The sequence below is a fragment of the Leptospira fainei serovar Hurstbridge str. BUT 6 genome (assembly GCF_000306235.2).
GTDB classification, from domain to species: domain Bacteria; phylum Spirochaetota; class Leptospiria; order Leptospirales; family Leptospiraceae; genus Leptospira_B; species Leptospira_B fainei.
The window spans coordinates 1,324,006-1,381,676 of record NZ_AKWZ02000010.1 but is presented as its reverse complement, the minus strand read 5'-3'; the positions used below and the strand labels follow the sequence as shown (position 1 = coordinate 1,381,676).

47 protein-coding genes (2 of these 47 only partly in view) are annotated in these 57,671 nt (G+C 44.3%); 22 read left to right on the top strand and 25 right to left on the bottom strand.

The annotated features are described in order from the left end of the window. Positions 1-851, top strand: partial view of a helix-turn-helix domain-containing protein gene (locus LEP1GSC058_RS15570; RefSeq protein WP_016549471.1) — the 3' portion only. It extends 232 nt beyond the left edge of the window; the window shows 851 of its 1,083 coding nt (coding positions 233-1,083); the start codon falls outside the window, past its left edge; it ends in the stop codon at positions 849-851. 272 nt (positions 852-1,123) lie between these two features. After that, positions 1,124-2,887 carry a CocE/NonD family hydrolase gene (locus tag LEP1GSC058_RS15565; RefSeq protein ID WP_051133835.1) on the top strand — a complete coding sequence of 588 codons (1,764 nt, stop codon included), beginning with the start codon at positions 1,124-1,126 and terminating at the stop codon, positions 2,885-2,887. 26 nt (positions 2,888-2,913) lie between these two features. Here the strand turns inward: LEP1GSC058_RS15565 and LEP1GSC058_RS15560 are convergent, their stop codons facing one another. The 3 genes from LEP1GSC058_RS15560 to cutA all read right to left on the bottom strand — a co-directional run bounded on the left by LEP1GSC058_RS15560 (position 2,914) and on the right by cutA (position 4,538). After that, complete coding sequence (locus LEP1GSC058_RS15560) at positions 2,914-3,498, bottom strand: hypothetical protein (protein WP_016549657.1); 585 nt, start codon at positions 3,496-3,498, stop codon at positions 2,914-2,916. Further along, positions 3,495-4,112, bottom strand: a complete 618-nt coding sequence (locus tag LEP1GSC058_RS15555) for a hypothetical protein (RefSeq protein WP_016549783.1) — start codon at positions 4,110-4,112, stop codon at positions 3,495-3,497. The genes LEP1GSC058_RS15560 and LEP1GSC058_RS15555 overlap by 4 nt, the downstream gene beginning before the upstream one ends. Before the next feature lie 108 nt (positions 4,113-4,220). Further along, complete coding sequence (gene cutA, locus LEP1GSC058_RS15550; RefSeq protein ID WP_016550764.1) at positions 4,221-4,538, bottom strand: divalent-cation tolerance protein CutA; 318 nt, start codon at positions 4,536-4,538, stop codon at positions 4,221-4,223. A gap of 100 nt (positions 4,539-4,638) precedes the next feature. Between cutA and LEP1GSC058_RS15545 the strand changes: the two genes are divergently transcribed. Beyond that, the gene (locus LEP1GSC058_RS15545) at positions 4,639-5,529 is read left to right on the top strand and encodes a patatin-like phospholipase family protein (RefSeq protein WP_084680433.1); all 891 of its coding nucleotides are present in this window, start codon (positions 4,639-4,641) and stop codon (positions 5,527-5,529) included. Positions 5,530-5,609: 80 nt separating this feature from the next. Here LEP1GSC058_RS15545 and LEP1GSC058_RS20385 read toward each other — a convergent pair whose 3' ends face one another. Beyond that, complete coding sequence (locus LEP1GSC058_RS20385) at positions 5,610-5,759, bottom strand: hypothetical protein (protein WP_016550712.1); 150 nt, start codon at positions 5,757-5,759, stop codon at positions 5,610-5,612. Between the two features lie 709 nt (positions 5,760-6,468). Continuing rightward, positions 6,469-6,633, bottom strand: a complete 165-nt coding sequence (locus LEP1GSC058_RS20380; protein ID WP_016550979.1) for a hypothetical protein — start codon at positions 6,631-6,633, stop codon at positions 6,469-6,471. A gap of 569 nt (positions 6,634-7,202) precedes the next feature. On the opposite strand from LEP1GSC058_RS20380, the gene LEP1GSC058_RS15535 reads away from it, so the two are divergent. The 8 genes from LEP1GSC058_RS15535 (at position 7,203) to LEP1GSC058_RS15500 (ending at position 29,715) form a co-directional block, all read left to right on the top strand. Then, a complete protein-coding gene (locus tag LEP1GSC058_RS15535; RefSeq protein WP_016549400.1) occupies positions 7,203-8,366 on the top strand; it encodes an acyl-CoA dehydrogenase family protein in 1,164 nt (387 codons plus the stop codon). Positions 8,367-8,452: 86 nt separating this feature from the next. Then, positions 8,453-9,877, top strand: coding sequence for an anthranilate synthase component I (gene trpE / locus LEP1GSC058_RS15530; RefSeq protein ID WP_039948706.1), 1,425 nt, complete (start codon positions 8,453-8,455; stop codon positions 9,875-9,877). After that, on the top strand, positions 9,874-10,452 hold the full coding sequence (locus LEP1GSC058_RS15525; RefSeq protein ID WP_016550876.1) for an anthranilate synthase component II: 579 nt from the start codon (positions 9,874-9,876) through the stop codon (positions 10,450-10,452). Before trpE ends, LEP1GSC058_RS15525 begins: the two co-directional genes overlap by 4 nt. Before the next feature lie 4 nt (positions 10,453-10,456). Further along, the gene (locus tag LEP1GSC058_RS15520; protein ID WP_016550109.1) at positions 10,457-12,364 is read left to right on the top strand and encodes an ABC transporter ATP-binding protein; all 1,908 of its coding nucleotides are present in this window, start codon (positions 10,457-10,459) and stop codon (positions 12,362-12,364) included. Beyond that, a complete protein-coding gene (locus LEP1GSC058_RS15515; RefSeq protein ID WP_016549325.1) occupies positions 12,361-12,777 on the top strand; it encodes a response regulator in 417 nt (138 codons plus the stop codon). The genes LEP1GSC058_RS15520 and LEP1GSC058_RS15515 overlap by 4 nt, the downstream gene beginning before the upstream one ends. Positions 12,778-13,264: 487 nt before the next feature. Beyond that, entirely contained in the window at positions 13,265-23,335 is a 10,071-nt protein-coding gene (locus tag LEP1GSC058_RS15510; protein WP_039948705.1) for a type I polyketide synthase, read from the top strand. Then, the gene (locus LEP1GSC058_RS15505; protein WP_016549927.1) at positions 23,332-23,781 is read left to right on the top strand and encodes a holo-ACP synthase; all 450 of its coding nucleotides are present in this window, start codon (positions 23,332-23,334) and stop codon (positions 23,779-23,781) included. Before LEP1GSC058_RS15510 ends, LEP1GSC058_RS15505 begins: the two co-directional genes overlap by 4 nt. Before the next feature lie 9 nt (positions 23,782-23,790). Continuing rightward, positions 23,791-29,715 (top strand): carboxyl transferase domain-containing protein, encoded by a 5,925-nt coding sequence (locus tag LEP1GSC058_RS15500; RefSeq protein WP_016550699.1) that lies wholly within the window; start codon positions 23,791-23,793, stop codon positions 29,713-29,715. A 12-nt stretch (positions 29,716-29,727) separates the two neighbouring features. On the opposite strand, the gene LEP1GSC058_RS15495 is transcribed toward LEP1GSC058_RS15500, so the two are convergent. From LEP1GSC058_RS15495 to LEP1GSC058_RS15455, 8 genes are all read right to left on the bottom strand, one after another. Then, positions 29,728-32,712: a SpoIIE family protein phosphatase gene (locus LEP1GSC058_RS15495; RefSeq protein ID WP_016550077.1), complete on the bottom strand. Its 2,985-nt coding sequence runs from the start codon at positions 32,710-32,712 to the stop codon at positions 29,728-29,730. Beyond that, entirely contained in the window at positions 32,705-33,136 is a 432-nt protein-coding gene (locus LEP1GSC058_RS15490; RefSeq protein ID WP_016550639.1) for an ATP-binding protein, read from the bottom strand. Before LEP1GSC058_RS15490 ends, LEP1GSC058_RS15495 begins: the two co-directional genes overlap by 8 nt. A 9-nt stretch (positions 33,137-33,145) precedes the next feature. Next, a complete protein-coding gene (locus tag LEP1GSC058_RS15485; protein ID WP_016550236.1) occupies positions 33,146-33,487 on the bottom strand; it encodes an STAS domain-containing protein in 342 nt (113 codons plus the stop codon). A gap of 1 nt (position 33,488) precedes the next feature. Beyond that, positions 33,489-34,412 carry a hypothetical protein gene (locus LEP1GSC058_RS15480; RefSeq protein ID WP_016549493.1) on the bottom strand — a complete coding sequence of 308 codons (924 nt, stop codon included), beginning with the start codon at positions 34,410-34,412 and terminating at the stop codon, positions 33,489-33,491. A 224-nt stretch (positions 34,413-34,636) separates the two neighbouring features. After that, positions 34,637-34,849: a hypothetical protein gene (locus tag LEP1GSC058_RS15470; protein ID WP_016550046.1), complete on the bottom strand. Its 213-nt coding sequence runs from the start codon at positions 34,847-34,849 to the stop codon at positions 34,637-34,639. Positions 34,850-35,006: 157 nt separating this feature from the next. Further along, positions 35,007-35,708 (bottom strand): MgtC/SapB family protein, encoded by a 702-nt coding sequence (locus tag LEP1GSC058_RS15465; protein WP_016550766.1) that lies wholly within the window; start codon positions 35,706-35,708, stop codon positions 35,007-35,009. Positions 35,709-35,795: 87 nt separating this feature from the next. Next, the gene (locus LEP1GSC058_RS15460) at positions 35,796-36,575 is read right to left on the bottom strand and encodes an inositol monophosphatase family protein (protein ID WP_016550787.1); all 780 of its coding nucleotides are present in this window, start codon (positions 36,573-36,575) and stop codon (positions 35,796-35,798) included. A gap of 5 nt (positions 36,576-36,580) precedes the next feature. Then, a complete protein-coding gene (locus LEP1GSC058_RS15455) occupies positions 36,581-37,951 on the bottom strand; it encodes a HEAT repeat domain-containing protein (protein ID WP_016549953.1) in 1,371 nt (456 codons plus the stop codon). A gap of 307 nt (positions 37,952-38,258) precedes the next feature. On the opposite strand from LEP1GSC058_RS15455, the gene hflX reads away from it, so the two are divergent. Together hflX and LEP1GSC058_RS15445 are read left to right on the top strand one after the other, a co-directional pair. Beyond that, positions 38,259-39,944, top strand: coding sequence for a GTPase HflX (gene hflX / locus LEP1GSC058_RS15450; RefSeq protein WP_016549324.1), 1,686 nt, complete (start codon positions 38,259-38,261; stop codon positions 39,942-39,944). Between the two features lie 164 nt (positions 39,945-40,108). Then, positions 40,109-40,666: a hypothetical protein gene (locus tag LEP1GSC058_RS15445; protein WP_016549500.1), complete on the top strand. Its 558-nt coding sequence runs from the start codon at positions 40,109-40,111 to the stop codon at positions 40,664-40,666. A gap of 43 nt (positions 40,667-40,709) precedes the next feature. Here the strand turns inward: LEP1GSC058_RS15445 and LEP1GSC058_RS15440 are convergent, their stop codons facing one another. The 3 genes from LEP1GSC058_RS15440 to LEP1GSC058_RS15430 are packed head-to-tail and all read right to left on the bottom strand — an operon-like array spanning position 40,710 to position 42,720. After that, positions 40,710-41,081, bottom strand: coding sequence for an STAS domain-containing protein (locus LEP1GSC058_RS15440; RefSeq protein WP_039948703.1), 372 nt, complete (start codon positions 41,079-41,081; stop codon positions 40,710-40,712). A 16-nt stretch (positions 41,082-41,097) separates the two neighbouring features. After that, positions 41,098-41,427 carry a hypothetical protein gene (locus tag LEP1GSC058_RS15435; protein ID WP_016549696.1) on the bottom strand — a complete coding sequence of 110 codons (330 nt, stop codon included), beginning with the start codon at positions 41,425-41,427 and terminating at the stop codon, positions 41,098-41,100. Between the two features lie 3 nt (positions 41,428-41,430). Next, positions 41,431-42,720: a homoserine dehydrogenase gene (locus LEP1GSC058_RS15430; RefSeq protein WP_016550458.1), complete on the bottom strand. Its 1,290-nt coding sequence runs from the start codon at positions 42,718-42,720 to the stop codon at positions 41,431-41,433. Between the two features lie 225 nt (positions 42,721-42,945). On the opposite strand from LEP1GSC058_RS15430, the gene LEP1GSC058_RS15425 reads away from it, so the two are divergent. The 5 genes from LEP1GSC058_RS15425 to LEP1GSC058_RS15405 all read left to right on the top strand — a co-directional run bounded on the left by LEP1GSC058_RS15425 (position 42,946) and on the right by LEP1GSC058_RS15405 (position 48,523). Then, positions 42,946-43,530 carry an LIC_10572 family protein gene (locus tag LEP1GSC058_RS15425; RefSeq protein WP_016550900.1) on the top strand — a complete coding sequence of 195 codons (585 nt, stop codon included), beginning with the start codon at positions 42,946-42,948 and terminating at the stop codon, positions 43,528-43,530. Positions 43,531-43,631: 101 nt separating this feature from the next. Beyond that, a complete protein-coding gene (locus LEP1GSC058_RS15420) occupies positions 43,632-45,767 on the top strand; it encodes a tetratricopeptide repeat protein (protein ID WP_039948443.1) in 2,136 nt (711 codons plus the stop codon). Positions 45,768-45,791: 24 nt separating this feature from the next. Continuing rightward, entirely contained in the window at positions 45,792-47,051 is a 1,260-nt protein-coding gene (locus LEP1GSC058_RS15415; protein ID WP_039948702.1) for an amidohydrolase family protein, read from the top strand. Between the two features lie 235 nt (positions 47,052-47,286). Further along, positions 47,287-47,502, top strand: a complete 216-nt coding sequence (locus tag LEP1GSC058_RS15410; protein WP_016550778.1) for an SDR family NAD(P)-dependent oxidoreductase — start codon at positions 47,287-47,289, stop codon at positions 47,500-47,502. A 13-nt stretch (positions 47,503-47,515) separates the two neighbouring features. Further along, a complete protein-coding gene (locus tag LEP1GSC058_RS15405) occupies positions 47,516-48,523 on the top strand; it encodes an LLM class flavin-dependent oxidoreductase (RefSeq protein ID WP_016549686.1) in 1,008 nt (335 codons plus the stop codon). Between the two features lie 97 nt (positions 48,524-48,620). On the opposite strand, the gene LEP1GSC058_RS15400 is transcribed toward LEP1GSC058_RS15405, so the two are convergent. Together LEP1GSC058_RS15400 and LEP1GSC058_RS15395 are read right to left on the bottom strand one after the other, a co-directional pair. Beyond that, positions 48,621-49,802: an acetyl-CoA C-acetyltransferase gene (locus LEP1GSC058_RS15400; RefSeq protein WP_016549712.1), complete on the bottom strand. Its 1,182-nt coding sequence runs from the start codon at positions 49,800-49,802 to the stop codon at positions 48,621-48,623. A gap of 41 nt (positions 49,803-49,843) precedes the next feature. Beyond that, complete coding sequence (locus LEP1GSC058_RS15395) at positions 49,844-50,614, bottom strand: acetoacetate decarboxylase family protein (RefSeq protein ID WP_039948701.1); 771 nt, start codon at positions 50,612-50,614, stop codon at positions 49,844-49,846. Positions 50,615-50,772: 158 nt separating this feature from the next. On the opposite strand from LEP1GSC058_RS15395, the gene LEP1GSC058_RS15390 reads away from it, so the two are divergent. Beyond that, positions 50,773-51,390, top strand: coding sequence for a TetR/AcrR family transcriptional regulator (locus tag LEP1GSC058_RS15390; protein ID WP_039948442.1), 618 nt, complete (start codon positions 50,773-50,775; stop codon positions 51,388-51,390). Between the two features lie 83 nt (positions 51,391-51,473). After that, entirely contained in the window at positions 51,474-52,394 is a 921-nt protein-coding gene (locus LEP1GSC058_RS15385) for an alpha/beta fold hydrolase (RefSeq protein ID WP_016549998.1), read from the top strand. Positions 52,395-52,464: 70 nt separating this feature from the next. Here LEP1GSC058_RS15385 and LEP1GSC058_RS15380 read toward each other — a convergent pair whose 3' ends face one another. From LEP1GSC058_RS15380 to LEP1GSC058_RS20195, 4 genes are all read right to left on the bottom strand, one after another. Continuing rightward, positions 52,465-52,800: a rhodanese-like domain-containing protein gene (locus tag LEP1GSC058_RS15380; protein ID WP_016550666.1), complete on the bottom strand. Its 336-nt coding sequence runs from the start codon at positions 52,798-52,800 to the stop codon at positions 52,465-52,467. A 27-nt stretch (positions 52,801-52,827) separates the two neighbouring features. After that, positions 52,828-54,771: an ABC-F family ATP-binding cassette domain-containing protein gene (locus LEP1GSC058_RS15375; RefSeq protein WP_016550980.1), complete on the bottom strand. Its 1,944-nt coding sequence runs from the start codon at positions 54,769-54,771 to the stop codon at positions 52,828-52,830. Positions 54,772-54,847: 76 nt separating this feature from the next. Beyond that, a complete protein-coding gene (locus tag LEP1GSC058_RS20375) occupies positions 54,848-55,015 on the bottom strand; it encodes a hypothetical protein (protein ID WP_010417180.1) in 168 nt (55 codons plus the stop codon). Continuing rightward, a complete protein-coding gene (locus LEP1GSC058_RS20195) occupies positions 55,008-55,169 on the bottom strand; it encodes a hypothetical protein (RefSeq protein WP_016550738.1) in 162 nt (53 codons plus the stop codon). Before LEP1GSC058_RS20195 ends, LEP1GSC058_RS20375 begins: the two co-directional genes overlap by 8 nt. Between LEP1GSC058_RS20195 and LEP1GSC058_RS15370 the strand changes: the two genes are divergently transcribed. Then, positions 55,168-55,614, top strand: a complete 447-nt coding sequence (locus LEP1GSC058_RS15370) for a DoxX family protein (protein WP_016550107.1) — start codon at positions 55,168-55,170, stop codon at positions 55,612-55,614. The two genes, LEP1GSC058_RS20195 and LEP1GSC058_RS15370, sit on opposite strands and share 2 nt — an antisense overlap. A gap of 130 nt (positions 55,615-55,744) precedes the next feature. Here LEP1GSC058_RS15370 and LEP1GSC058_RS15365 read toward each other — a convergent pair whose 3' ends face one another. Genes LEP1GSC058_RS15365 through LEP1GSC058_RS15360 form a run of 3 tightly spaced genes read right to left on the bottom strand, consistent with a single transcriptional unit; the run spans position 55,745 to position 57,514 of the window. After that, complete coding sequence (locus LEP1GSC058_RS15365; RefSeq protein WP_016549830.1) at positions 55,745-56,797, bottom strand: FecR domain-containing protein; 1,053 nt, start codon at positions 56,795-56,797, stop codon at positions 55,745-55,747. Beyond that, complete coding sequence (locus LEP1GSC058_RS20370; RefSeq protein ID WP_198014410.1) at positions 56,794-56,931, bottom strand: hypothetical protein; 138 nt, start codon at positions 56,929-56,931, stop codon at positions 56,794-56,796. The genes LEP1GSC058_RS15365 and LEP1GSC058_RS20370 overlap by 4 nt, the downstream gene beginning before the upstream one ends. Before the next feature lie 28 nt (positions 56,932-56,959). Continuing rightward, on the bottom strand, positions 56,960-57,514 hold the full coding sequence (locus LEP1GSC058_RS15360) for an RNA polymerase sigma factor (protein WP_039948700.1): 555 nt from the start codon (positions 57,512-57,514) through the stop codon (positions 56,960-56,962). 90 nt (positions 57,515-57,604) lie between these two features. On the opposite strand from LEP1GSC058_RS15360, the gene LEP1GSC058_RS15355 reads away from it, so the two are divergent. Then, positions 57,605-57,671: the 5' end (the start) of an LA_0442/LA_0875 N-terminal domain-containing protein gene (locus LEP1GSC058_RS15355; protein ID WP_016549461.1), read on the top strand. 803 nt of this gene lie beyond the right edge of the window; only the first 67 of its 870 coding nucleotides appear in the window; its start codon is at positions 57,605-57,607; its stop codon lies beyond the right edge, outside the window.

The following is a 57,671-nucleotide window of genomic DNA, read 5'->3' as shown; positions in this document are numbered from 1 at the left end:
GAATGTATAGCTTATTCTCAGTAACGGTTCAGGAATACACTTCGTCTAAATCCGAAATACGTTTTTATCTCCCTGGTATTCTGCTTTTACTCGGATTCCCTCTTGCTTATCTTATATCGCCGGAGCTATTTATATCGAGACCGATCGATTATTTTAAAGAGGGAAAACATAGTTGGTTGGATATCCTACTAATTAGCGCCTATATAGGTAACCTACTATACTATCTAACCGTTGTATGGCAAACCCGCACCTTATTTCGACTCGAACATTTAAAAACGGAAGCAGGCGCAAGAATCTTATTCTATATCATCCTAGGGAGTGGAAGCGTAACGACGATCTTGATCGCGTCTTATATTATCCGGGATTTAGATCTTCTATTTATCGCGACCATAGCCACTATATTCTATGCGGTAATCGGATACCTTGCGCAATTGAGCTTTCCCCAAATTTTCCACGAAATCGGACCGTCCGTTCGAGAGGCATACCGAAATTCTAGATTAGAAGGAGTGGACTTACACGATTTAGGAACTCGCTTATCAGATTTGATGAAGCATGAAAAACTCTATTTGGATGAGGAATTAACACTTTCTTCCTTATCGATTAAATTAGACGTCAAACCATATCAACTATCGGAATATTTAAATCAGCATCGGAAAACCAATTTTTCCCGCTTTGTAAACGGATTCCGTGTGGAAGAAGCGATCCTGCTCCTAAAACGGGAAAATGGAGCCAATATTCTTTCCGTCGCTTACCGTTCCGGCTTTAATTCAAAAGCAACGTTCAACCTCGCCTTCAAATCCGTTACGGGAGTTTCACCTAGGGATTATATACGTAGCCTTAAGAATTCGTAATCTCTTCAAATCTCTTCACAGAAAAAGTCGTCGACTCTCCGCCATAGAGCCGACGTTTCCTGCTTAGAAGAAATCGTCGCATAGCGAATATAGTTTTATATAAAAGTATATGGTTTATAGAATTCTAATAAAAGGTCTTAAATCATTAATTAAGACCTTTTATTCGTCTAAAATAAGAATCTCAGACGATCTGATTTTTTTCCCTGCTATACTCCTTTAGCATTAAGCGAATCTATATGGCCTCGGCCAAAAAGCTTAAGGAGAAAGAGAAAATGAGAATTGGATATCGAACATTTGTTATGCGAATTTGCATAACATCCCTTGCTTGCGTTGCCGGCTTTTCTTCCTGCAAAAATGAGTCAGGGAATTCATCAGGGCAAAATGCGGCTTTCTTGGCTGCACTAATTCCTGGCGTTTCCCAACAGGCTCAGAACTCGGCGTCCATTAACGGAGTGTCAGCGTCTTCGTTTAGCGCGAGTGATACCGCCTCCCAAATCAACGCTGCATTCGCACAACAAAACGACGGAAGTTTCATCTTCGACGATTCCATTAAGGTAACTGCCCAAGATGGAGTAGTTCTTACTGCGAATATTTTTAAACCTGTGAATCCTCCCGCCGGTATGAAATATCCTGCGGTCGTTTTTGTAAACAGTTGGGCGCTTAATAAATACGAGTATTTAGTTCCTGCAGCGATACTCGCCAAAAAAGGTTACGTTGTCCTCAGCTATAATACTAGAGGATTTGGAACTTCCGGCGGATTAATTAATACTGCAGGCCCGTTAGACCGTCAGGATTTAAGCTCGATTTTGGATTGGCTTTTGGCCAACGCGCCGGTCGATCCGGCAAACATCGGAATCGGAGGAATATCTTACGGCGCTGGAATTTCCCTGATCGGTGTAAGTGAAGAGCCGCGTATTAAAACCGCAGTAGCTATGAGCGGTTGGGGAGATCTAAAACGTTCCCTTTATGGAAACAGTACTCCGCGCATAGTTTGGGGGCTCCTGTTAATCGGTTCGGGATATTTCCTAGGACATATGGATCCGATCATCGCTCAATACTTCCAAAACCTAATCGATCAAACGAATATTGCCGCAGTGAGCGCCTGGGCACAAGACAGATCTCCGGACAATTTCATAGCTCAGCTTAATGCTGCCGGAAAGCCGATATATATGTCCAACAACTTCGAGGACGATCTCTTTAACCCGAATGAGATTTTGGATTACTACGCTCAACTAACGGTTCCTAAGAAATTGGACCTGAACGAAGGAATTCATGCCTCGGCCGAAATTCCAGGAATACTCGGACTGTCTAACTACGTTTGGAGCAATGCGTATGATTGGTTCGATTATTGGCTCAAGGGAGTAAATAATGGAATTATGAGCAAGCCTCAAGTGAGTTTCCAAAAGAAATTTAACGGGGCTCGAGTCACCCTTCCTTCTTGGCCTTCGCCGACGGTAAGTCAAAAAACGTACTATCTAAAGCCGAGAGGACTTTTTACGGACGGACAGATCTCTACGACCCAAAATACGTCGAACGCGAATACCGTGATTCTATCCGGTGCGGACACTCTGGCGACTAGCGGAGTTCCGATAATTTCGGATATCCTCGCTGCTCATCTCGACGTACCGGTCACGGCTCCGGTAGGTTTAATCAGCCGAATCAACGGAATCGTTTATCAGTCGGATACGTTGGCCAGCGCGATAAAAATTCGCGGTAAGATTTTCTGGAACGGAACGGTTTCTTCTTCTTTGGGAAAGGCAAACGTAAACGTTTACTTTTACGATCTGGATACTTCCGGAATCGGAACCTTGATCACCCACGGAACAGGGACGATCTTTGACGCAGCATCGGGAGAAACTAGGAACCTATCGATCGACCTAAATGCAGTCGCTTACGATTTACCTGCCGGTCACAAAATAGCGATCGCTTTGGACACTTACGATCCCTTGTATTCCGTTCCGACCTTGCTTATCTACGCTCTGAGCGTAAAACATAGCGCAAGCCAACAATCGACTCTGGTAATTCAATCGGAGTAATTCCCCAACCATATCGTCGCAGGCTCTTAAGCTGAGCCTGCGTTTTTCTTAGTCTCCACGACAAACGACTCTAGTATCGCTCTAAAAATCGGCTCGTCATCCTCGTCTTTCGTATCGCTCGTTTGAGTCGTAAAAAAAATGGACGCGCCCTTCGGTTGCGAAAAATAGAAACGATTCAGATAAGTGAATTTTCCCGATTTATAATCGACCGTATATTTTTCCCTTGCCGCTAAAACGATGCCCTTAGGAAGATTTTCGTTTAAAGCTTCGATTCCGTCCTCGATCACTTTCGTTTCCGGATTATTCCTGGTGAAGAATTCTTTCTTCTTTCCTCTCATGCTATCGATCGTCGAAAGAAAAAACGATTCGTCAGTTTCGGAATAAAGAACGATCACTTGAAAAATCGCTTCTCCGTTCAACATGTCCAAATTAATTAAACGGGTTCGCGTCTTCCCTTCCTGAAACGTTTCATCGGAACTAACTTGCCAGCCCTTTGGATAAGAGAATTGAATTCCTTCCCGCGAATACGTTTCCGTAAGAACGGGAATTTTCGCTTTTTTACAGGAAACGAAAATAATCGAGCAGGCGAATAATACATAAACTAACTTCATGCATTTTCCCTTTCTTTCCGCCACTCTAAGTAATCGGGAAGTTCCGCTAATTCTATACAGCCTTCCTCGTCCGGGTCTTCCGGAATCGGCCCTACTTCAAAATGTTGGATTTCTTTCGGAAACTCCTCCTCTCCTAAAACAGTCTCAAGAAGAATAGTGACCGCCGTTCTCAGACCGGGATGATCGGCAACCGATTCAAAATCGGGTATGCATACTTTTAAACCGAACGAATTTTGTTGCTGGGTATTTTCGAGAGGTAAAAACCAAATCTCCTCCGAGTCGAATTCGATTCCCTCGTAACTCAACGTAAATCCTTCGGATTGAGAATGATCCGAGGAGAATATTTCCCAACCCGGAATTTCCGGAGCCAGATCGACGAATCTCTCCGCTTCGGCATAAAGCGACTCGTCCCCGGCGGTAATTATAGTCAATTCTTGAAGACCGGCTTCCTCGCCGGCGATTTCAAAATAGAACTCTTCGTTCACCGCTTGGAGTCTATCCATTAACTCATCAAAGAGTTTATCGCGATCCTCGTCGTTGATCCGGTCTATTTTAGAATAAGCAGGATGTTCTTTTGCGAACCATTGCCAAAATTTTTCCGCTGCATCGCTCATTTTTCGCTCCTTCCGAGAATGCCTTAAAGCACAAAGAATATAACGAAAATCGTATTTATTCCTCGAGGCGATCCAAATGTTTAAAGAAATCCGATAAAAAGGAAACTATTATTTTATCGTTTCCGTCCGGATCCATTCCAAATACTCCGCGTTTCCTTCCCGTATTTTCCAGCTAATAATGCACGGAACAGTATAACTGTGCATCGCTTTAACTCTTGAAATCACCTCGCCGGATAAGTCGGATCGAGTCTTTAAGAGTAATATGGATTCTTCGTCCTTTTCGATATTTCCCTGCCATCTATAAATGGATCGCATTTTAGGGATGATATTCGCACAGGCGGCGAGTCTTTCCGCCACCAACGCCTCTCCGATCTTCAATGCTTCCTCTTCGTTTTTAGTGGTGATATAAATCGTCCGAAATTCCATGCACTATCACTATCCCCTTTCTCTAAGAGGAAAAGTCGTTTTCCATCGTTCTCGTTTTTCGGAATTCCGAAATCGGCGTTTAAAAGGCGGGGGTAAAAATATGGACAGACAAACGGCTTGCTTCTACCACATTCCAATGGCCAAGTCCCCTACCATTCTCATCAAAAAATCCTTTGACGCTTTGTCCTTGAATTCGGCGTTTTTCGGTTTTTTTGCACATTCCGGTTTTGTCCTCGGCTTAAAGGAAATCGGCTTTAAACCCGCAAAAATAACCGGATCAAGTTCGGGAGCTTTAATCGGTTCGCTAATTGCAGCAGGAATTCCACCGGAAGAAATTACCCGATTTATCCTTACTTTAAAGAAAAAGGACTTCTGGGAAGGTAACGTATTTTCTCAATTTACAAAACCGTTTCGAAAGGGTTTGAAAAAATATTCCGGCTTTTTAAGCGGAAAGCGAATCCGGGATCTTTTAGAACCCTATATTGGGGGAAAAAACCTTAAGGACTTTCCCACTCCGATCGGTCTGGCGGTTTCGAATTTAACCAAAGGAATCCGGGAACTCAAGACGGAGGGAAATGCAATCGATCTAATTTTAGCCTCGATGACATTTCCTCTATTATTCGAAATTCCGATCATCGATGGGGATGAATTTCTGGACGGGGGCGTGGTCGACGCGGAACCGATCAAAGAACTAATTCTAGATCCCAGTATAAAACGAATCATTACCCACGAAATCGACAACGGGAAGCCTAGTTCCAGTCAGCCTTTGCTTCGGGCGTTCGACGGGTCCGTCAGCGTGATCAGTAGCGAAACGAGGGAATTAAAGGACCTAATCGCTCGAAAGTACGGAAAGAAAATCATTCGGGTAATCACTAAAACACCCTATCTTCATCCGAACAAAATGGCGGAAGGTCGGTTAGCGTTAGAATTAGGGAGACGATCCGCACATTCCCATCGAAACGATATTTTAACGAATAAAGGAACAAAATAAAAAGGATCATTCAACCGCGGTGTGAACGATCCAATTCATTCCTCCATCCATTCGATAGAGTTAGATGAGCTCTTCCTAGATTACTTCTTGTGCTCTTTTTTATTGTGTTCGGCTTTGTGAGCTTCTTTCTTAGCTTCATCTTTTTTAGGAGCTTCTTTTTTTTCTTCCGCGCTGAGAGCAAAAGCTGCAACAAGAGAGAGTGCCGTAATTGCGGGTAGTAGTTTTTTCATCGTGTTCTTCCTTACATCTGATTCCGAAGAGAAGATAAAACCTCACTTCAGTATTTTTAAATATTTCCGTTTTGATCTATATTTTTCAATCTTTTTTTCTGTTATATTAGACAAAAAATCATTTTAATAGATAATTAAACTAAAAATACCTTTATTTTTGCTGATTTATCCAGGTTATTGGATTTTCATCAGAATGGAATCTAACTCGTATACTTCATGTGTTCTTTGGTTAAAGGCAATTTTCCCAAATCCTAAAACCACGATTCGATCCTTCCGAAAAAAAATAGGCCCAAAGTCGTTATGCCAATTTAGAATACGATTTTGAAGCGAAAGAGAAGGAAAACGTCATTCGGAGTTGCTTCAAAGATTCCTCTCTCAGCTATGACGCGTCAGGCGGAATCTATGTTCCGCTCATTCTCTAAAGAAACCATTTTTGGGAAAAAATAGCTGACAGGTTGCAAAACGGGGTCATTTATACAAATTAGGGCCCAATTTTTTTGGGGTCCTATCGTCGCTTCACACTTAAGTCCGGTGCTAACGTATCTATTTCGTTAGGCCGGCTTTTTTTTGCCACCACGATCACCGGCATTTTTGATCTTCTTTCGGGGTCTGAAGGCTTTCTTAAAATAAAAAGGGCCGCCCTTTCGGGCAGCCCAGTTGTCGCTCCACACTTAAATCAAGCGCGAAGGGCTGAAGTCCGTTTAACGGATTACTTCTTTTCCTCTTTTTTGTGGTGCTCTTTTTTGTGGTGCTCTTTTTCGTGGTGCTCTTTCTTAGCTTCATCTTTTTTAGGAGCTTCTTTTTTTTCTTCCGCGCTGAGAGCAAAAGCTGCAACAAGAGAGAGTGCCGTAACGGCGAGTAGAAGTTTTTTCATTGTGTTCTTCCTTTTTTAATTAGCCGATTTAGATCGTTCTAAGTCGACATGGGATATGATAATTTCTTATTAAACCTAACGACAACAATCAAAATTCGCTATCCTATATAAAAAAATGCTAAATTGAATATCCGGTTTTCGAGCCCGAATCGGCAAAAAAAAGGTGAAAAAAAAACTTTCCAGTGGAACGAAACGAATCCTTCCAAAGGTCCTACCGCAAAATTTATTTTGTCTCCAAAATCCGGCTTCCGGAAATAAATTTCCCAACCGAAAACCCCCTTAGATCGCCCGAATTTCGGCAAATAATGCCAGTTTATCAAGATCCGGTCTCGAATCCTTAGGATGTACGTTCTTGACTTCGGAACCTTCCAACTAGAACCTGTATCTTAGGGTTCCTAAGGGAAGTTCCTCCGATCCCGTCTCGTTTAGTGAGGCGACCAATCGCAATTCTGTTCCAATTTCCGCCGACTCGTGCGAACGGCCAAATTGGGTTCGTTCGGGATGGGATGAAAGAAGCCAATTTATCCGTCCTCCCGGAGACCCGAACATCCCACATAAGGTTATCGAGAATGGATTTTGCACTATCGGACGATCAGAGAGCTCTTCGGGATTTAGCCCGCGACTTTTCTAAAAATGAAATTCGCCCCAAAGCCGAGCATCATGATAAAACTGGGGAGTATCCCCTACAAATTTTAAAAAAGGCCTGGGAAATCGGCCTAATGAACATTCATATCCCCGAAAAATACAACGGGGCCGGAATGAAAGAACTAGACGATGTAATCATCGGAGAAGAACTTTTCTGGGGCTGTTCGGCGATGGCAACGGCCATTTTAGCAAACAATCTAGCTTTGGCTCCGGTTCTAATCGGAGCCAGCGACGAGGTTCTCAAAAAATGGGTTCAGCCGATGACCGAGCAATTCCAACTTTGCGCTTATGCAGTGACTGAACCAGGTGCCGGTTCCGACGTCGCCGGAATTAGAACAACGGCCAGAAAAGTAGGCGACGAATATATTATTAACGGTTCCAAAATGTGGATCACCAACGCAGGTTATGCGGATTGGTTTTTTGTATTAACCAAAACGGATCCGGCTGCGGGACATAAGGGAATCACCGGATTTATCGTAAGTTCCAAGACCCCCGGCGTAATCATAGGTAAGAAAGAACTCAATATGGGGCAAAAATGTTCCGACACGCGTGGAATCACTTTCGAGGAAGTGAAAGTTCATAAAAGCCAAATGATCGGAAGCGAAGGCGAAGGATTCAAAATCGCGATGGGCGCCTTTGACCATACTCGTCCGGGAGTCGCAATCGGAGCGGTCGGAGTTGCCAGAGCCGCCATGGAACATGCCCTCGAATATGCGAAAACTCGCGCGGCGTTCGGAAAACCGATTATTGAAAATCAATCGATTTCGTTTATGATCGCAGAGATGGCCCGCGATATCGAAGCCGGAAGACTTCTTTGTTACCAAGCCGCATGGTTGATAGACCAAGGGTTTAGAAATACTTATCAGGCATCCATCGCCAAGGTATTTTGCGCCGATTCTTGCATGAGAATTACGACGGATGCAGTTCAGGTATTGGGTGGATACGGATTTAATTCTGAATACCCGGTGGAAAAATTGATGCGGGATGCTAAGATTTTCCAAATATACGAAGGAACTTCGCAAATTCAGCGCTTGATCATTTCCCGTTACTTATCCGAAGGAAAGGGAATCGAAGGACCGAACCTCTGAAGGAATTCTCCCTTACATACGACGAGTTTCTGAAACGAACTCAGATCGGAAATTTAATTCCGATATTTAAGCAAGTGTTTCTGGATCTGGAAACTCCGGTCTCCTTATTTGCAAAATGGGGAGGAACCGAGGCCAAACATTCCTTTCTTCTCGAATCCGTTGAAGGCGGCGAAAATGTCGGTCGGAATTCCTTTTTAGGTAAGGAACCATATCGCCTCATTTACGGTAAGAACGGCCTTTTTTATATCTCGAAACGAAACGAGCCGGAGACGGAGATCATCACCTACGATCCGTTGTTTCTTTTGGAATATTCTATGGGAGACGACGTATATGTGCCGGATCATCGTCTTCCATCTTTCCAAGGCGGGGCAGTAGGATTTCTCTCCTATTCCTGCGTCCGCTATTATGAAAACATACCGGATACGAAGCCGGAAGACGAGCCGTCACCCGATGCCTACTTTGCACTGTATGACGAAGTTTTGGTAGTGGATCATGTGGATCGATTGCTAAGAATCGTAGTTAACGCCAGACTTTCCGACTTTGAAGATCCAAAAGCTTGTTACGAAGCCACTCTCGCAAGAATCGATGCGATCGAAAAAGACCTCCGTGAGGGGGAAGTCCCCGGCTGGGTCAAACATCCTCTGCAAACGACTGAAACTTTAGAATATCGCCCGAATATTCCCGACGAAGATTACAAAAAAGCGGTCCAAAAAGCGAAAGAATACATTTACGCAGGCGATATTTTTCAGGTCGTTCCTTCCAGAAAATTGGAGTTTCGTCCGGGAGTTCCTCCTTTCCAAGTATATCGAGGGCTAAGAACCGTGAATCCGAGTCCATATATGTACTTTCTCAAACTGGACGATATTTCCGTCGTAGGATCTTCTCCGGAAATCATGGTCAAATGCAAAGATAGAAAAACATATCTGCGGCCGATTGCCGGAACCCGTCCTCGCGGGGCCACTCCCGAACTTGACAAAGCTTTAGAAGAGAATCTTCTTTCTGATCCCAAGGAAATTGCCGAACATATTATGCTGGTCGATCTGGGAAGAAATGATCTAGGAAGAGTTTGCGAACCTGGATCCGTTCGTGTGGAAGATTTTAAAATCATCGAGCGCTATTCGCATGTCATGCATATCGTAAGTCAATGCTTCGGAAAGTTGGGATCAAATAAGACGGTATACGATCTTCTGCGGGCCACCTTGCCTGCCGGTACCGTTTCGGGAGCTCCTAAAATTCGCGCGATGGAGATTATCGACGAGCTGGAGAGAACCCGGCGAGGAATTTATTCGGGCGCATTGGGCTATATCTCTTATGGAGGCGATACGGATATGGCAATCGTCATCCGGACGATTTCGTTCTATGGAGAAAAAGCGTTCATTCAAGCCGGAGGAGGAGTGGTTTATGATTCTTCTCCGGAAGGCGAGCTAGAAGAAACAAAGAATAAAATGGCGGCCCTGTTACGCGCGGTCGATTTTGCACGTAACGGACTTAAAGGAGAATGGAATAGATGATATTACTCATCGATAACTACGACTCCTTTACCTATAATCTATATCAGTATTTTTGCCAAATTGGAAATCAGGTCGAAGTCTTTAGAAATGATAAAATAGATTTAATTCGTATTTCGGAATTGAATCCTAAAGGAATCGTATTGAGCCCCGGCCCTGGACGCCCCGAAGATTCCGGAGTGTGCTTGGATGTTCTAAAAGAATTGAGCGGGAAGGTTCCGATATTAGGCGTATGTCTAGGTCACCAGGCAATCGGACTGGTTTACGGTGGTAAAATCGTCAACGCTCCGAGTATTATGCACGGTAAAGTCAGCCTAATCGAACACGACGGTTTGGATATTTATAGCGGAATTCCTTCTCCGTTTTTAGCGACTCGATATCACTCGTTAGTCATTCAACCCGAAAGCCTTCCTAAGGAACTAGAAGTCTCGTCGAAGACTCAGGACGGAGTGATCATGGGAGTTCGACATAAAACGAAAGCGAATCTTTTCGGCGTACAATTTCATCCGGAATCGATCATGACCCAGAACGGATTGGATATCGTCAGAAATTTCTCCAGGATCGTCGCCGAAACCTAAATCGATGAAAATATTTTTTCGATTAATGGCCTATTCGGTACGATATAAGTATCGATTTACGCTAGGCATTCTTTTTGCTCTAATCACGGCTATCCTAAACGCCGTCTCTTTAACCGCAGTTATTCCCCTTTTCGATACAATGGGCGCCGACCCGAATACCCGTTTTCAATTCGAGCTGACAAAACCGGAGCAGGATATCCTTCTAAAAGAACGGTACCAAGGTTACGACAGTTTAGATGCCGTAGAACGGGTTAAGAAAATTCTAATCGACGCGAAGCAATGGTCAAACGGCCGAACCAAGTACATGGAACCTAAGGAAGTCGTTTGGGCGGTATGCTTACTCATACTTCCCGTCTACGGTTTGAAATTGATCTCATATCTCGCATCAGTCTTTTGTCTAGCAACTGCGGGTTATCGAGCCGTTCGGGATCTTCGCCAAGAACTTTTTGAAAAGAATCAAATCCTGCCTTTAACGTTTTTCTTTAAGGAAAAAACCGGACTCTTAATGAGCCGAATCATCAACGACGTCGAAGTCGTCGCCGCAGTCATCTCGTCGAATTTTCGAGATGCAACAATCAATTTCTTTTATGTAGTCACGCATTTGATCGTTCTATTGTATCTGAATACGGAACTTTTATTGATCGCGTGCGCGGCAGTCCCGGTTATCATCCTTCCCGTTACATTGTTCACGAAAAAAATCACCAAGTCGACGGAAAGGCTCCAGGAAAAAATGGCGGATCTAAACGCTAATTTGCAAGAAATGATTTCCGGAATTAAAGTAATTCGCATATTCCATACGGAAGAATTCGAGAAGGAAAAATTCAAAAAAATAAACCAGAACGTTTATCGACGCAATTTCAAAGGACAATATTACCTTCAAGTCGCTCCCAATTTGGTCGAACTTACCTCTTCGTTAGTCGTTCTCGGTTTCTTTGCATTAGGAGCTAAGTTCATCTTTTCCGGGACCGGAGCGTCCCGATTTTCTACCGGCGATTTCATGGCCTTTCTCTTAACATTACTGTTCCTGCTTAGACCATTAACTCAGCTCTCTCAAATGGTGGGAAAAGTATCGCAATCGATTTCGGCAGGGAGACGCATCTTCGAAATCGTAGATTTAGAAACTGAAGATCATAGTGAAATCGCGAAAGTGGATTCGTTTACGCTACAGGATTCCATACGATTCAAGAATGTGACGTTCGCGTATCCGGGAACAAGTACCGAGGTATTAAAAGACATTAATTTGAACGTAAAAGTCGGAGAAACGATCGCCATTGTCGGAGCAAGCGGCTGCGGGAAATCCACCTTAATGGACTTGATCCCAAGATTTTTCGACCCTAGCTCCGGCTTTATAGAATTCGACGGTTTCAATATCAAAGATCTCTCCTTATCCGATTTGCGTAAAAAAATAGGCATCGTAACGCAAGATATCTTTCTTTTCCACGGAAGTGTGATGGACAATATTTCCTACGGAAGACCAGGCGCGAATCGTAAAGATGTGATCCGAGCCGCTCGATTGGCCCACGCGCACGATTTTATCAAAAAAATGGATCGCGGATATGATAGCATCTTAGGAGTCCGAGGCTTAAATTTATCCGGTGGACAACGTCAACGTCTCGTTATAGCAAGAGCCTTGTTACGAAACCCGGAAATCATGATTTTAGACGAAGCGACCTCGGCGTTAGATGTCGAGTCGGAACGTTTGGTAAGCGACGCGCTCCGTCGATTATTCGCCAATCGAACCACATTCGTAATTGCCCATCGTTTATCTACGATCAAGGATATACCCAGAATCATAGTCATGGACAATGGCCGTATAGTCGAAGAGGGAAATCATATTTCGCTAATGGATCAAAACGGAATCTATCGTAAACTGACCGATAACCAATATGCAGGAGCGGGAATTTTACCTTGAAGCCTTTAATACTTGTAGTCGACGATAACGACCGATACGCAGATAATTTAATTATATATTTGGAAAATCTGAAATGCGAAGTTCTGCGCGCTAAAGACGCCGCCCAAGGATGGGAACTTTATACAAAGCATAAGGCCGAACTCTCCTGTGTGATTACTGACATCACGATGGAAACCCAAACCTCGGGCTTATGGTTAATCCGGCGAATTCATAAAGACGGTTTTACAGGAATTAAGGTAATTGCAACAACCGGTTTCGACGTCTTCGGAGTCATGGCGATAAGTCGATTAGTATTACCTAGCTTTGCCGGAATCAGCTTCATGGTTCCGAAAGTTCCCTTGAAAGCCGGAAAAGTCTTAATGCTTCCTACCGGCTTGACTCAAGAATCATTCGAATTCTCGATCCAAAGATAAATCCCGCGGCCTAACCTGTGGCCCACCTTCGATCAAAAGAAAACTCAGTCAACCGCCCTTCGCGAAAGTCGGAGAAGAATAGAATCATGACAACTTAGTCGGAATCGGCAAGATCGATTATTTTATAATTTTGTAATTCTTTCTAAATATGAATATTTACTCAAATCGCACCCAAGCGGATTGCTACAGATTATTCCAAGATTACATTACAGTTTATTTATTTTTCCTTTTAAATTTAATGAACAATAGTTAGTTAACGAATGTTAGCTAACTATTGTTCATTAGCTTAAATACTGTACAATCAAATTAGAAATTAAGAAAAATATTGAATTGTAGCAATTGCTAAATTTGCAAGAACACTGTTCGATTCTGCGTATTTAATTTTTAACTAGAGAAATTCATTTTTTTCTTGAAATTCGATCAAGCGAAAGACCACTAAACTTGGGTGGTTGAATTTTAAACGATTTCAGCATCCATGGATGTTAAAATGAAAGCGAATTACATTAGTACTCATACCTTTACCGAAGAGCCGCTATCGATCTTCAAATTCCTATCTTTAAATAAATCTAAAGTATTTTCGATCTTCGGCGGACAAGGTTCGGACGCATTACCTGAACTTCGGTCGTTCTATGAGGAAGGAAATTTTCATAAGGATTTTTTCGACGTCGTTTTTATCACATTGGAAGAAGAGTTCGCAGGCTTAAGCAAGGATAGAGCCAATGCCTGCCTACCGCACGGATTCCATCTATCCGAATGGTTAAAGCAACCGGAACTTACGCCGACGTCGTCACAATTATCTCTCTGCTCATACAGCGTGCCGCTAATATTCATCACTCAAGCCGCAGGTTTATTTCGATTTCTAAAAGAAGAAGGACACTGGGAATTATTAAGATCGAATGTTTCCGGAATTTGTGGTCATTCGCAAGGCGTCTATGCCGGGCTCCTACTTTCCGTTTCTAAAAATAGGGAATCATTCCTTAAGAATCTTTCTCTCATACTACGAGCTATTTTACACTTAGCAATACGCTCGCAGGAAGAATTTCCGATCTTAGAAATCGACGCCTCTTACAAAAGGTTCATAAAGCCGGGAGAACACCCTTCTCCGATGGCGGCGCTTCAGGCGGAAGCGGATAAGCTCGTTCCTATTTTAGAAAAATTTAATTCTGAAAGAACGGCCGAGGATACGGTTTATCTCGGTCTTCAAAATTCGGAACGTTCCGTCGTTTTATGCGGATCCGCGGAATCTTTATTGGACTTTCGGGAGATTCTATCCCATTCCGGTTTTCCGGATTTAGATTCTTGGATATTCCTCAATATTTCGGCGCCATTTCATTGCCAGCTATTACGGAGAGTTCCGGTTCTCTTGGAAGAAGACTTAAAACGGATCGGATTCGATCCGAAACCGGAAGATTTAGAGATCCCTTTGTACGATACTCGAGACGGAAAAAATCTGAAAGACGAACCGGGCATAGCGTTATCCCTCGCTCGAATGGTGGTTGCAGATCCGTTGGATTGGAAAACTTGTACGAAAGAGTTTCAGTCCAGTGATGAGAAAGTTCTTCTTCTTTCCTTCGGCCCCGGCACGGGAATCGATAAGATTTGTGCTTCGAATTTACGGGGCAAATCCTTCTTAATAGAGAATTTAGATAGAGACGAATCGTTTCGTTCCTTTCAAAAATCGAGTTCATTAAGTTTTCCTAAATCCTGGGAAGAATTTTCTCCGGAAATAGTAAGATTACCCGAAGGAAAAGAATTTCTACGCAACGCATATTCCGTCTGGGCGGAACATCCTCCCGTATTCGGCGGAGGTATGACTCCTTCTACGGTCGAACCCGACATTATTATCGCCGCTGCAAAAGAAGGATATTTAGTTGAATGGGCCGGAGGCGGCCAAGTCACCGAAGAAATTTTTCGGACTAGAATGGAGAGGTTTCGAAAAGAATTACCGGCAGGAAAGAAAATCGTCATCAATCTTCTCTATCTGGACGCGTATCTTTGGAACTTGCAAGTTCCGTTAGTAAAGAAATTAAAATCGGAAGGAGCTCCCATCGAAGGAGTCACAATCTCGGCAGGAATTCCCGATACCGATGAAGCCGTTCGAATTATTAAAGATTTTGAATCTCACGGAATCTGGCTTAATTCTTTCAAACCGGGAACGAAAGCTCAAATACAGCAAGTCATTTCCATCGCCAAAAAAATTCCCGAGTCCACAATTTTGATGCAGATAGAAGGCGGTGCCGCCGGTGGTCACCATAGCTGGGAAGATTTGGAAGAGTTGGTAAGTTCCACTTACGCAGAAATACGGAACACTCCGAATTTGATTCTCGCCGTAGGAGGCGGAATCGCAGAACCGGAAGACGCGAGGCGTTGGCTCTTCGGAACTTGGGCAAAACAGCGCATTATGCCTGTCGACGCAGTCTTTCTAGGAACAAGACTAATGTCCGCAAAAGAATGCGCGACCTCGGATAAAATTAAGCAATCGTTAGTGGATCTATCCGGTTCCATCGAATGGCAAACGACAAAAGAAGGAAAAATCGCCGGAGGCGTGCTATCAGGTAGATCCGGACTAGGCGCCGATATCTACTACGCCCATAATACATGGACAAAAGTATCAGCATTGGCGGAAGAATTAACGAAAGGTAAGGAACCGGACGAAGCAAGGCAAAACGTTCTTAACCGCAGAGAAGAACTGATCTCGCTCATCAACTCCACTGCAAAACCGTATTTCGGTGACCTGGAGAAAATGACGTATACCGACGTACTAGCAAGGTATATTGAACTTACTTGTCCGGGGGAAAGACTCGTTTCACCGGAAGGTGAATGGCCGGATCACCCGTTTATAGATCGTAGTTTTAGAGCCAGATTAGAGGAATTGCTCTACCGATTTGAAGAGAGAATTCTAACCTCGGACGAAAAAATCCATTATTCCATACTGACCGATTCGAATGAACTAAAAAAGCCGGAAGATATATTAAATAAATGGAAAGTAGAATATTCGGAAGGAAGCGAGAAACTTCTCCTACCTGAAGACCGAATTTTCTTTCTAGATGTTTGTAAACGCCCAGGCAAACCGGTTAATTTTATTCCCGTTTTGGATGAGGATCTCGTAAAATGGATCCGCTCCGACTCGCTCTGGTATTCTCATTGCGTAGGAATGGATCCGGACGCATGTGCGTGGATTCCGGGACCGAAAGCGGTTTCAGGAATCCGAATATTGAATCAGCCTGTAGCCTCCATATTCTCCGACTTCATAAATGGAATTCAACCTGAAAGGAGAGATAAGGGAATCGATTGGTCCGACTTATTCGATAATAAGGATTTTATTCCGGGAAATCTAGAATTTAAAGATTCTGATTCCGGTCTCGGCGGAAGTTTACGTATTCCTCAAGAATTCGAAATTAATTCTCGAGATTGGATCCGATCGCTTTCTCGCCTTGGTAAAGGATTTCTTTCCGGTGTGCTGAATTCACCCAGAATCGGAAGAGAAGTAACGGATCTACCTCTCTTTTTCGAAGCGAAGACGGGAAGAACTTACTCCTGGGAAATCAGCCCCACCAAAGAACTGATTTTACTTAGGGTTTATGAAGGGGAAAATCTTAAAATAGAGTTACGGCTGATCGATCCGATTTCAGCACAATTGGAAATATTCTTCTCTCGTCCGGGCGATAACTTATCAATTCCGTTTAAACGACGCTTTCAACTTTCTACCGATCGGGAATCTTTCATCGCCGAAGACGTTGAATTCCGAAATCAATCGATACTGGATTTCTATTCCCAATCATGGAAAATCGATCGCTCAGTTCTCAAGACTACGTCCGATTTTCCCGAATTAAACTCCGAAACCGTCCTCGATCGCGAAAGCATTCTGAATTTCAGAAAAGCGACAGGTGAACTGCGAAGAATCGATTTACGAGCCGAGCCTGTGCCGTCGTTAGGGATGGGCGTAACATTCGCATGGAAGATCCTAATGGCTCCTTTATTCGCATTTAAGGATGTTAATCTTTTTAGACTTCTGCATCTTTCACAATCCTTTAAATGGAACAAAACTGCCGGGGAATTAAAACCGGGGGACCGAATCCGCTCTAAAGTTCGTTTAGTAAAAGCAAGTAAGTCTTTGGTTGGTACGGAACTGTTCATCGCGGGAGCCGTCTATCGGGGTGAGCAGTTTATCTGTTCGTTTGAAACCGGATTCCTAATTAGGGGATCGTTCGGATCCATTCCCTATTTCGACTCCTTACCAATCCAGAAAACCATCGAAATCAAATCGATCGCACAAAGGGATGTCGTTTCATCCTTACCGTGGATAAGCGGACTAAAACCTGCTAAAGAACTTGAAATCGGATCCATCTTACGATTTTCGAGCAAAGAAAAACTTAGCAAGGAAGTGGATTTTCGGACAACGAATTACTTTGTCGAAGGAATGATTGAGAAGCGAACTTCCGGAGGTTTTGAACCTTGGGGAACGTTCAAATTGGAAGAACAGCTTTCTTCCGATCAGACCTCGTCTTTCGATCGATTCTTTTTATCTTTTGCGGAAGCCGAGGCAGAGGTAAAGCTGCCAAAATCGTATCGAGTGCTTTCGGACATAATCACCGCGCCGTCGGATATGTCGGACTATTCTGCTGCATCAGGGGATACGAACCCGATTCATACCGATGACGACTTTGCGCGAATCGGAGGTTGGGATCAACGAATCGTCCACGGACTATGGACTTCTTCACAAGTATTGAAATTATTAACGCGTGACGTGTGTGGAGGAGATTCCGCCCGGCTGCTTTCTCTGGAAGAATCCTTCGAAGCTCCCGTTTATCTCGAAGAAGAATTGCGCGTGGAAGCCTTTCATACCTCTCAACTTAAAGGAAATATAATTCTTGAAATAAAAGTCGAGAATCGAAGCGGAGAGAGTAAACTGTCGGCAAGAGCAGTCATTGCACCTCCAAAAACCGGCTACGTCTTTACTGGACAAGGTTCCCAATCGCAAGGGATGGGCCTCAAGCTTATGGAAGAATTTTCCGAAGCGAGAAAAGTCTGGGAACGAGCGGAGAAAACGGTAACCGACGAATTAGGATTTTCTTTGCTGGAAATCGTACGAGACAATCCGACTTCATTGCGGGTCGGAAGCAAAAACTGGACGCATCCAAAGGGTGTTCTTCATCTTACTCAATTTACCCAAGTAGCGTTAGTGACCAAGTCTATGGCGGATTGGGAGATCCTGAAAGGCAGAGGATATTTAGTGCCGGACGCTCCATTCGCCGGACATTCCCTGGGAGAATTCTCGTCCCTTTCGGCGAGAGGATTTCTCGGATTAGAGAACGTTATACGAATCGTTTACGGTCGAGGACTTACCATGCAAGAGTTGGTTCCTCGCGATTCGGAAGGAAGAAGCCCGTACGGAATGAGTGTGGTTCTCGGAAATCGCCATGTCGGGTTAACCGAAGAAAGGATCCTGGAGGTAGTAGAACAGATTCGCGTCAGTACGGGTCTACCTCTTGAAGTAGTAAACTTGAATATTCGAGATAAGCAATATTCCGTAACCGGAGACCTAAAGGCCTTATCGGAAATGGAGGCCAAATTTAAGGAAATCGTTAGAGGTAAAAAGACGACGATTCGATTGGAAGGCATCGACGTCCCGTTTCATTCCAGAGTTTTGGTTTCCGGTGTCGCCGAATTTAGGCACACGTTAGAATCGAACATCCCGTCAAGCTCGGACTTCTCCGAATTGGACGGGACGTACATACCGAACTTGGTTGCAAAACCGTTTTCCATTCAAGAAGAGTTTCTCAGACTAGTTTCGGAAACATCCGGTAGTCCGATACTTTCCGAAATCTTAAAGGATTCGCACAAAGCCGTAACCGATTCGGAACTTCGTCGATTGCTTTTGATCGAATTACTTGCGTATCAGTTTGCGATGCCGGTTCAGTGGATCAAAACACAGGATGTTTTATTCGAACAATTAAAAGTACGAAGATTGATAGACTTGGGAGCTCGAGGCGATCTGGCAGGGATGGCGCGTCAGACGATCCGAGAAGTGCCGGATCATTCTTCCTATGAAATCCTTCATATGGAAGAAAATAGAAATTCGGTCTTCTATGAATTGGAGGATGTCCCGGAGGCGATCTGGAGTCCCATCCGACAATCCCCTCAATCCGATATTACAACCGCATCCCCCTCGTCGGAAAGCCTCAGGCAGATAACGACGAATACCGTCGAATCCGAGCCTGATCGATCTTCACATGAAATGGATTCAGGAAGCGGGGACGAAGCTTCGGTCGGTTTGGACAGAAAAGACGCTTTATTATCGTTGCTCTCCCTTAAGGCCGGGGTTAGACCGGAGGAGATTTCAGAGGAAGAAACGGTTGATTCATTATTTGGAGGCAACTCTTCGAAGAGAAACCAAGTCATGGCCGATTTAGGCTCGGAATTTCGGACGCCTAGTTTGGACGGAGGACATGAAAAGCCGATTAGGGAATTAAACCGTTTGTTAAGCGAACAATCCCAATACACTCAACCTGGTCCTTATTTACGAACCGCGTTCGAAGAAACTCTCAAGAAGCATTTTCCGCCCGACTTTGGAAGGACTGAAGTTTTCCGCCATTTGAAGGAAGAAAGAGGACTTTCAGAATCCGGAATATTCGAAATCAGCGTTTTTTTACCTTTATTCGCGAGAGACGGAGAATCTATCCGTAAAGGTCCTCTAAGCTCGATAGCAATATCGTCTCGCATCGGTAGCGCAAAAGAAGCCGCTCGATGGTTGGACAAAGCCGTCGACATTTTCGCGCAAAGCAAAGGAATCAGAATTCATAAAGCTTCTTCCGCAAAAGGAGGCCGGGGAGGCGCTAAAATTGATGCCGCGGCTTTGGAAGAATTGGAGCGTAAATATTTCGGCGCCGAGGGCGTGTTTAGTAAAAACATTCGAGATCTTAGAAGCCGACTTCTCGGCGAAGATCCGTTTGTTCAATACTTAATCCGAGATTTAGATTTACTGAATAGTGCCAGAGAACGGAGTTCCGGGCAAAGCGAAATCGCTTCGATTTTCGACGAAAAAAAGATCGTCACGTTCCAAAATTCAAGTCAATGGGCGAAGAAAAAACTTCTTCAACTATTAACCGAAATCGCCGATGGAAGGCGCACTAAAATGAGGTCGAAAGAGGAAACCTATCTTTCCAATCATCGATCGACTCTGCTTGCCGAAGTATACGAATATTGGAATAAGTCCGAAGAATTTTCGAAAATTCAAACGAAGGAATTAAGAAATTCTTTCGTACGATCCTTACTCGAAAAGAACAACCGATCATCTTCCCTACCGATCTTTAAAGTAGAATCTGCGATTCTTAGACCGCGTCTTGAAATCTCCAACGATGGCGGATGGAATTATTCGGAAATAGAACAGCAGGTAAACATTAGAGAATTCTTAAAATCTAAAGTTTTACTAAAAACAAGTCCCGATTTTGGAAACAACTTCGATTTAAATACCGCTTTCACGAATTCATTCGGAGAGGTTCTCAGTTCTATCGTATCGGAAGGAATAAGCTTTAGCGGAAAGAAGGTTTTGGTAACGGGAGCCGGCCCCAATTCGATCGCTCTTGAAACCGTTCAGGGGCTATTGGCTGGAGGAGCCGACGTCGTTCTTACTACGACTTCCTACTCGTCGCAGAAAGTCCGTTTATACAAAGAAGTCTTTCAAGAATTCGGCTCGCCTGGAGCTTCTCTACAAATCGTACCGTTCTCGCAAGGTTCGTTGGATGACATTCGCTTCTTATCGGAATGGCTTATAGCGAAAAATTGGGAACCGGATTTACTACTGCCGTTCGGCGCTATCGGCGAGGAAAATGCCGCATCACAATTGGATTCCTCTTCTCTAGTTTCCTTGCAAGTCATGCTCTTAGGAGTCGAAAAACTGATCGGGGTATTAGGACGTTCTCGCCGTTCGCTGGGCCCGGATGCTTCTCCTTTGAACGTAATCCTACCTTTATCGCCGAATCACGGAATCTTCGGAAAAGACGGATTATACGCCGAAACAAAACTAGGCTTAGAGGCGCTCTTCAGAAAGAAATTTTCGGAATCGGAAGATTGGGGTAAAAATACCCGAATCATCGGCTGCGTGATAGGTTGGGTCAGAGGAACCGGTTTAATGGAAGCCAATGATTTGGTTGCCGAAGCCTTGGAAAAGGAGACGGATGTTTTCACTTTCTCAAAACGAGATATGGGGACCCTTATTTCAAGTTTGGCATATTACTCGCTCAATAATCGTAAAATAGATATTCTTAAAGCTTATTTTACGGGAGGCCTTGAATCTCAGCCGAATCTCGGAGCGACATTGGCCAAAATAAGATCCAATATCATATTAGAAGCCAAGAATAAACGAGAGTCCAGCCAGTTATTGTCAGAAATACTTCCGCAAAAAATCCGAGCAAAACGAATCCATCCGTTACCGAAGGAAGTCTTCTCTTTTCCTTCGGTACCTACGGATCGCGAATTGAAGTCCTACGGAGATCTTACTCATTTGGACCCGACAAATTTAATATGCGTAGTCGGATTCGCGGAAATAGGGCCCGGAGGAAATTCAGTTAGTCGTTGGGAATTGGAAAAAAGCGGAATACTATCGTTAGAAGGCGCGTTGGAACTCGCTTGGACGATGGGGATGGTAAAATACCAGGCCTCCGATAAAGGAAGATCTTGGACGGACGCCGAAACCGGAGATGCAATCCAAGAATGGGAAGCAAAGAGCAGATATGAAAAACCAATATTAGAAAATACTGGTATTCGATTTATAGACGCTTCTTCTCGCGGATTCGATCCAAATTCCCTTATTTCGTTCGTTGACGTCGTTTTAGAGGATGATTTCTTCCTTCCCGTTTCCAATAGTTCGGAAGCGGAAGATTTCCATCGAGCGGAACCCGACTCAACCGAAGTATATTTCGACTCCGAAAAAGACAAATGGTTCATCAAAAGAAAAAAAGGAAGCCTGATCAAAGTGAAAAAGGCCCTTGGCGTAAACCGTAAGGTCGCCGGACAGATTCCGAAAGGATGGGATCCGACAAGATACGGTTTACCCAAAGACTTAACGAAGCAGGTAGATGAAATAACCTTATACAATCTATATTGTACCTGCGAAGCGTTCTTGCGCTCGGGTATGGAGCCGCTTGAGCTTTATGCTTACCTACATCCCGGTTTAGTCGGGTCGACCGTCGGATCAGGGATGGGCGGAATGAGCAAGATGAAACGTATGTTTCAGGATTTCCTCTTAGGACAAGAAAGGCAGCACGATGCACTTCAAGAATCCTTAATAAACGTCACCGCAGCATGGGCGTTAACATCCTATGTAGGCGCTTATGGCCCCGTTCAAACTCCGGTCGCGGCATGTGCCACAGCGGGAGTGTCCTTAGAAATGGCAATGAACATCATCCGGGATGGAAAAGCGAGATTCATGTTGGCGGGAGCCTTCGACGACTTCTCCGAAGAAGGTCTGATCGGTTTCGGAGATATGCAGGCCACCGCAGATAGCGTTGAGATGGAGGCTTCGGGTATAGCAGCTTCCGGAATATGCAGACCGAATGATATTCGTCGAAACGGATTCGTGGAAGCGCATGGAGGCGGAGTCATCCTATTAGCGCGCGGAGATTTAGCCTTGGAAGCCGGCCTCCCCGTTTATGGAATACTTGCATACGCCGGCTCCAAGACGGACGGAATTCAAGCCTCCATCCCCGCTCCCGGACTCGGCTTACTATCGTTAGGTGCCGAATCGAAAGGAACTTCGCAAGTCTGGAACGTTGAACAAAGAAAAAAAGCCTTAATAAGCTGGAAACAGGAAAAGGAAAGAATGATCTCTTCTTTCGGCGACGGCGGTAAGGAACTATTCGAGGAAGTTCAAACTTTACTCTCGGGGAAATTTCAGCCTGGCGGAGACGGGGTCTCTCCTATCCGATCCGCGTTGGCAGCCTTCGGCCTTACTGTGGACGATATCGGAGTCGCATATAAACATGATACTTCGACTAAAGCCAACGACAAGAATGAAAACAAACTTCTATATTCGCTTCTTAGCAAGTTAGGCAGGACACCCGGAAATTTACTTCCGATCGTTTCACAAAAATCGCTAACCGGACATTCTAAGGGAGGAGCCGCCGCATGGCAAACGGTCGGAGTACTTCAAACCCTGGAGGAAGGCATAGTGACGGGTAATCGAAACCTGGAAGAGGTCGATCCGGACATGAATGCATTCTCTTTCCTAACCTTTACGGACCAATCGATTCGTTATGGAAAGCATAAACTCAAGGCTGGGATGCTGACTACCTTAGGCTTCGGACATGTGGGTGCATTGTGCGTTTTCGTACACTCCGACTTCTTCCTAGCGACACTGAGTCCCGAGCAAAGACAGAATTATCTTTCTATCCGAAAGGAACGGGAAATTTCGGGAAGAAATCGATATCATGAAATTAGAATGGGAATCGGCAAGCCGATGTACGAGCGAAAAACGAAATCCTACTTCGATGAAGAAGAAGTGTCGCTGCTACTGGACTCTTCTTTCAGAAAAGCCAAATCTTCGGTATCTTCAAAATGACTTCGGAACTGGATAGAGAAATTTCCGAGGTCTGTCAACCTGTCTTCCCCGGCATTTCCGTAGGAGTCGATTTAGTCTTTATTCCGGAATTTAAGGACGCGCTAGCGGAACCCGGTACCGTTTTCTTCAAAGAAACCTTTACCGATTGGGAAAGAGCAAAAGCAGATACGAAACCGGTTCTTCAACGAGCGACTTATTACGCGGGCAGATACGCGGCAAAAGAAGCGTTGATCAAAGCGTTGGACGGACCTCGCCTCCATTTGGATGCCGTGTTTCAACCCAATTATATCGAGATCGAAGTGCGCAATGATAACTACGGTCGCCCCTATTTTCGCTTTTACGGGACTCTTTCCGATTACATGGAAAAAGTAAAATCTTCCTGTATTCGAATCAGTATAACTCACGCAGGGGACTACGCATTTTCGGAAGTTCTCCTAGCACTTTAGGAAATTGAGATGATACCAACGCGAAAACCCGAACCGGATTCAATATTAGAAGGAACGGTAAGCCTTCCCCAAATAGAAGCCCTCATCCGGGAGCTGAAATCCCTTAATCCGAACCGTTCCGAAATTTCGGAACAACTTCCGGCGAGACGGGGAAAATTGCGAAAAGTACTAGTCGCCAATAGAGGTGAAATCGCAAAAAGATTTTTCTTAGCCTTAAGAGAAGAAGGGATCCGATCGGTTGCGATAGTAACCGATCCGGATAAAGGACAATCCTGGTACGAACCTGCCGATGAAATTTTATACATCGGGGATCCGGATAGATACTCGAATATACAAACGGTAGTAGCCGCAACCCTACTCTCGGACGCGGATGCGATTTACCCGGGTTACGGATTTCTTTCCGAAGATTTTCGTTTTGTAGAAACCTTAGAAGCAGCTTCCAAAATATATAAGAAAAACATAATTTTTATGGGTCCTAAAGCGTTCGTAATGCGCAGGGTCGGAAATAAATTGGATGCAAGGAATCTCGCTCGTGAAAACGGGATCCCGCTATTTGACGGAAGTGGGCCTATCACTCAGGGGGAACTTGAGGCAATCAAAGAGGCGGAACGAATCGGTTATCCGGTTATGGTGAAACTAGATGCCGGCGGCGGCGGCAAGGGAATGGTTGTCGCCTACAATTCCGAAGAATTAAAAGGCGCGGTTGAAAGCGCAGAACGCATAGGTCGCCAAGCCTACGGGAATGGAACTTATTTTTTAGAGAAATTCGTGGAGCACCCGTCCCATTTCGAAGTTCAAATTTTCAACTCTACCGCAGTCGGAGTCCGAAAATGTGCCGTTCAGCGTAGAAACCAAAAAGTCGTCGAAGAAAGCGGAGAAACTTTTCTAGACGATCGAACCTTACTTCAGTTATTATCCTCTGCTGAGCGAATCGCTCACATATCAGGCTATTCGGACGGTTGCGGCGCCGGGACAGTCGAATTTTTGTTGGATGGAAAGACCGGGAATTTCGGTTTTCTAGAAATGAATACCAGACTTCAGGTGGAATATCCCGTTACCGATCAATCCTTAGGAATCGATCTTGCAAAATGGCAAATTCTTTTCTTCGACGGAAGAGAATCGGAAATTCCGTTTGAATCCGTAGTAAGAAGAAGATTCTCGGCTAGAAATCATTCCATACAATGTAGAATTTATGCGGAGGATCCATTTCAAAATTATTCACCTGCTCCGGGTCGAATTACCGAATTGGAATTACCTACGTTTAACGGAGTCAGATGCGATTTCGGATTCAGAAAGGGGGATAGAATTTTAGGCGATTACGATCCGATGATCGGCAAACTCATAGCCTTTGGAACGAGCCGAGAAGAAGCATTATTGCGAATGGAGAGGGCTCTTAGCGAGCTCTACGTAAAAGGGCTCACTACCAATCATGAGCAGTTGCTGAAATTAATCCGCCACGATTCTTTTCGCAACGGAAATTACGATAATCGAATTCTAAATGAAAATCCCGAACTTACCGAACAGGACTTCACCGATCGAGAAGAAGGCGCTTTGTTTTGCTGCATTGCGGAAAGTAATCTTATTTCGGAAAAAGCCTTAACGGACGCCTTCAAAGACGGCGATCTTCCTAGATTACTCAATTCGGAGGAGTCCGAATATTTTTCACACAAGTTCGATTTGCGATCCGGCGATCGAAATCTTCAATTTAGACTCTTTAAAGTCGGCTTCAACACTTTCGAAGTTTTGCTGAACGGAAAGTATTTCGGGCGGATCGGTTTGACTACCGGCGGAAATTCCGGAGAAGAATTCACGGTGGAATTTCGCGGTCGAATTATCCCGGTTCGCGTGGATCGCAGATCGTCGTTTCATTCGGTTCGTTTCTCCGACGGAGAAGGCAAACTACGTTTTCTTCGCTTTACCGTCCGTGTTAAGAGCAGTAAAAATCCGAAAGATAACCCGGGAAATCTACGTTCACCTTTTCAAGGGACATTCGTTAAAATCGCCGATAATCCGTCGTCAGGTAAGACTTGGAAAGAAGGAGATTCCGTTCAGGAAGGAGATCCGCTTATCGTCATCTCCGCAATGAAAATGGAAACGATTCTTAAGGCTCCGATCGGAGGCGAGTTAACTTACCTTGCCGAACACGGAGATCTTTCAAGATTAATTCGCGGAGCTACGGCCTCGGGGATGATTTTGGGAAAAGGATTCGGCGAAGGAGAAATATTAGCTAAAATTGAAACGCGAAAAGAAACCGAGAGTTCGATCTCCGAAGAAAAGGAAATCGAAAACTCCCTAGATTCCCTTTGGGAGAACTGGGAAAAAATTCCCACGAATTCGGATCCATCCAACGGACATTTACCAATTCAATCGATTTCATACAAAGGAGCCGATCTTAGAAAACTACTGATGTCTTGGGTTTCGGGAACTTTTAGAGAAGAAGAATTTATTCCAAAAATAGGATATATTCTTTCTACTTTTAAAATTCAAAAAGAATCGGAAATCGAAGCCAAGCGATGGGAAACCTTTTATCTTGATATTCTAAAATTTCATGTTCTTGTTCGGCGGCTATTCTCCTCCGATCCCGGCACGAAATTTTCCCATTTCGGCGAAATACATCGACTTCTTTCTCAATGGGAAACCGAAGGATATAATCCTTCCAAATCCACTAGAAAATTGCTTTCCGGGGCCTTCCATTCCTATGGAGTCCAAAATTGGAGTCCGGTACGCCGGACAAAGGAGCAGAAAGAGGCCTTTCTATATCTAGTCAGGGCTTACGCAAATTTACGCGAAGGGAAGGAAATCTTCGTTAAAATTCTGGAGAAATTTTCCTTATTTGCTCCTTCCACGAGATCTGTCGAGTTGGCTCTTCATGCTATCATCTATCTGGAAGAAAGGGAAAAGGAGCCTACTCTTGAAAAAACAGCGAGACGAATTCTTGCATTGCGGGGCAACCGTCCTCAAAAATTTCGAGGCGGAAATACGACGATTTCCAGAAGGCATGTTTTCGATTATATTAGATTCGTAAAGAATCCTTGGTCTTTAGTCTCCGAAGAAAGCGGAGAAAGACTGGAAATACTCTTTAGACAATCTTTCAAAACGCCGCTTCCTTTATTACCGACCGATCTTTCCCCCCCTTTAGCGGAAAGATTCGCGAAGAAAATAGACTTCTGGAAATCCAAAGGGGACCTAACGCGTCTATTTTCCCCGGAGAAAGGCCAGTATCTATACTTGATCGATTACGGAAGAGAAAAAGAATATATTCTTTTTTCCGCAATTACGCCCGATCCGCGGTTAGACCTTTTCCGGTCCGCTTTAGAGACTGCAGCCAAAAACGCGGCGTGCATACTGCAAGGAGCACAATCTTTAAGTAGAGTCGATCTTTTCAGATTGGAAATCATTACGACGGACATTCCGGTTCCGTTCGACCTCTCATCGGATGAAGATCGAGTATTGAATTATGAAAATATAATAGATTCCGCAAATTCGGTAGTTCGTTTCTTTTTACACGGATTATATAGCCAATTTACTTTGGAAATTTTCGATTCTTTGTCCGATAAAATTAGAACGTTCTCGCTCTTTTTCAAGGAAGGTAAGCTGAGAATGGATATCGTTCATCCGAACGATCCTAGATTCCCCTACACCTTGCCGGCGGACTCAAAAGACGCGGCGTTATTCCGTAAAGGAAAATGGCCTCTGGAACACTGGATTAACGAAACATTCGATCCGAGTACGGTACGCGAAATACTAGTTCCGATCGCCGACGGGATTACAAGGGTGAATCCCAAGACAGGCCAATCGGAAACCTATACCCCCGGTGCAAAAATCTTTGTTGGGAAAATGGGCGGTAAAGACGCCGTATTTTTCTTTAAAGATTCAAGGGTGGCAGGCGGCGCTACCGGCGATATCGAAGGAAGAAAATATATAGCCTCGACTTACTATGCCTATCGAAGCGATATTCCGTTATACGTTTGGAATGACGGAGCCGGCGCAAATATTCGCGAAGGAATGGTTTCCTTAAATCGGGCGGCGGAAGGTTTCTTCATGAATTCGCTTCTGACCGCAAGAGTGAATGCCGCCGAGTTTCGAGGAGCAATCGAATCTCATAAAGATCCCGTTCTAAGAGAAATATGCGACAAGATGGAACAAGTCTACGGAAAGGATTTTCGACCTTATATAGCGACCGAAAAGCCTAACCGTTGTTTTATAATCGCAATAGGAGTCGGTTCTTCTACAGGATTAGACGTATACGGATCGTCCCAGGCTTCTTTACAGCTTCTGTTAAACGAAGAAGAATCCTACCGGGTGCTAACCGGATCGGCGGTTATCGAATCGGTGACCGGTGAAAAGTTCACCAATTACGAAATCGGGGGCGCCAGAATTATGGGTCAGGCTACGGGTACCGTTGATTTTGTGGCGAGCGATAAGCTTCAACTTCTTTGGTATTTGCATCGAATCCAGGAAGTGTTACTCGGTAAAAATAAGACCTCTTCACGAATATCAATCGGAGCGCAGCTTTCCAAAGAAGAATGGGTTGTCTTAGATGAAAACGAACTAATTAGAAATTCCGAAACTAATTTTCTTTTAAGCGTAAAAGAGAATTATTCCGGATCGGGATCGCTTGTTTCAGGATTTGTCCGCTTAGGCGACAGCCCTGTTCTTACTCTCGGTCCGCGTACTAGTTACGGATTTCATTCTCTGTCTTGTATAATTAAAGCCAAAGAATCGGTTCGAATCGCACAAAAAACGGGAGCGGATCTTTTATTGGTTTATGGCAGTCGATGGTTTCGAAGTTCTCATTGGGACGATTCCGATTCATTACGACCGAGACGCGATTTTCAAAAATCGCTTCAGGACTTTCAAGGGGTTTGCCTGCACTTGTTAAAACATCCGGAAGGAATTCGAATACCGGAACTGACGTCGGCGGGGGATGCGTGGCTATTACTCGACGACTCCTCCGTATCCAGGGATAGAGCAACGAAGAAAGAACTGTCCGACGCGAAACAATGGGCCACGTTCGACGCCACATCCGAAGCCGAAGCTTACGACAAGATTAGAAAATTCTTTTCATTATTACGAACGAGGGAGATTCTTTCGGAAACTTCGAACAATAGAAAGATAGAGTTGCCCGCCGATACATCCGCCTCATACGATATGAAGGAGAAAGTCGTATCTCGAATTTTGGACGCTGATTCTTTTCTTGAATTCTATGAAGCCGATCCGGGCTCGAGTTTAATAACGGGATTGGGTCGACTTGGGGGAAAGACCGTTGCAATCATTGCAGATCAACCGAAAGACGGAGGTGCACCGGACGCACCAGGAACGGAAAAATTCCGAGTATTTGCAGAATTCGTAAATAAACATAAGATCCCGCTATTAATGATTTCGGATGCACCGGGTTTTGTTCCCGGAACCAAACAAGAACGATTGAGAATACAGCAGATCGGCGGAGAGTCTTTAGATGTGAACGTGCTTTCGCAAGTTCCGGTCGTGTCGGTCGTTCTCAGACAAAACTACGGAGGAAGACAGATCCACGCCTTCAGCGGATTTCTTAGACCCGGTATCGCTTATTACGCTTTTTCCGATGCTGTTTTAGCGGTCATGGGAGCTTCATCCGCCTTCGATTTATTCCAAGGAGCGAAAGTTGAAGCGCTGAAAAAAGAAGGAAAAAATGACGAGATAGAATTAGTCCGTCGCGAATTCCTGGAGTCCTTTAGAATAAAATCTAGAGCCGTCGAAGATGCGAAAAAAACCGGGGTCTTGGACGATACCTTCGCTTCCATCGAGGATCTTAGAACCGTTTTCCTTCAGGGATTAGCGGAAGCTCAACTAAAGACCCGCGAATGGAAAAAGAAAATCGAAGAGCACTATGCTACGGGACAGATTTATGGCTCCCGTGACAATACGGATGATTGGAAAGATTTGATACTTCCCTAAGTGGAAACTTATCTAACGCTTTCGGACGGCAATCATTGCAATATCGTCCGAAAGTTGCGAAATTCCAAGTTTTCCCAATTCTTGTTTCGTATAGACTTCCAAATCCCCGACGATAACTTTGATCAACTCTTCCGGTCTTTTTTCTCCGTTTGAGAATAACAATTTTGCTAAGCGTTCACGCCCGTACATCGAGCCTTCCGGGTTCCTTGCTTCGTCCAAGCCGTCGGTATATTCAAAAAATATATCTCCCGAATCCAATGTTAAAACTCTTCTTTCGATCGTAGTTTCAAAAAATGAATTCTCATCCATACCGATCGGCAATCCGCCGGCGGGAAGTTCGTGGAGTTTTCTTTCGGACGCGTCGTAAAATAAGGGTTTAACGTGCCCCGCGGATATATATTCCACCTTAGAAGTCGTCGAATCGAAAAAACCCAAAAAGAAAGTAACGAAAATATGATCAGGGGTGTCGTCATATAACTGCGAGTTCATTTCGAGAAGTATTTTCTTCAAATCACGCTCTCCTCGTCGAAGAATGGAGCGAATTTGTGCCCGAAACAGAGCCATGACTATTGCAGGACCGACTCCGTGATTCGAAACGTCGCCGATACAAAACGCTATTTTATTCTGACCAAGCTCAATAAAATCGTAATAGTCTCCGCCTACGCCGGCCATTGCCTTATAGAATGCGCCGAATTCCACGTAATCGTTCAAACTAGTCGGTAATTTCTCCGGCAAAAGACGTTTCTGGATTTCTTCCCCCGCAAGAAGCTCGCCTCTCATTTCCTCTCGTTCTTCCAGACCGTGAACCATATCGTTAAGCGATTCGCTTAATATTCCGATCTCATCGTATCCGGCCGGTGGAAATTCGACTTTCAAATTTCCTTCACCGATTTCCTCCGCTTTCCGGCTAATGATTCGAATTCGTCTGACTACGAACCATGCCAGTCCGTACGCTAACAAGATCGCTATTCCTCCGATAATGGCGGTATAACGAATGAGCTCATCCCGATTATCCCGAATTTGCCTTGCCCCTTCCGTCCTATCTATTAATATTAGATTATATCCTAATAAATTCTTTCTTAATAAATCGTAAACAAGGCCCTTCCCCGTAATTTCCTTAGAGTCGACCAATGGAGCGGAATCCAAGGCCCACATAACCTCTTCCGCTTCACTTCGACTCCTTATTAAAACCCCGGAATCCGCTAAGGAGGCTTTATTTCTAGACGCATTCGGCAATTCGGTCTCCGAACTTCCCGCCAAAATCCATTCCCGCAGCAGTTTCCATTTTGCACGAACGTTCTTGCGTTCTTCCGGATCCTTATAATATCTCCGGATCGCCGCGGAACCCGCTTTAAACGGAAGAAACGTAAAATCATCCAGAGCGGCCTCCCGCAATCCGTAGAAAGCGTCTTCCGAACGATGATCTTCGTCAAGGCTCCAATCATCCTTACTTGATTCCAAACGAATTAGAGAATCTCTAACTTCCTCGGCCTGAGCTTCCAATTGTCGAATGTTCTCCTGAATTTCCTCAGGCGATTCTCTGACTTCCCCTTGCTTTAAGGGAAGTTTCAGCATCTTCTGCCATTCTAAGATTTCCTTTGCCGTAGTAGCGGTTTTCTCCTCAAGGGATTTCTTTTCTTCTCTCCATCTTTTATGGGCCTTTTGAAATGTCGTTACGTACGGCTGAAGCTCTTCCAACTTGCTTTCCCTTTTTTTCAAAAGTTTTCGATAACTAGCTGTGAGAGTTCGGAATTCCGAATCGGCGGCCGGTTTTGCCTTCCCGTCTTTACGCAGTTCGGTGATGCGAGTTTTTAGTTTCTGCGCGACTTCGGAAAATTCCGCAGAAAGTTTCCGGTCTTCTTCGAGATAGTCGCGCCATTGACTCGCATGGCTTGCGACTTCCTCTGCAAGAGTTCGGGAGCGCTCGGCCGTATTAGGATTTCGGAATACCGGACGGAATACCACCTCGTATTGCCGTCCACCTACTTCGTATGTTTCGGGTTCCGATTTATTTCGAATCGTTTCCAAGACGTCGGCCTCTCCGAATAATGAGGAACGGCTTTCTTCGAATTCAGGTAAAGTTAAAAGTTTTTTAGCCGTGCCGGACGATTGTAAAAATAGCAATCCGGTATCCAGAGTTTGTTTGCCGACTCGATCGTAAGCTAGGATGCGAATTTTATCGGGCAGCAACCCCAGGGAGGAAATTCCGTCTTTGTAGGATCCTCGAAAAAAGTTCTGCAATGCTTTAGCTAAACTAGTTTCTCCAGCCGCCGCTTTTTTTTCCGACTCGGGGATGGATCGTTCCGAAGCTTTGCGATCCTTCTCCAGTTTTTCCTTATCCGATGAGAATGCTTTCTTCTTCTTGGGATCTAAATCAGGCTTTAATAATTCAAGCTCGATATTCTTGATCTCATCTTCGATCTCCTCAATTCGCGATCGAGAACTTTCCGCCGAGAGTCTTGCAAGGGCAGTTTTCTCGGCAATAGAGCGGATTTTATCGTAAACAGGAGCATCGATCGGCGCCCCGTTTTCTTTTCGTAATTCATTACGAACATTCGCTTCGAATTCCTTAATTTCCTTCTCGGATAAATATCTCGTGAAATAAGTATCGACCGATCGATATACGTTTCCTCGTTTTACGTTCAATCCGATGGACTGTCCGAATGATTTGAGCGCTCCTAAAAAGCCCGCCTCCTTTTGAACGACGGTTCTCTTGAATTTACTGAGTTCCTTTTTCTTTTCTTTAACGCGAATCTTGAATTCCTCTATTAGAATCATACTCCGACTCAGATTCTCGAGATCCAAAACGACCGTATTCACGTATTCTAATGGGGCTTTTAGCTCCGAGCTTAACTTCTCTTCGAGGGCTTTTTTTTGCTGAGAGTAATGAATTGCGGAAGTGAAAGCTAGTATCGAAATTACTAAAACGGCCGTGAAAAAAGAAAGCTTTGCTCTAATTCCCGGCAATATCTTTCTTAAAATCTTATTCTTAATCATTCCTTTCTCTCGTATGAATTAGGGTAAGTCTGTTTCGAGACGGATTCTTTAGGCGTTGGTATCTAACGGCCATGATTTTTTTGATGGAACGTAGACCGAACCCGCCGTCTGCTCCGCTTTTATAGAGTTCTTTCCAAGATTCGCTTTTCATTTTTGTTGGATCGAAGAAAATGCCTTCATCGGTGACCGAAAATCGCCAACTACCCTTATTCTTTCTCATTCTCAATTCGATCGTAGATTTTTTTTCTTCCGGAAATCCGTGCTCGATAACGTTCGTAACGGCCTCGTCCAAACAAAATACGATGCGTCCTTTTATCAGGTCGGAACAATCTTCGCCTAAAAAAGAGCGTACTTCATTCCTGACTTTGGCCAGTTCGTCAAAGTCGTTGCGGAATAGATAAATCTTTTCCTTATCAGGATTCATTCTCGATTCTTATACGATCGAGAGAGCTTCTTCTAAATTCGGGAATATTCTAACTTTCTTGGTAAAGTACATCAACTCCATCGTATCTTTCACTTCTTTCTTAAGGCTACAAAATACGATTTCGCCGGATTTTTCCTTTAGAAATTTCTGAATCGAATTCAATACGCCTATTCCGGCGGAAGCGATATACGTAAGAGCCGTACAGTCGCAGACGATGGTCTTAACTCCGTTCCCGACTGCGGATTCCAATTTCAACTTGAGATCGGGAGCCGTCTTGGCGTCGATTTCTCCAGTTACTTTAAGAATGAGTCGGCTTCCCTCTAGTTTTTCGTTAAAAGTCAAATTTGCCATTTTAGATACCTTTCTTTAAATCCTTCATCAAATCCTTGGTCTGAATAATGGAATATAGCTTACGTTCTAGAGTATCTATTTCGTAATAATATTTTATATTCGGATCCCCTTCGAATGTGTGAGCGTACTTGCGGATGCCTTGTATCGCTTTTTTTGCATTTCCTTCCAAAATTCCTTTCGTGATGGAATAATAGAGTTCGATCGCAATTGAATCCATTAAATTTTGTTTAAATCCCTTTTCTCTTTTATCGAGAGCTTCCAGCAGATTTTCCACTTCAGGCTGACTATACACTTCCGAGTCGCTATAGTTGATTATATATCTGGATAGTAATCTTTTACAACGCGCAAGATTATTCGCTTTTGTGGCCGCTAGTATCTGCTGGTATAAAGTATGGATTTCAGTTTCAAGATAAACCTTTTGTCTGGTACCGTCCAGTTTGACCGGTTCAAAGGCGGACTTCAACTCTTCTTGAGAGAAATTGCGAATCGAATCCTCGAATAATTTTTCGTTATTGTTTCTAGTCAGTTGAGCGAATTCGTTCAAAGGTTTTTCAAGCAAACCTACAAATTCCAGGGCCTCGCTTGAAATTGCGATTTTCGGATCGTCCTGAATTTTCTCTAGGAAGAAAATGCACGAGTCCCCTAGTGCCGAAAGGTTTTCGACCAAGGCTTGGGAAACCAATCTCTTACAATGATGAGGAATCGTATGAAGATACGCCGGGTCGCGGGAATCCTCTTGAATTTTATCGATCAATTTACTGGAAGCGAGCGATGAGACGGATTTCTCCCTTTCCCAACCCGCATAAGCAAGAGGTTCAAATAGATATTTTTTAAAATTTTTTCTGCCGGATAAAGCAAGCAATCGAATTGTTTTTACGAGCTCTTGCGCGAGATCAGGAGGAATTGAAATTCTTTTTTCTGACATCTGAAAATGGATCTTGTTGGATCGACTCGACTCCGAATTTAGAAGATTTTGGAACCTCGTTCCTTGAAAATCTTCCGTATGGATGGCAAAATTTCCTCGAAATGAAGAAAACGCATAGCAAATTCCGAAATCGACCTATGACGGAGAAATCGGTATTTCGGGACATATTTAGAGGGAAAAAAAGGGTTCGAACGCGTTCGAACCCGGCAGGAACAAATCGAAATCTATAAACGTTTGCAACGTTCTCCGTCAGGAAGATGCGGATGATAGATATGTTTGATGGGCCTTTCCATACAAGCCATACATTCGCGTACTTTATGCTCTTCCTTTAACGTTGAACATTGTGCGGCAGTTTCTCTCGGTTGCGCAAAAATTGAAGCGATACCTATCAGGCACGACGAAATTCCGATAGCTAATAATATTAATTTAATTTTCACAGCGCTCTCCTGGTGTGTTAAACGTGAGAGTCATATCCAATCGAAAAGAGAATGGCAAGTAAAAAAGGTAATATTCTTTCGGAGAAAAATTTCAATTTCGCAAAAACGTAGATGTTATACGTAATTATCTCGATAAGATAATCGGCAAATCGGAAATTTAGGCAGACTCGATACTGATTTTGGTCACGTCCGCGAGTCCTTTCACGTCATCTACGATATTTAAAACGTCAAAACCGTGCGGCACCGCGATAGTAAGTTTGATCTGCGCACTTTTAGAAAGGAAATCCTGCATAAAGGACTCGGAAACCAATTTAAGATTATTTTTGGCTAACAGATCTCGAAATCCTTTTCGATGAAACTTCTTTTGTTTTAAGTCCAAAACCAAAACTTTATATTCGTATTTTCCGAAATACTTCGATTCGACCAAATCGAACACGATAAGTATCACCAGAGTAACCCCAGTCGTTAAGAGAGAGGCAAAATATAGACCTGCCCCGACTAAAAGTCCGATCGAAGAAACAACCCAAATAGAAGCTGCCGTATTCAATCCTTTGATATTCATTCCGGATTTAATAATCGCACCGGCACAAAGAAATCCCACTCCTGAAACGACCTGCGCGGCGATACGAGTCGGATCGGCCATTTCTCCCGAATAGTAGGACGGAACGAAAATGGATAGAAGCATCAAAATCGTCGAACCGAGCCCGATTAAGATATGAGTTCTAAATCCGGCCCCGTGATTTTTTTGCTCCCGGTTCCAACCGATAAGGCCTGCAAAAAGGATAATCAAGAAAATCCGCACAGTAACGGTAAAGGCGTCGATATGTTTCGAATCGAATAAGTTTAAAAAATCCTGCATTCCATCCCCTTAGCGTTTAATTTTTACAGCATTCTAGTCCGGTTAAAAGCTTTTAATGAAGTTCAAAAGGAAAAATTCTCGACTCCCTTAAGGTTTTAATCGAAAGACTGAAGAGGCTAAATTACTATCCTTACATATGACCCCGGACATTCGAATTTTATCCCATTCCAAAGGCTTACCCTCTTTACTTAGCAAAATACCGCCGGCTTCCTCTACGGCGATCGCTCCGGCCGCGAAGTCCCAGACTTTGGCTCCATTAAAGTTTAAAAAAAGATCGGTCTTTCCGAGCAAGAGTTCGCGAAATCCGGCTCCGGTAGCTGCGAGAGATCTGGACGCCAGGGAATTTTTTACGACGTTCGCGATCCATGCAAAATCCTCATTCGTAAGAGTATTATTGATCTCTAAAGAAACCACGCTGTGAGATAAATCCGACGCCTCGAGAAAAGCGACCTTACGGCCGTCTACTGTTGTTCCTTTTCCTCTTTCGGAAAGAACGATCGAGCCTGTAGCGGGAAAATAAATACATCCCGCAACCGGCTTCCCCGCTTCAACATAGGCCATAATCACGCTAAATTCCGAGATTCCCCGAGAAAACAGAGTCGTTCCGTCTAGCTCGTCGCACACTAAATATGAAGCCGGTAAAGGTTCCGAATTTTCCTGTTCTTCTAAAACGATCGGAATTCCGGAAAACTCCCGATGCAACGATTCCAGCAAAATTTCATGAGAAGCGAGGTCGGCATTCGTCAGAACCTGCATGGGGTCCTTTAAACTGTATTCCGATTTTCCGTCGAAATATTTAAGAATTTGGTCTCCCGCCTCCCTGCTGATCGACTCGAAGGAGAGAAGTAGATCGGAACGAATCGACATTCAGATCAGGGACTGTCTGTCGTCGGAGTTCCACCTTCTTCACCGGAAGGCGCCGGTTGCTTTTGCGGATTCGATGCAGGATCTTCGTCGTCCAGGATCGAAGGACGTTTACGTTTTTTGGATGCTTTCGGGAGGGAAATACTTCTGATCTTAATATAGGATCCGAATACCCAGCCGGATACAGTCTCGGTAAATGCATCTTTGAATTTAGTATTTACTAATACTTTGTAATAGTAATTTTCGATTCTTTGACCATTGATGTCCAGTATGTAACGTTTCGGACTTCTTTGCAGGACTTTACCCACTTCTCCGCCGTCCAGGTCTCTAAGCTTTTGCGAGCCCACAAACGGATCTTTAAGTAGAGGCACTTTTTCCGAATTAACTGTCATGAATTTGCCGAAAGCTTTTAACTTATACAGTCGAATACCGATTTCCTTAGAGATTACCTCGGAATCCGGAAAATTATTCAAAATTCGTAATAGAGCAAAAACTGCGAAGGAATTTTTTTGAGACGTAAGAGTATCCAAAATTTGCGCTCTAAGATTTCCCTTATCTCGAAACGCATCCTCTAAGATATGCATAGACGTCCGAGTTTTGTGGCGACCCAACGCTTCGACAGCCGCCTTCTGAAATTCCTCGTCGGGCGAATTAAGATAATCGATAAAAATCCGAATGTCTTCCGGCGCTTGATAATATCCCAAACCGAGAATGGAAGCTTTAACTATGTCCTTATCCTCGGATGTAATACCTTTGCGAAGCAGTACTTCTCTGGCGCTAGGATCCGCCGTTTTTCCCATTCCTCGAAAACTAGAAATTCGAATTTCCTTATCACTGGACTTTGCGCCCGCATAAAAATATTCCAGCGAGGCGCGAGCGCCTATATCGGCTAAACCGAAATAGGCGGCCTGTCTAACTGCCTCCCCGTCGTGATCGATCATTTTGTGCAAAGTCTTTACGCCGGACTTCGAACCCAATCGACCGAGCGCAAATGCCGCAGCGGCTCTTACTCTTGGAATCGGGTAGGTTAATCCGTAGCGGCTCAGCTTCGTAATATTATGATTAGCCTCGGCTTGAAAGACGGATAGAAGTCCGCGCTTAAACTGTTCATTATACTTTTTAATTTCCTTTGCGTCTTGCAGCGATTCCGGATTTGCCGGAGCAGAAGGATCGTCGGGATTTTGTGCAGGGTCCGCGCTATTCCCGCCTTCCTGCGATCCCGGATTAGAAGAATCGGAATTCGGGGACGGGGGGGAACCTGCGGTATTTTGAGCAAAGGCTGATTCGCTTCCGAGGACACACAGCGCTCCAAGGATAAGAAGAGCAACGAAAATACGGAAATTAGTGCGCATCTGCATTTTAAATAAAAAAGAGGACATCGGTTCCAGGAAACAATCCCCTCCTCAAGCCTCTATTCTTTTTTTTCGACCGATCACGAGTCGGCAATGACCTTTTTTTCCACTTAATGCATAAGTACGCTCGGCGTTCCTTATTTTTACAGAATAATTTCTTTCCTGCATTAAAAAACCGACCTGATTTTTGTCGGCCGTTTGTAGTCTAAATAATCTAGAATAGTTAGATTTGGAACTGCTTGACGAACGTTTTGAAAGCTGTTAATCTATTGCTAAAAGGAGTCCTTTTATTAGTAAGCTCAGCGGTAACCTTTCCGGACTTAAGTCCAATCAAGTGCAACGTCTGAAGAAACTTTCAGAAAGAAGAATCCGGGAAAATGTAATCATCACCCCGGAAGTTTCCAGAACTCTCACCGAACTTTCCCACGAAATCGGCCGTCAGGTCGGGATATTAATCGATAGAACAGGATATGTTACCAACGTAATCGTCGGCTCAGATAGCTCGATCGATATCCCGTGGCTGGATCGAATTCGGACGTCGGACGCAAGATTGCGAGGCTTACGACTCGTGCACACTCATCTAAAGGACGAGCCCTTAAACCAGGAAGATTTAACTGACTTAGCTTTACTTCGGCTGGATTATATTACCGCAATTACTGTCGCCGAAAGCGGTCTTCCCAAAGTGTATTATTCTGCTTACGTAAATCCCGAAGATGAAGAAGGCGAGCCTTGGACGATCCTGCCGCGAAAGAATCCGGGCCAATTGGAAGAAGGGATACTCGAAGAGATTCTAGATATAGAAACTCGAATGGCTCGGTATAGGCGCAATTTCAAAGGGGCACAAAAAGAAAATCGGGCTTTTTTAGTCGGCGTTTATCCCGAACACAAAAGAGGTCGAACTCCGAGTCAGTCGATAGACGAATTAAAAGAGCTCTGTAGAACGGCGGGAGTTCATGTGGTCGATTCGTTCATTCAAAGAAAAAACCGGCTCGATCCCGCGACGGTTTTGGGAAAAGGAAAGTTAGAGGAGATCGTTCTGAAAGCGATCCAAAAACAAGTCGAACTACTCGTGTTCGATTTGGAATTAACTCCTTCCCAAGCGAAAAAAATTTCCGATTATGCCGACTTAAAAGTAATCGATAGAACTCAGCTCATCCTGGATATTTTTGCAAGAAATGCCAAAAGCCGCGACGGTAAGCTGCAAGTCGAATTGGCTCAATTAAAGTATCTTAAAGGGCGACTAACGGAACTTGACGACAATATGTCGAGGCTAACCGGAGGGATCGGAGGAAGAGGTCCGGGGGAAACAAAACTCGAAATCGGTAAACGTAGAGTGGAAGAAAGAATTTCCCGTCTGGAGCAGGAATTAAAATCCCTGAAGAAAAGAAGGGAAATTGCGCGACGTAGGCGTAAGAAAAACGAGATCCCGGTTTGCGGAATCGTCGGATATACGAATGCCGGCAAATCCACTCTTTTGAACATGCTTACGAATTCGGAAGTATTATCCGAAGACAAACTTTTCGCAACCTTGGATCCGACTTCGAGACGACTTAGATTTCCGGAAGAAAGAGAAATCATTATTTCGGATACTGTTGGATTTATCCATGATCTTCCTCCCGAACTGTCCAATGCGTTCAAGGCGACTCTGGAGGAGCTAGGGGATTCGGATTTACTACTGCATGTCGTGGATATATCCAACCCGGAGCATCATCTGCATATGGAAGCAGTGGAATCGATTCTGGAGGATTTGGGGCTGGCAGAAATTCCCAGAATCCTAGTTTATAATAAGATCGATAGTTTGCCTGAAGAAGCCAGGACCGAACTGATACGAGAAGCGGACATCGATACGGTCTACGTGTCGGCGTTCAAGAAAATCGGGTTGGACCTTTTGATGCGCAGAATCGAAGAACGCATCTATTCGGAAGCCGCGGCTAAATTGCGAGAACAAAAACTACTCAATCGATTCAATGAGCAATTCGAGGAAGAAGAGCGGGAAGATGAGCCGATCCCGATTCCTTAAAAAGAGCCTTACCTCCAATTAATTTGCGTAGCTGATTTCTTTATCGGACAGGATTGCTTTTTTGCATCTTTCTGAACAAAGATCGATGAAACTTTTTCCTCTATCTGGAACTTAAGTTCCAGACGAAGTCCTGTTTTTCTGAGAAACAAAGAACGGAGAAAAATATGCTTCAATTTCTATACGATCGATCGACCAAACGGAACACTATTATCGCGTTTATCGCTACCGTCCTCATAATGCTAGTTATGAACGGAATCGCCACAGCATTTTACAATTCTACCGGTGGATACGGAATTTTGGATATGGCCGGAGGAGCCAACCTGACCGACTCCCGTTCGCCTATCTTGTCCGAATCCGAAACAAACGATCTCCTAAAACATTACGGCGAACAAGGAATTCGGGCTCATAAGATGATACTAATAGGGGATTTGGTATTGCCGACTTCACTTACGATCAGTTTTTGCTTTTTAATCGGCTTACTTTATAGAATTAGGACAAACGAAATTTCCGCACCTAAAGCTATGTATATTCCATTGGCATATCTTGCATTTGATTCACTTGAGAATCTTGTGATATGCAGAATTCTATTCTCATATCCCGAACCTGCGGGAAATTTAGCTTTTCCGTTGAATCTGTTACGTACGGCAAAGTTCGTCGCAAGCGGAGTAATGGTTGTAATTAGTATATTTTATTTTCTGAAACTGTTAAGCGAAAAACCCTGAGAAAACGGGCGGTTACTCCGTAAAGCTGTGCAGCCGATGCGGATTATGCAAAGGCCGTCTTAGCTTCTTCCAATGTATGGTAGATCGCGACTTTTTTAGGTAATTCCATTAAACGAATTACATTTTCTAAAAAATGATTTAGACCGCCGATAACGATTTTGCCGTTATGCTGGTCCACAGTTTTAATTAACGTAAGAAGAGTCGCAACACCCACGCTGTTGATATATTCTAGGGCGGAGAGATCCAAAATAATCTCGAAAACGCCCTCGTCAAAAACGAAGTTTATCTTACGCGAAATTTCAAAAGCGTTTGAATTTGTCACCTTTCCGTTCATCGTTACGACGAGAACTTCCCTCTCTTTTACGGGAGTACGTTTTGTTTCTATAAACAGCCCTTCGAATTCCGTTCTTGCCATTTCTTCCTGATCCGTGCTATAACAGCAGTTTGCCATCTTTAAGGGAGGCTTGGACTTCCTCACTTCCCTTGATGTTTTTTAGCTTTGATTCCACCAGAGCAATCCCATGGGTTAGAATCCGTATCCACCCCTTTCCGTCGATTTCTCCCTCAAACTCGAGGTAAATTCTTCGGTGGTCTTCCTTTCTGCGAAAAGTGACCGTCCCCCCTTGGCACAAGTTTTCCCAATAAGAAACTTGTGCTCCGAAGGTGATTAGACGAGAAATTCCGTCGATATCCAAAAATAAATCCAAATGTTCATCCCCGTAACCTCCGTGAAGAGAGATAGTGAACGGGAATTCGTCCATGAATTACAATTTGTCCTCCAAACGGATGGCAATCGAAGGCTCCAAAATCACATCCAGTGAATCGATTCTTCCGAGAGATGCCAAAATCGAAGCTTCAACGCAAGGATGCGTGACGACAACAACTTCGGCCGGTTCCTGGTCGGACTCGTTTTGACGTACTGAAGATATCGAAACTCCGTTTATCCCAAGAACTTTAGCAATTTCAGCCAAAACGCCCGGTTGATCAACTGAATTAAATCGTAAATAATATCTAGCTTCCGTCTGATTTGCTTCGGAAATTGTAGCCCGATGAAACCGATTTCGCTCCAGCGGTAGGTTTTTTTTGCGACGAGAAGCATAATATACCAAATCTGCGATCACTGCCGACGCCGTCGGAAGAGCACCCGCCCCTTTTCCGATTAAAAGTCCCGATCCCGCATAGGCGGTTTTATAATATACTGCATTCGTTTCGTTCATCACGCTTGCAAAGGCATGCTGGACCGGAATCATCACCGGCTGAACTCGAGCTTCAATCTTACCGTCCAACTTACGAACCAAACCCAATAATTTAATTCTATAACCTAGATCGGAAGCAAACTGAATGTCCAATCGCGTAATCTTTGTTATCCCCTCGGTCGTTATGCTCTGTAAAGGAATTTTCTCCCCGAATGCAAGAGAACCTAATATGCTGATTTTATGCGCCGTATCGATTCCCTCGACGTCGAAAGACGGATCCGCTTCCGCAAATCCTTTCTCTTGAGCCAAACGTAGCGCAGCCGCGTAGTCCAAATTCTCCTTTTCCATCTTAGAAAGAATGAAATTGGTCGTGCCGTTTAAAATTCCGTACAATCCAAGAAATCGATCTCCTGCCAAACAATTACGGATCGCTCTGATGACCGGTATTGCACCGCCAACTGCGGCTTCGTAACCGATTTCGGTATGATTTTCTTCCGCAATCTTAAATAATGAATCCCCTTTTTCGGAAAGCAAAGCCTTGTTTGCCGTAATGACGGTTTGTTTAGCCTGTAAGGAGCGGACAACGATCTCTTCAGATGCAGTCGTGCCGCCGATTAATTCCAGAATCATATCGATTTCAGGATTCCCTGCGACCTTTGAAATATCGTCGGTGAGAATCGTATTCGGAAATTCCTTAAGAATCGGAAGAACTTTATCCGGAGTCCGAGTGCATACAGAATGAAGTACGATTGATAATCCGAAATCCTTTTCGATTCGATGGGTTTCCTCCCGAAGAATCTTTAAAACACCCGAACCTACAGTTCCAGCACCGATCATGCCGATATGAATCGTTTCCATTCTTGGACAATCCTTTCCTTTATGAGGATTCGTTCGACCTTTTTCCGAAACGGTTTGGAGCCTTTCCGAATAGGAGAGAGGTTTTTTCTTTACGAAATGCGGTCCTCGTGGTAGAGATTCTTTTTTACGGCGGCTTTCGGAACCCGTCGGAAGCGGCGGCTCCTCTTCGATAGTCTATTACTCGAAGGAACGCCTGAAACTCGAAAGATAAAGGATACCTCCTCAATGGCGAATCGTCGCAAGCCTCCACGTAAATCCTCTCACCAAAAAAAACAGGATTCTCCTCATAAACCAGGCGGAAATAGGGGGCACCAAACCGGCAACCAGACGAAACGCAGACCGGATCAAGGAAAGCCCAGCAACAGACAGCAACAGACTGTCGCAAATAAGATCAGCCAAACAATGAAAGAACTTCCAGCGGCAAAAGAACCTCGCCACTCGTCTTTCTTAGTAAAGTTGACCGGATTTGCAGCCATTTCGCTTATTCTTTTCTTTGGTTATTTCATTCTAATGGAGTATCTGGATAAAACTCCGGTATACGGCAAGCATGGGTGGGATGACGTCGCAGGACAACCGGCCACTTGGGAAGAAGCGGTGGAATATTGTTCAGGAAGAAGAAAGCGCCTCCCGGACAAAGAAGAGCTAAAGACATTCTCCAAACGAGCGGATAAGAAACTTAAATCATTAGGATATTTTTGGTCCACCACTCCGGAAGGAGACAAAGGTAATTTCCAAATCGTGAATCTAAATTCGGGCGAATCGAATTCCAGCCCAACCACCGCAAAATTCGCCGCAATTTGCGTGAAATAAGACTTTCCTTGGTTTAGGCGGAATCCTAACATCGGGACGACAAACTCCTCCGATCGGACCGGCAATCGTTCGGGGGATCGGAACATATCCGGGAGAATGGAATGACGGTCCTCACCTTCGCTAGTGTGTGCTATCTCACGGGATTCATAGTCTCGGGGCTTTGCGCGTTTTTTTTACTCTCACCCAAAGAAAAATTGGAGTCCACAGTCCATCTGGGTTGGGTCTTTTTATATTTCGCCCTAATGCAACTCGCCTTTTTGGTGGGGACTTCCTTCTTTTATCCTATTTCTTTTCTCCATCGCTGGATTTCCATTCCAAGCGCAATTTTAGCCTGCACACATCTTCTCGCGTACTTCTACTTCTTAAATCCTCAAAGCTCCCATAAATCAGGGAGAAGTTTACTGACCGGAGGCTTTCTCTTGGCCTTGGGTTCTTTAATTTTGCACGTATTAAGAACGGTTCCCTTTCCTCCCAGTTATGATTTCTCCGGAAACGTCTTTGACGTAATTCGACTCGGCGATGAAAGAATTTTAGCCTGGATTTTATCCTCCTATTTAGGAGCCGCACTGATTTTAGGAGCAGTGCGAGCCTTTCAAGCGCCGAGAGCCGACATAAAATTAATGGCCGTCTCACTATGGGTTCCATTTCTTCTCTTGTTCGGAACCACGTTACTATTTCATACGAAGGAAATAGCCATACCGATCGATCGTGCAATGGCCCTATCTTTCTGGAATCCGCTCTTTCTTACCGCGTTATTCATCGCTTGGCTCGTCCATTTAAGAGCGTCGGGAGAAGCTTTCAGCGTTCGAAACCCGTTAATATTGGGAATCATATTGCTCCTCCTCTTCGTTTTTCAGGGAAGCAGCTGGCTATTTCTACAGCCCGGACTGGATTCGCTTAGAGAAACGGTAAGCGAACGGCAAAAAGCAGAAGACCTTTCTCCTAAATCCTACACATTTACGGTTCAAGAAGCGAGCGGTTTTAACTCCGGAGTTTCGGGGGGCTTGGATCCATCCTTATTCACGGAGACAAAGCGGGATTTGATCCTTTCGTTCATTTGGGAAAATCCGCAATTACTCATGCACGAATTTCCGGCCTATTCCGAAGCGGGAAAAAATTGGATCGGGAACCCGGAGTATTCCGAAAAATTAATCGGTCTTTCGAAAGATTTGGAGAAGATTCGGAAAAAAATCAAAAACCTTCCTGAAAAAGAACTCAAAGAGGAAGCGATAGCAATATTAAATCCCGACGGAAGAGACGCGACTCTTGCCCAATACTTGAAAGTTCTTTCTGGCATCGTAAAAAACTCCCCGGCCGAAGGCGAATCGTTAAGAGAACTGATACTAGACCAATCGCGAGAGCTTGTTCCCGATGGAGAACCCAGATTTCGAAAAATTCCCGGAACAGAGGAAAAATATTATTATTCTCTAATCCAAAAATCTCCGGGCAAAACGCAAGCAAAAGAAACAGGAATACCGTATAAGGATTATCTCGCGTTCGAAACAAAACTTTTGGCCAAGCCTTTGCTCGCCTTTCTGCTCTGTCTCTTTCTGTTCGGAATCGGAATCCATGCATTTCTCTCATTTATCATATTCCATCCTTTGGAAAGATTATATTCCGGACTGGAACTCGCGACGGAAGGGGATTTAGAACGGGAACTTCGTGCGGAGGCCTGGGATGAGATCGGAAGTCTTGCAGACCAGTTCAATCGAATGATCCAATCGATTCGCTCCGCAGCTGCGAACGAAACTGGAATTTCCGGTCATCACTCCGTATTCAAAGACAGCTCTTGGAAAGAGACTTTACAAAGAATTAAACTAGCCCATTCACCGAAAGAATTGGGACAGATTCTTACGGAATTAGAAAGCTTACCTTCCTCGGATCCGAACAGATCCAAACTTATTTTGAAAGCAGCATTGAAAGCGAAGGATTATCAACGCGCCTATTTGGCTGCCGAAGCGATCCGTGCTTTAGGAACGAACGATCCGGAAGTTATTTTTTTAACTTCCTATTGCTTAAAGAAACTCGGAAATCGGAAAGAGGCAATCCGCCTGGCGGAGAAAGTCCGTTCGGAGAATCCGAGGCATTCTCAAAATCGCCTGCATCTTGCCGAATTATATTTCTTAGAAGGGCGCTTAGCCGAAGCCCAAGACATAGCCGTGGAAATTCAAACAGACGAAGGAGTTTCTCCCACGCTCACAAAACTCCTGAATGCGATAGAAAAAAAAGGGAGCTGAATCCAATCTGGATTAATGAAAGGGATCATTCGCCGAATATCGGGCCAATTTCAAACTTCAACCGGATCCTTTAAGGGCGTTCTGGAAATGGATCCGGATACCGGACTTATTTCCGCAATTCATTATGGCTCGATCCTGCAAACCCAAGAGGAAGGCGATTTGCTCTTCGATCCGGATCAGTCCGTGATCTTTGCCGGATTCGGGGACATTCATGTTCATGCTCGGGAAGATGAAACAAAAAAGCATACTTACAAAGAGGATTTTCAATCCGCAGGCTTGGCCGCGATCAACGGGGGCGTAATACATATTGCCGATATGCCCAATAACCCGCTCCCTCCGGTTAACGATGATATCTATCGGAGAAAGCAGGAATTAGCGGATCGATCTCCGGTTCGGATCACCCTCTATGCCGGAATCGGGCCAAAAACCAAACCTTTAACATTACATGTTCCTTATAAAGCGTTCATGGGCCCATCTGTCGGTGAATTATTCTTTCACTCAAACGAGCAGTTGGAAGATACGATAAAGCATTATGAAGGACAAAATGTTAGCTTTCATTGCGAAGATCCCGAGATTTTGGAAAAAAGTCAAGGTGAACTCCTGCATGAAGATCGAAGACCGCCTGAAGCCGAAACTTTGGCAACGGATTTTGCTCTTTACTTAATCGAAAAATACGGACTTAAAGGAAAGCTCTGTCATTATTCCACAGGTGAAGGATTACAAAGAATAATTAACGCTAAGCGACGCGGAGTTTCGGTAACTTGCGAAGTGACTCCGACCCATCTCTATTTCGATCGAACGATGCTCACGGATGAAAATCGGCATTGGTTTCAAATGAATCCACCCTTGCGCGGGCCCGAAGATAGAACGATGCTACTGCAAGGTATCCGAGACGGGTGGATCGACTATCTAGCTACGGACCATGCGCCCCATTCAATCGAGGAAAAAAAAAGGGGAACGTCCGGAATCTCTCAACTAGACACCTATGCACTCTTCGTTACATGGCTGTATCGCTCCGGAGAAATTTCACTGGAAAAAATCGCCGCAATTTGTTCGGAGAATCCGGGAGAATTCGTTAACGAATTCTTACCGAAAGAATACGGTAAGGGCTTTGGAAAATTAGAACTCGGATACTGCGCCAGTTTTACAGTCCTCAATTTTCATCAGCCGACTACATTCCGAAAAGAGGATATCAAAAGCAAAAGCGGATGGTCTCCATTCGAAAATGTTACGTTTCCAGGAAGCATTCTCGCCGTCATCCATCGAGGACGTAGAGTTAAATAAATAGGTTAGGACTTTCGCTTAAATCCTCGGCAATTGACAAAGATGTTCTCCGGCATTCGGAATACGGCCAAAATTTGGAGTTTGAGAATCTTGATTTCTGCATCGAAGAAAATACTAATCGATATTCTTCGGTCGGTTTCGGCAAAAAATCTTTTCGCATTCTTTCGCCGAATCCGTAATCCGACTTTTAGATCATGTCTAAACAACAGAGCTTTGTTTGGAGCGAAATGAATAAATGGAAACTCACTTAAAGGAAGAAATCGCATTAGTAACCGGATACACTGCGGGAATCGGATTGGCAATCGCCGTACAATTATTAAACGAAGGTGCGATCGTTTTCATAAATGGAAGAACAAAGAAGCGCGCGGATGACGCCCTAACATCGATACGGAAAATTCTGCCGAATGCAAAGGTAGACGGCAACGCTTTACTAGCGGATGGTGAGTGGTGAAATCGGCATTTTAATGCTTAAATTAAGCGTCTTAGATCAATCTCCGATTCGAAAGGGCGGCACTGCAAAACAAGCAGTTCGCGAGACCGTCGAGCTAATACGATTAGTGGACCGTTTAGGTTATCATCGTTTTTGGGTATCAGAACATCATAATATACTAGGGTTGGCCGGTTCAAGCCCGGAAGTATTAATCGCACATCTAGCGGGCGAAACGAATAGAATTCGAGTCGGTTCCGGAGGAGTTATGCTTCCGAACCATAGTTCTCTTAAAGTCGCGGAAAATTTTAGAATGTTGGAAACCCTTTTTCCCGGAAGAATCGATTTGGGGGTAGGGAGAGCGCCTGGCGGAGATAGACTAACTGCTGCTATTCTGAATCCTGGAAACAGTTTCGTTCAAAACGATTTCGTGCAGCAACTGATAGATTTAAAACATTTCCTTACGGACACTGTCGAACCCGATTCCATACAAGAGAAAGTAAAAGCAATTCCAATCGCAGAAACTGTACCCGAGTTATGGATTTTAACATCTAGCGGAGAAAGCGGACTCTTAGCCGCTCATTTTGGTATGGCATTGTCCTTCGCTCACTTCATTAATCCGAACGGCGGGCCGCAGGCGATGCGTGCCTACCGAGAAAGATTTCAGCAGTCGGAGGCTTTACGACGACCGCAAGGAAGCGTGGGAGTTTTCGTGCTTTGCGCGGAAACCGAAGAAAAAGCGAACGAACTTCGCGCAGTGATGGATCGGCAACTACTCAATATCGAGAAGGGAATCAGCGAAGGAATCGTTTCTTACGATGAAATAAAATCCCGAAGATATACGGATGCCGAAGAATATCGTATCGCCTATAACCGAGGGCGTATGGTAACCGGGACACCGGTTCAAGTTAAAGCAAGACTCTTGGATTTAGCTAAAGAATACCAGGTCGACGAAATCGTAGTTACGACGATTACCCATGATTTCAAAGACCGTTTGCGATCCTACGAACTTTTAGCCGATGCATTTCAGTTAAACGTGACGTAACGGAGAGAACTTAAAAAAAAAAGGAATATCACGGCCGCCCCCACTTCAATCTATAAAGAAGAGAGGTCGGCACGTTTTCGACAATTATATCCGGGATCTAGGCTTCCGGGTTTTCCAACACGAGTGCGATTCCTTGTCCGCCCCCGATGCAAAGGGAAGCCACGCCGAATTTTGCTTTGCGACGTCTCAACTCATAAGCAAGAGTGATCGTAACGCGCGCCCCGCTAGCTCCCAACGGATGACCGATAGCGACCGCACCGCCGTTGACGTTAGTAATATCCGGATTCAATCCGAGTTCTTTTTGAACGGCAAGGTATTGAGCTGCAAAGGCCTCGTTTACTTCGACTAAACTCATATCGGAAAGCTTTAATCCCGCTTTTTTTAACGCGGCAGGAATCGCGATAGCAGGTCCGATACCCATTTTAGCCGGATCGCAACCTGCGTGTCCGTATCCGCGAATGATGGCCAACGGTTTCCTGCCGATTTTCTTGGCGTAGGAAGCCGAAGCGATGATTGTCGCAGAGGCGCCATCGTTTAATCCTGAAGCGTTTCCTGCAGTAACGGTTCCACCGTCTCTAAATGCGGGCTTTAGACCGCCAAGTTTCTCTATTGATGCGGCGCCCTTGATGAATTCATCCTTTTCCAGAGTGACCGGCTTTTTCCCGCCAACGGTAATAGATACGATCTCTTCTTTCAGTCGACCTTCCAACGTCGCCTTCTCCGCCCTCAATTGGGAAATTCCCGCCCACTCGTCTTGTTCCTTGCGACTGATCTTGTACTGGTCTGCAAGATTTTCCGCAGTTGCCCCCATAATCAATCCGACATACTGATCCGTTAAGCCTTGTTCGAGAGTATCTTCAAACTCCGAAGATCCGTACCGCACACCCCAGCGGGCATTACGAACAACGTAAGGTGCATTACTCATAGATTCGGAGCCGCCTGCAAGCACCGCGTCGGCGTCGCCAAGATAGATTTTCTTAGCCGCTTGAATAATCGCCTCCATTCCGGAACCGCAAAGACGATTTAAAGTAAGAGCGGGAACGCTTAGAGGCAATCCGGTTTTCAATCCGATATGCCGTGCCAGATAAATGGCTTCTTTTCCCGTAGGTATCACGTTTCCGAAAATCGATTCGGCGATGTCTTCGGGATTTATTTTAGTTCTTTCTAAAAGAGTCTTTGAAACATGAACTCCCAAGTCCACTGCGCTGAGATCCTTTAAGGTTCCGCCAAAATTGCCGAAAGGAGTCCTTATACCGTCTAAAATAACCGCTTCTTCCATTTACTTCGTTCCTCTAATAAATATTATATTTCTATGATTCTTCAACTTAGTTTTTTTGCGACGGGAAAAACCAAATCAAACGGATTGATTCCAACTCCTGTCTTGAACCCGCCTGCATTCAAAAAATTCGGGAATAGGTTTTCATCCACCCAGAAACTTTCCAATCGAGCAAACTTACCTTTCCCCCTTCCGGCAAAAGCAGTATTCAGGTATTCGCCGTCGTTCGCTTTTTGCAAGAGGGAGATGTCGAAGAGGGATGTGCTCACCGGAAAATTAAACCCCAAAGTTTTAATCATCGCTCTCAGGAAAATTTTTCCATCTCGAGAAATCTCGATTTTTGTAACGGATCCGGTTTTTTGCCATACGAAATCCGCTTGTTCTTTCGGAATCGCCCAATTACGGAATCCTTCTTCCACGGATTCCCGACTAGATACGAAAATTCGGGTGATTCTCTTATACGTTCGATCTTTGTATTCAAAATTCCCGGGAATGTAAAGGATCTCGTAATAAGGCCCTACATTCGAAGATTCGTAATTTACGAACATAAGTGATCCGAGACCGCCACGGTAATTCTCGCGATCTTCCTGGTCGAAAAAGCCCATATCTAAGTTGTACGATCGATTCGCCAGCAACGGAAAGATAAACCCTTCTCCATTCAGATTCCAAGGTGCAGGAAAATGTTTTTTATTCGGTACTGCTTTAACTACTGCCTTTTTGACTTGGGAGGCCACATTACCGACTTTTGAGCGCTTGGAAGAGGTTTCGGATGCCTTCTTTTTAGGTTTTGTCAGGCTCTTTTCCTTTATTTTCATCCGGTTAATCCGTTTCTTTTTTATGAACCCATCCTCCGAAAAACCCCGAATTTGGAAAGGAAACTCTTGAATGTTCTGCCCATTTTCAGGATAACTGGAATAGGACAGAACATTATCGGAGGACAATAGTTCTCTAGACTCTGTCCGGAAGGCAGTCCATGACCCTAGTAGCTACTCGCCCGAAACGGCGCACCAGAAACAGCCTTAATAAGCAGACCATCGTACAAGCTGCGATGGAAATTCTTACCGAAGATGGGATCGACGGATTATCCATGCGAAGAATCGCTGAGAAATTAGATTGCAGCGTTGCGAGTCCTTACTCACATTTTAAAAGCCAGCAGGATATCATTAAGATCTTGATCTCGCAAGGTGAAGCTCAGCTTACGGAGACTTTGCGAGAAGCAAAATTACAGGGTAAAAACGCGTACGAAAAATTAACTCGAATTGCGCGTACTTACTATGAATTTTCGGGAAACAACCAAGAGCTTCACAAAGTGATGTTTAATACCGTTCACGGTCACATGCATCGCAAAGCATTTCCAAAATTACCCACGAGTTATCGGGTATTTCTTGAAACGATCCGAGAGGGTTGTCGCTCCGGTGAATTTATCATCACGGAAGAAGAATATCCTTCACTTGCTCGAACGATGTATTCCTGGATGTACGGTATTATCGTTTTGGATATGACCGGCATGCTTAAGAAGCGCGGAATGGGCGACCCGTTGGATGAAGGATTTTTGTTTTTCCGCAAAATTCTTTTAGGCGACGAGCTGTAATCCGTCCAAAAAATCTGGACGATTTTAAAGTTCTTTTGGATCTTATTTTAGATCTCTAAAATATCTGTTCAGAAAAAACTTAAATGAAAAAGAAAGTATTTCTATTCGCTTCCATCGTATTGCTAATGGCGCTCGCCGCAGCCCCATATCTTAGATCCGTAGAAACCCAAGAATTAACTCCGGAAATCAGAAGTAAGGTCGAAGGAAAGTTCGTGCGCCTCTCCAAGGGACTCACTCATTATGAGATTTCCGGGCCTGAAAAAGGTCGACTAGTCGTGTTAGTGCACGGATTTTCTGTTCCTTATTTTATCTGGGATTCCACTACAAATGCGCTAGTAAAAGCCGGTTTTAAAGTGCTTAGATTCGATTTGTACGGGAGAGGTTATTCGGATCGACCGGAAACGATCTACGATATTCAACTTTTTCAAGCGCAGTTGGAGGAACTTCTAACCGCTTTAAAAGTTTCCGAGACTTTCGATATAATCGGTCTTTCTATGGGCGGTCCGATCAGTGCGAGCTTTGTGAGTAAAAATTCCGAACGAATCGGAAAGGTTGTACTCATTGACCCCTTCTCCGAAAAGGCAAAAATTTTCCCGTTAAACCTTCGTGGAATCGGTGAATACTTATCCACATCGATTCTCATTCCTGCCATGCCCAAACGCTTAGCAGGAGAGTTTTTCGATCCTGAAAAAATCCCGAACGGCTGGAATGAGAAGTATCAGGAACAAATGAAATTCAAAGGTTTCGGATCCGCAATCCTATCCTCGCTTAGACATCTTCTTTCCCACGATCCAAAACCGATTTATGAAAATTTGGCAAATACCGAAAAACCCATATTATTAATCTGGGGAGAAGAAGATCGAACGACTCCTCTTGCTACCGGTTCCTACGTGAAGGAACTAATAAAGCCCTCATTCTTGTTGGTATCTAAGTCCGGTCATCTTCCGCATATCGAGCATCCGGAAATCGTTTTTCCAGCATTGATAAACTTTCTTTCAAGGTAAGAAATACATTGCTTCTCTCCCGGCAGAGACGCATTTTAAATTTGAATTTTGGGAAACGTCATCCTTCAGCTTAATACTTGGCTAAGGAAGAATCTACGTCGTCGGAATATCTAAGAACCCCGCCTTCCAAATTAAAAACCTTAGTATATCCTACGGATTTCAAAAATGCGCAAGCGCTTCCGGATCTTCCGCCCGATCGGCAATAAACGATGATATCCTTCCCGGATTGTTTCCACGGCTCTAACTCCGCTATATGCGCAGGAAGATCGGATACAGGTATTAATAAATCGGTTCCTTCTATCAGACAAATTTCCTGCTCGTTCGGATTACGGACATCCAAAAGATAAAAATCATCGCCTCCGGATTTGCGAGCATCCAGTCTAGTTTTCAGCTCTTTTGGACTCATTGTATTCGCTCCTAAATTCGAAAAAGTTTATACGATTGCGGAAAGTTCTTCCAGTTCCAATTGTAAACTTTCCCATTGTTCGGTTAAACGGCCGATTTCAAGTTTCGTTTGATTATAATTGTCTAATTCCAATTGGTAACTGCGATTTTTGTAAAATTGAGGATCCGCCAATAATTCCTCTGAATTAGATTTATTTTTTTCTAATAGCGCTATTTTCGATTCGATTTGTTCGATTTCTTTCTGAATTTTTTTAACTCGATTTTTATCCGCGTTTCTCTGTGAGCGGGTCTTATCCTTCGATTCGTTCGATAGCGAAGATTCTTGAGGTTTGTTTATACCGCCCTCCGACTGCAAATCCTCAGGCGGAAATCTAAGATAATCGGCAAAGCTGGTATTCAGATCCCGGATTTTACCGCCGGATACGGAAATAGTACGGTTGCAGAGATCCTTTAAAAATTCGGGATCGTGGGAAATCACGAGCACGGCACCTGGATATGCCTGCAACGCTCTTTTCAAGTTATCTCTGACAACCAAATCCAAATGGTTCGTAGGTTCGTCCAAAAATAGACAATTAGAGCCGAACTTGACGAGCAAGGCCAATCTCAATCGACTTTGCTCCCCGCCGGAAAGTAAACCGACTTTCTTATATACTCGATCATCCGAAAACGAAAAATACCCTAATAGACTTCTGGCCTCTACTTCGGACATATCCGGGTAGACGGCAAGGACGGTTTCCAAAAGCGATTTATCCGGATTCAAATCTTCGTGGTGATTTTGGGAAAAATATCCGATCTTGGTCTTCGGGCCGAAGGTTATAAAACCCTTAGTTAATTTATGAATTCCTAATATACATCTCAAAAAAGTGGATTTGCCGGCCCCATTCGGCCCGATAACTGCGATCTTATCCCCGGTTGATACGTGCAATTCGGCTCCTGCGAAGATATCGGGTTTTTTACCGTCGTAAGAAAAATCCGCATCCTCGACTCGAAACGCCATATTGCCGCACGGAATATAATTGAAAGTGTAATCCGTTTTTGAATTCCAAAAGGAATCTTCCGGGGCATCCACCTTATCCCTTTTTTCAAGCTTCTTAATAACGCTTTGAACTGCCCTTGCTTTAGTGGCTTTCGCGCGGAATCTTTCAACCCATTCCGTTCTCTTTTTCAGATAGGCTTCTTCTTTTTGAAATTGCACGCGAAGTTTTTCTAAAAGTTCGTTTTTATGCTCGAAGTACTCCTCTAAGGTCCCTTTAAATTCGAGGACACCCGAAGGATTTAACTCCGCGATCGTATCGGTGGTGGCATTCAAAAATTCAGGATCATGCGTAACCAAAACAAAAGATCGACTTGTGGTTCTCAGATATTCCGCCAGCCATTCTTTGGACGCATGGTCCAAATGATTTGTCGGCTCGTCCAAAAGAAGAAGGTTTCCGGGATTCAAAATCGCGATCGCTAATCCAAGTCTATGCTGATAACCGGGAGAAAATTCCCGCACCTTACGTTCCATCTGTTCGTTGGAAAAGCCCAGACCGCCTATGATTTTGCGGGCTTTTGCTTCCAACTCGTGAACGCCGTAGGTGAATGCGTATTCTTCCAGAGCGCTTTGCTCTTCCAATAGATTACTAAATTCAGGAGAATCATGATCTGCGCCGTCCATGAGCGTATGAATATCGCGGGAACGAGTTACATATTCGTTATAATGTTTATGGCGCGTTAATGCAGTCTCAATGACGGACACTTCGAAATCGAAATCCGGAATCTGTTGGAAGAGGGAGATTTCGGTATGCTTGGATCTACTTACGATTCCTTCTTCCGGAATGAGATCGCCTTCCGCCATTCGGAACAATGTGGATTTTCCGGAACCGTTCGGTCCGACAAGAGCGACCTTGGAACCGGGTTTAATATGCCATGAAAACTTATCAAAGAGGGTAGAGCTACCGAACCTGTGCTTGATATCTATAAACTGTAGCATGGTTCTTACTTAAGGCGGGTGGAGGAGAAGGCTTCCGCCATTTAGACGGAAGCCTTAGGTTCAAGACTAGTAGTGCTTACTTCTTTTTAGCGAGTAATTCTTCTTTTCTCGCTTTAAGATGCTGTACGTACTTGCTCGTTTCCCCATTCATCTTCTCGACGGCGTCCTTAAGAGCTTGGTCAAGCTCCTGAACGGACATCTTGTTGATCTTTTTGTTCTTTTTTTCGGCAGTCTCTTCAGACATAGGTACCTTCCGATGCGTTCGTAATACCAAAATTTTCAGAATAGGCCGCTTCGACAACCTCTTTTACTTTGAACAATCCGTCCCGGATTCGGTTGACTCCCGCAAAAATGGGTAGAATCCCTTTCTCGGCGCCCCGATACTCCCAGGAAGGCATGCTTTACTCATTCTTTGCTACCAAACCCGGAATCGGCCCTTTCCTAATCAGGATAGGATTGGCTATTTGTATCTTCCCTCACGGGGCCCAAAAGGCAGTGGGTTGGTTTGAAGGCTCCGGCTTCGAGGTAGCTATGGATTATTTTACCGATACGTTGGGCTTTCCTTATTTTATGGGCGTATTAGCGATTGTTTTCGAATTTACGGGTTCGATCTGCATCAGTGTCGGTTTTCTGACTCGTTTATGGGCCCTCGGAATCGGGATAACATTGAGTGTCGCCGGATTAACTCATATAGATCACGGTTTTTTTATGAATTGGTTCGGAGATAAAGGAGGCGAAGGATTCGAGTACCATATTCTCGCAGTTGCGATGGCTTTCTCCTTAGTCATAACCGGCGGAGGTTCTTATTCGATCGATCGGCCCGTTGCTCACCAACTGCTTTAATCGTTTTTTTAAACGACGAAATCCCTTTGACGATATTCATTTTAAACGTTAAAAGCCGTTAATACAAAAAACCCGGAAGCGTTTCCACATCCGGGTTTTAATCCGCTAAAGAACGGTGAAAAAATCTACATTAGTATCGAATCGTTTCAACCACGGCTTCGTCTAGTATGTAGGACCCTTTCAAGGTTTGAATAATCAGCTTACCTTTTTTCTGAGAAACGACGACTCCGCGGAGTTCACGTCCATCTTTCAAAATGATTTGCTCGATACTCTTATCATACATTTGGCTCAACTCCGCTTCGGTCTTAGCGGACTTGAGATTTCTTGTAGTCTCCATAACTTCTTTGTCTAGTGCGTTTAAGTTCTTACGCATTTCCGTGTATTCCGGAAGAGCTTTCTTACTGCGATCCGTATCTTCATAATAGGTGGCTTTCTCTACTGTGACGATCACTAGCCCGCCGACACTCAAGACTTTCTGAGCTTCATCGTTGATTAACGGCGTAACTTCGACAGCTCCATCCGCAACATATACCGAAGATTCCTCGGAACTTGCATCCACTTCAAACGATGTTCCGCGAACTGCCGCCACAACGGTTGGGGTATCGACGACAAAGTTTGCATTCTTCTTCTCTTTCTCGACCAAGCTTAAAATTCTACCTGATAAAAGGGAAAGTTTAACTTGAGAAGAATCCGTCTCACGCAATCCTTTTAACAATAACGTCGATTTCTCTTTAAGGCGAATGATACTAGAATCCGTAAGTCCAATGTCGACCGAACCTCCGGAACCTGTAACGATTCGATCCCCTTCGGTCAAAATATCGCCCAGATGAATCGGAGCTTCAACATCGCGAACAACTTTCGCATCACCTTTTACAAACACTACCGCGGCTTTCAGAATTGCTCCTTCTACCACCTGAGTTTGTGATTTGGAAAATTTGAAATATCCGCCTATACCAATACCTACTAAGAGAACTGCTGCCGCTGCGAACAAAAAGACGCGACGACTTGATTTGGGAAGTTCTGCTAAATTACTCTTATTTGAGGTTTCCACAACGACTGCCTCCACTTCAAAGCGGGGAGACTTTCCGATCCACGAAGGATCGAAGTCGGGGAGTTTAGAAACGGTACGAGTCCTTTTAAGGAGCTCGGCATAGGGTTCGAATTCGGGTGTCATCTTATTCATCCTATTTCTCCGTTTCTATCTTCAGGTTCCGGCTCTTCGAGCGTTTCTCCCGCTTTCAGTTGGACCAACAAACTGGAGTGAATTTCGTTGCTCGTTTTTTTGCGGTCATACACATTTCTGACGAAATTAATCATTCGTTCGAAGATTTAAAAAAGCGATTTCTCAATTTTTTAAGAAGGATTCCGGTTGAAATCCCCTCCGTTTTCCTTCCTGTAAAATCGCTTTTTCCGCTCTTTCCAGCAACCGGGAAACGCCGGATACCGAAAGCTCCAGAACCTGCGCGATTTCTTCCAACTTGCATCCTTGCGCATAACGAAGGTCTAACGCTGTCTTTTGGTCTTCCGGTAAAATTTCAAAAAGAATAGATAGCATTTTAGCCAGATCCTGAGCCGCGATATCATCCAAAACCTGGCCTTCCGGACCCTGAGTTTTTGAGCCGAAAAAGGTCCCAGCCTCCTCACCAACCAATGAAACGTTCTTTTGATAGTAAGATTTGCCGTGGTTAATCATGAGATTCCGGGCAATTCTAAAAAGAATCATCCGGGCGATCTGTTCTTCCGGAAGGACCTTACCGGAATAATGTTTAAAGAAGTTCAAAAACGTGTCTTGTAAAAGGTCGAGGGCGGTTGATTCATCCCTCACCGAACGCCGAATAAAGGAGAACAAATGATCCTTATTCTTATTGTATAATTTCTCGAAAAATAAGGTATCCGACACGGTAGAATGAAAGTTTTTTCCTGGTTCCGTTTTTTCAAGTAAATTAGGTTTTTTCTTGAAGAAAGATATTGCCAAGAAAATCTCGAACCGATGAATTTTAACCTTTCGGAAGGATTATTCCCAGGCAGTCCGGTTCGCTCTATGCCCCTGCGTTGGA

Excerpts from the sequence above, each read along its gene's own strand:
- LEP1GSC058_RS15565 (WP_051133835.1), top strand. The coding sequence starts at position 1,124 with ATGAGAATTGGATATCGAACATTTGTTATGCGAATTTGCATAACATCC.
- LEP1GSC058_RS15560 (WP_016549657.1), bottom strand. The coding sequence starts at position 3,498 with ATGAAGTTAGTTTATGTATTATTCGCCTGCTCGATTATTTTCGTTTCC.
- LEP1GSC058_RS15555 (WP_016549783.1), bottom strand. The coding sequence starts at position 4,112 with ATGAGCGATGCAGCGGAAAAATTTTGGCAATGGTTCGCAAAAGAACAT.
- cutA (WP_016550764.1), bottom strand. The coding sequence starts at position 4,538 with ATGGAATTTCGGACGATTTATATCACCACTAAAAACGAAGAGGAAGCA.
- LEP1GSC058_RS15545 (WP_084680433.1), top strand. The coding sequence starts at position 4,639 with ATGGACAGACAAACGGCTTGCTTCTACCACATTCCAATGGCCAAGTCC.
- LEP1GSC058_RS20385 (WP_016550712.1), bottom strand. The coding sequence starts at position 5,759 with ATGAAAAAACTACTACCCGCAATTACGGCACTCTCTCTTGTTGCAGCT.
- LEP1GSC058_RS20380 (WP_016550979.1), bottom strand. The coding sequence starts at position 6,633 with ATGAAAAAACTTCTACTCGCCGTTACGGCACTCTCTCTTGTTGCAGCT.
- LEP1GSC058_RS15535 (WP_016549400.1), top strand. The coding sequence starts at position 7,203 with ATGGATTTTGCACTATCGGACGATCAGAGAGCTCTTCGGGATTTAGCC.
- LEP1GSC058_RS15525 (WP_016550876.1), top strand. The coding sequence starts at position 9,874 with ATGATATTACTCATCGATAACTACGACTCCTTTACCTATAATCTATAT.
- LEP1GSC058_RS15520 (WP_016550109.1), top strand. The coding sequence starts at position 10,457 with ATGAAAATATTTTTTCGATTAATGGCCTATTCGGTACGATATAAGTAT.
- LEP1GSC058_RS15510 (WP_039948705.1), top strand. The coding sequence starts at position 13,265 with ATGAAAGCGAATTACATTAGTACTCATACCTTTACCGAAGAGCCGCTA.
- LEP1GSC058_RS15505 (WP_016549927.1), top strand. The coding sequence starts at position 23,332 with ATGACTTCGGAACTGGATAGAGAAATTTCCGAGGTCTGTCAACCTGTC.
- LEP1GSC058_RS15500 (WP_016550699.1), top strand. The coding sequence starts at position 23,791 with ATGATACCAACGCGAAAACCCGAACCGGATTCAATATTAGAAGGAACG.
- LEP1GSC058_RS15495 (WP_016550077.1), bottom strand. The coding sequence starts at position 32,712 with ATGATTAAGAATAAGATTTTAAGAAAGATATTGCCGGGAATTAGAGCA.
- LEP1GSC058_RS15490 (WP_016550639.1), bottom strand. The coding sequence starts at position 33,136 with ATGAATCCTGATAAGGAAAAGATTTATCTATTCCGCAACGACTTTGAC.
- LEP1GSC058_RS15485 (WP_016550236.1), bottom strand. The coding sequence starts at position 33,487 with ATGGCAAATTTGACTTTTAACGAAAAACTAGAGGGAAGCCGACTCATT.
- LEP1GSC058_RS15480 (WP_016549493.1), bottom strand. The coding sequence starts at position 34,412 with ATGTCAGAAAAAAGAATTTCAATTCCTCCTGATCTCGCGCAAGAGCTC.
- LEP1GSC058_RS15465 (WP_016550766.1), bottom strand. The coding sequence starts at position 35,708 with ATGCAGGATTTTTTAAACTTATTCGATTCGAAACATATCGACGCCTTT.
- LEP1GSC058_RS15460 (WP_016550787.1), bottom strand. The coding sequence starts at position 36,575 with ATGTCGATTCGTTCCGATCTACTTCTCTCCTTCGAGTCGATCAGCAGG.
- LEP1GSC058_RS15455 (WP_016549953.1), bottom strand. The coding sequence starts at position 37,951 with ATGTCCTCTTTTTTATTTAAAATGCAGATGCGCACTAATTTCCGTATT.
- LEP1GSC058_RS15445 (WP_016549500.1), top strand. The coding sequence starts at position 40,109 with ATGCTTCAATTTCTATACGATCGATCGACCAAACGGAACACTATTATC.
- LEP1GSC058_RS15440 (WP_039948703.1), bottom strand. The coding sequence starts at position 41,081 with ATGGCAAGAACGGAATTCGAAGGGCTGTTTATAGAAACAAAACGTACT.
- LEP1GSC058_RS15435 (WP_016549696.1), bottom strand. The coding sequence starts at position 41,427 with ATGGACGAATTCCCGTTCACTATCTCTCTTCACGGAGGTTACGGGGAT.
- LEP1GSC058_RS15430 (WP_016550458.1), bottom strand. The coding sequence starts at position 42,720 with ATGGAAACGATTCATATCGGCATGATCGGTGCTGGAACTGTAGGTTCG.
- LEP1GSC058_RS15425 (WP_016550900.1), top strand. The coding sequence starts at position 42,946 with ATGGCGAATCGTCGCAAGCCTCCACGTAAATCCTCTCACCAAAAAAAA.
- LEP1GSC058_RS15420 (WP_039948443.1), top strand. The coding sequence starts at position 43,632 with ATGACGGTCCTCACCTTCGCTAGTGTGTGCTATCTCACGGGATTCATA.
- LEP1GSC058_RS15410 (WP_016550778.1), top strand. The coding sequence starts at position 47,287 with ATGGAAACTCACTTAAAGGAAGAAATCGCATTAGTAACCGGATACACT.
- LEP1GSC058_RS15405 (WP_016549686.1), top strand. The coding sequence starts at position 47,516 with ATGCTTAAATTAAGCGTCTTAGATCAATCTCCGATTCGAAAGGGCGGC.
- LEP1GSC058_RS15400 (WP_016549712.1), bottom strand. The coding sequence starts at position 49,802 with ATGGAAGAAGCGGTTATTTTAGACGGTATAAGGACTCCTTTCGGCAAT.
- LEP1GSC058_RS15395 (WP_039948701.1), bottom strand. The coding sequence starts at position 50,614 with ATGAAAATAAAGGAAAAGAGCCTGACAAAACCTAAAAAGAAGGCATCC.
- LEP1GSC058_RS15390 (WP_039948442.1), top strand. The coding sequence starts at position 50,773 with ATGACCCTAGTAGCTACTCGCCCGAAACGGCGCACCAGAAACAGCCTT.
- LEP1GSC058_RS15385 (WP_016549998.1), top strand. The coding sequence starts at position 51,474 with ATGAAAAAGAAAGTATTTCTATTCGCTTCCATCGTATTGCTAATGGCG.
- LEP1GSC058_RS15380 (WP_016550666.1), bottom strand. The coding sequence starts at position 52,800 with ATGAGTCCAAAAGAGCTGAAAACTAGACTGGATGCTCGCAAATCCGGA.
- LEP1GSC058_RS15375 (WP_016550980.1), bottom strand. The coding sequence starts at position 54,771 with ATGCTACAGTTTATAGATATCAAGCACAGGTTCGGTAGCTCTACCCTC.
- LEP1GSC058_RS20375 (WP_010417180.1), bottom strand. The coding sequence starts at position 55,015 with ATGTCTGAAGAGACTGCCGAAAAAAAGAACAAAAAGATCAACAAGATG.
- LEP1GSC058_RS15370 (WP_016550107.1), top strand. The coding sequence starts at position 55,168 with ATGCTTTACTCATTCTTTGCTACCAAACCCGGAATCGGCCCTTTCCTA.
- LEP1GSC058_RS20195 (WP_016550738.1), bottom strand. The coding sequence starts at position 55,169 with ATGCCTTCCTGGGAGTATCGGGGCGCCGAGAAAGGGATTCTACCCATT.
- LEP1GSC058_RS15365 (WP_016549830.1), bottom strand. The coding sequence starts at position 56,797 with ATGAATAAGATGACACCCGAATTCGAACCCTATGCCGAGCTCCTTAAA.
- LEP1GSC058_RS20370 (WP_198014410.1), bottom strand. The coding sequence starts at position 56,931 with ATGATTAATTTCGTCAGAAATGTGTATGACCGCAAAAAAACGAGCAAC.